The following is a 57671-nucleotide window of genomic DNA, read 5'->3' as shown; positions in this document are numbered from 1 at the left end:
GATGGTTTAATTAAAAAGGAAGAAACAGGTATTACCATCGATGCATACAGGATATATGGCCTGCTGTTTTTACTGGCCATGAATAGGGGAATTCCAGTAACTGAAACATTGACCCAGTTACTCGAAGTTTTTGTATCACTCTTGATCACGGTTTACTTCATCTTGATTGGAAGTTTCACCAAGGATGTAAAAGAAAAGGGCATCTACGTTTGGCTGACGGGAGTTCTCAGTTTGTATCCGTATTGGGCCATCATCATGTACGCGGACACATTACAGCCTTTCGTTGGAACGACAGTCCTTTTTGGGTGTATGGCCATAATGGTACTGCTAAGCAGGAAATTCTTTAAAGGCTTGCTTGATAAAGGCGGGGCAGTACTTCAATTGGATTTTTACAGAGTCTATGGTCTGCTGTTTCTTCTTGCCATGAACATGGATGTTTTGACGGGGGGACCAGCACCTTTCATTTTGGAGATCTTCATGGCACTTCTGATTCCGGCCTATTTCATTTTGATGAGAAGCGCGACTACAGGCATGTTGGAAAGAAAATCCCAGTTGGCTGCAGCGATATTGTTCAGTCTATATCCGTATTGGGTCATTGTCGATCAGCTCACGATACCTCCTGTACTTGAGAAAGAGGTGAATATTCTGCCGCTGTTCATTGTCAGCACCACTCTGCTGAGGAAAATCTTTGATAAAGGCAAAATCACACAATATATCGAGAGTGGTATTGTTTTCCTTTTGTTTTTAGCCTTGATCTTTGATGCAATGGCAGGTAACACCTTATATGATGCCCTCATTATCGGCACGGTGTCATTGGCAGCAATGCTCTTTGGATTCATGATGAAATACAAATCCTATTTCATCGCTGGAACTGGGACCATTTTATTCAATGTCTATATGAATACCAATTCGATGTGGGGCGAGATGCCATGGTGGCTGTATTTAATCATCGGCGGAGGGCTGCTAATCGGAATTGCATCTTTCTTTGAATGGAAAAAACAAAAAGACAACCGGACATCGAAGGAGGTTCTTGAGAAAAATAAACAAAGGATCAAGAATTGGTTCAATCGGTGGAATTAATTAATCGTTAATCCACCGTATGGTTAATGAAGAAGATGCGGGGACATGAAAAAGGCGTAACGGATAATAGGGCAAAGTAAAAACGCTTGGGTTTTCCAAGCGTTTCAGACTGTAGACAAACTCGATGAAAATCGAGTTTGTCTATTTTTATGGCTTGTACAATTTGGACGTTGATTTCCACTCCAGGCACTCGCTTTCCGCGGGCGGTCGGGGAGCCTCCTCGGCTTTCGCCTGCGGGGTCTCCCCTAGACGCGCTTTTCCCGCAGGAGTCTCGTACCTTCCGTTCCAATCAACTTTGTCTTACCTTTTAGATAGAACACTTTTGCCTGGAGTCATTTTTGTTTTAAAATAGAAGTATTAAAACTTGAGGTGATGAGGATGCTTTCTAAACATGATTCTATTCAGCGAGATCAACTTGAAATGATTACTTTAGATCAACTGGTGCCACCGAACCATTTGGTTCGTAAAATGGAGGCTGCCATTGACTTCACTTTCATTTATGACTTGGTGAAAGATATGTATTCAGAGGTAGGACGCCCAAGTATTGATCCAGTTATTTTAGTTAAACTGACTTTCATTCAATATACCTTCGGTATTCGTTCCATGCGTAAAACGATTGAAGAAGTTGAAACCAATATGGCTTACCGTTGGTTCTTAGGCTATGGTTTCCATGATAAAGTACCTCATTTCTCTACGTTCGGGAAAAATTATGAGCGACGCTTTAAAGATACAGACCTATTTGAACAGATTTTCTATCGCATTTTAATGACAGCTGCTAATAAAAAGTTAATAAGTGCTGAACACGTTTTCGTGGATTCCACACATGTGAAAGCCAGTGCGAATAAACGGAAATTTGAAAAGAAAATCGTTCGTAAAGAAACACGAGCGTATCAAGGACGTCTTCAAGAAGAAATCAATCAAGATCGTGAAAACCATGGAAAAAAGCCTTTTCCACCAGATAAATTTGATAAAGAAGAGACCAAAGAGATTAAAGAAAGTACAACGGATTCTGAGAGTGGCTACTATGTGAAAGATGAACGAACAAAACAGTTTGCCTATTCATTCCACGCGGCCGCAGACCGCAACGGTTTTGTATTGGGAACGATTGTAACACCTGGAAATACACATGACAGTCAGATCTTAGAGCCACTAGTTGAACAAGTGATTGAGAAAGTTGGAAAACCGGAAGCCGTTGCCGCAGATGCAGCTTATAAAACACCAGCGATTACAAGCTACCTATTTAACAAAGAAATCATACCGGCTTTACCTTATACACGTCCTCGCACCAAAGAAGGATTTTTCCGCAAACAGGACTATGTATACGATGAACATTTTGATTGTTACCTTTGCCCTTCGGGCGAAACTTTAAAGTACTCAACAACAAATAAAGAGGGCTATCGCGAGTACAAATCGCCAAAACAAATTTGTACAACATGCTCATTTTTATCTCGGTGTACAGAAAGCAAAGACTGTCAAAAAGTGGTGACACGGCATATCTGGCAAACACATGTGGAAGAAGCAGATCATCTGCGTCATCATCAAGATGTAAAACCTATATATGCAAAACGTAAAGAAACGATTGAGCGTGTATTCGCAGATGCAAAAGAAAAGCATGGTATGCGTTGGACTACTTTAAGGGGACTTAAAAAATTGTCGATGCAGGCGATGCTTACTTTCGCTGCCATTAATTTAAAGAAGATGGCCAATTGGACATGGCGAGGTCCAAAAATGGCCTAACATAGTGGGCTCGTAGAGCCCCAATCTCTTAACTTTAGGCGAAAATTCAAAGGGAATTTCAAAAGGGGTTCAGAATTTTTTAATTCCGAACCCCTTTTGTCTACAAACTGAAACGCTTGGGTTTTCCAAGCGTTTTTTTTGATGCTCAAGACGAACAAGAACTGCATGAAGAACAGCTGGAAGAGGAATCAGAACTGCCGTCATGGGAACTGTTATGATCACCATGACCGGCATGGCTGGATCCAGAGGAAACTGTGTTCGATTCATTCCCGAAAATATCTTTAAATTCGCTGTCAAAATCATCGTTGCTTGCATAAGTGAAATAGGCAGGAGCTGCATAATCCGTCTGGTTGTACGTTTTCCGCCAATTCAATTCTGTCATGGGGCGATTTTCTTTAAATTGGGAAGTGAAAGATTCAAAGGTCAGTTCCGCTTGTATACTTGTCGGTTTCCGCATATATTTCTCTTTTAACTGCTCCAGCTCCAACGTTTCAAAATCGCGGAGAAGCGTTTGCCCTTTATCATGTTTGAAAAATTTGCCCCATTTTTGAATGGAATGGGAGTCCACCGTAAATAGCTGAACATAGTAAAAGTCAAAAAGAGTGCGCTCTTCGGGTTTGAAAACAGGTTCTGAATGAGGATGGTGCTGAATGTTCCTACCAATGAAAGCCTGGCAAAACTCATCATATTCCTGTCTATATTTCAGCATGATATGCCATAACTCATCGATGACTGAATTAAACATTTCAACTTTTCCAAACACTGCAGCCATAATCAAATAGCGTTTCAATTCACGCCAAGCCTGATTGACCTTTATCTGTGAGTCCCGTGGATGCGTCAGTCGGAATTCAGCATTGACCTTTTCCATATAACTGAAATCCAGTGCTTTATTAAGCCTTTCAATCAATGCTTCTGAAACGATTTCCGTTGCATGCAGATCTAAAGTTTCCGTATGGTATTTACGGAATTCATTTTGATAGCGTACTAATTTAGCCGGTTCACTTAGCCTTTTAACGAATTTGACCAGGAAAACAGCAAAAATTGCTGCAAGAATGACATAAAAGAAGGTCATTTTTGTCCACTCCTTTTAATCTATGGATATAGTACTTTAACATTATCTTACATGTTCTTGGAAGAGATTGTAAGTTATTGTTTGGAATTTCATGCAAAATGTTCCATTTACGGAAACCGATTAAGCTGGCTAGGTTACATGCCAAAAACCCTGAATCCGGTTTCGTCCTTTCCTTGGCATTGAAGGGATTTTCAATCGAAGATCAAGCACTTCAAATAATGCCTCATATCTAGTATAGTTAGAGAGGAAAAGGGGTGAAGGCATGTACTTGACAGTAAAAGAGACTGCGGAATATTTATCGATGCCGGAATCTTATATAGAAAGTTTGATCGTTCAAAATAAAATTCGCACCGTTCATGATGGTGAGCAGCATTTGATTTTTAAAGAGCAGTTTAATATGCATCTTGAACAGATGGAGAAATATAAGAAGCAATTAGCGGATTATTATAACGAACCCATCCCGGAAGATATCGATGTGAAGGATGAAGATTAGCATCTGCCCATTTGGCAGATGTTTTTTCATGCTTTAATGGCTGTGGAATTAAGAGTCGAATTTTCCAAAAAGGTCGTTAACTACGTCTGCATCGTGGGCCTTACTGATCATTCAAATAATTTTGTTGTCAATGGAAGGTATTTGTAGTAGAATTCCTCAATTCCGTGTAAAATGAAAGGTAGAAGGAATTATCACGGCAGAATGGTAGTTAGGAGATAGGTAAGTGGTAAAAGAGTATTTGCAAAGCGAAGGTTTTTCAAGGTTAATTACATTAATTGTGTTAGTCCTCTTTTTAATAAGCATCGGTAGTATGGTTAATATCGTGTTATTCACATTTGTTTTCACTTTCCTGATGGGAAGGCTGGAGCAATTTATCATGTTTCGGCTGAATAAAGTGGTGCATATCAACTCTAAGGTTGTTATAAGCTTTTTATATGCAGTCGTCATTTCTTGTTTAGCCATCGTTCTTTATAAATATCTACCGGTCATTACGCTACAATTCACGGAATTAGTGACACAAATCGTTTACTTCTTTCAACATCCACCAGATAGTAGGGTCATTCAATATGCCATTAATATAATGAACGAGCTGGAATCGCCGCTCGATCTTCAAAAACAGATGAATACACTCTATCTTTATATATCCGATTTCGGTAAACTGGCATTTCAAATTTTCATTTCCATGTTACTTAGTCTATTTTTCTTATTGGAAAAAGATAAAATCATTCGTTTCACTTCTAAATTCAAGCGGGCCAAATTCAAATCTTTCTTTATAAACTTAAGCCACTTTGGCGTCAAATTCATCAATTCATTCGGAAAGGTGATTGAGGTCCAGTTCTTGATAGCCATTACGAATGCTGTCCTATCTGTAACTTTCTTATGGATTCTTGGCTTCCCGCAGTTACTTGGTCTAGGGATCATGATATTCTTCCTGGGTTTGATTCCGGTTGCAGGGGTCATCATCTCCCTCATTCCACTTAGCATGATTGCCTATAGCATCGGCGGCATGCCCAAAGTGATTGCTGTATTAATCATGATTGTTGTGATCCATGCACTTGAAAGCTATATTTTAAATCCGAAATTCATGTCGGCAAAAACAAATCTTCCAACATTTTTCACCTTCATCATCCTATTGTTTTCCGAGCATTTCCTTGGGATATGGGGATTGATCATCGGAATACCGATCTTCATCTTCCTGTTGGATATGTTGGATATTGAAGAGGGGAATAAGGAAGTCCCATAATAATCATTTGAGCAGCGGCCACGCTAATATGGCCGCTGCTTATTTTTGTTCTATTAAACCTTTTGAGGCGCTATCTGTTTTCAATATAATATCCATTAATTCGGGAAAAGGGTAAAAGACTGCATCTTTCCCCTTTAGAGCATAGTTGCGTTTTTGATTTACCAAGTTAATTGATTAAAATTTTATTTTACTAAAGTTATTTATCGACTTTTTATTGCATAAAAAAACAAATAAACATATAATATTCTTAAAAGAATATACTGAATGTTCTCTAAAGTTAGATTTATCTGTTTTTTTGAAAAAAGAGAGTTTACGAGAGAGAAGAGGGGATTATTTTGAAAAAGGTTTCTTTTTTAGTGTTTGCCATGGTTGCTTCTTTGTTACTAGTCGTGACAGGATGCGGGAAGGATAAGGAAGTCTCGACAACTGGTAAAGAAGAAGAGTCCAATGGGAAAACACTCAGGATCGTGACGGACGCCAACTATGCTCCATTTGAATATCTTGAAGGAGATAAGATTGTAGGATTCGATGTTGATTTCATCAATGCCGTTGCAAAAGAAGCGGGTTATGAAGTTAAATTGGAAAGTGTCGGTTGGGATCCGATTTTTGTTGAAATCGAAGGTAAGAGAGCGGATGTCGCCATATCTGCGATTACAGTGAATGACGAAAGAAAACAATCCTATGACTTCTCGGTTCCGTATTTCTTATCCACAAACAAGATTCTCGTTCCTGAGAATAGTGATATAGAATCAGGAGATGAATTGAAAGGAAACGTCATTGCCGTTCAGACTGGTACTACTGGACAGGAAGCGGTAGAGAAACTCCTTGGAAGGAATCACAAGGATATCAAAAAATTCGAAAATAATAACCTGGCCATTCAGGAATTACTAAAAGGCGGAGCTTCGGCTGTCGTAGCTGATAATACGGTTGTTGAAGAATATGTGAAAAATAACCCCGATCAAAAACTGAAAGTCGTTGAAGATAGCAAAAGTTTCAATGAGGAGTTTTATGGTCTTATGTTCCCAAAAGGCAGTGAATTGAAATCGGAGTTCGATAAAGCCGTGAATGCCATTTATGAAAATGGGAAATATGCAGAAATTTATAAAGAGTGGTTTGGCACTGATCCAGATATTGAAACGTTGAAAGCACAACAATAAAAACAATTGGATAGTAAAAGGTTGCGTAACTTTACGTGTGAAGTTACGCAGTTTTTTTGGTCTTAGGAGGGAAACAAAATGAGTTTTCGCTGGGATATTATTTTTGAATATGCTCCTTTCTTATTAAAAGGAACATTGCTTACTATAGGGCTGTCGGCTTCCTCCATCCTCATCGGAACCTTTTTGGGGTTATTTATCGGTTTAGGGAAAATCATGAGAAACAAAGTGCTTGCCTTTCCATTTTACTGTTATGTCACGGTTTTTCGCGGAACACCGCTTTTAGTTCAAATCTTTTTAATCCATTTTGGAATTGTGCCCTTTTTTACTGGGGAAACGAATGCAGTAACTGCCGGTGTCATTGCTTTATCTTTAAATGCAGCCGCATATATTGCCGAAATTTTCCGGGCGGGCATTCAATCAATCGATAAAGGGCAAATGGAAGGAGCGCGTTCATTGGGAATGACCCCTATCCAAACAATGGTACATGTTGTATTGCCTCAAGCTTTCAAACGAATGATTCCTCCGTTAGGAAATGAATTCATCGTATTATTGAAGGATTCATCCCTGCTTTGTGTCATTGCTGCCCCGGAATTGATGTATTGGGGGAAAGCGATGGGGAGTCAGTACTTTAAAGTGTGGGAGCCATACTTGGCGTGTGCCTTCATCTATCTATTCCTGACCCTCATTTTAAGTTTCGTATTAAATAGACTCGAAAGAAGGTTGAAAACAGAATGATCAAGGTGGAGAATCTAAAGAAGTCATTTGGCGAAAATGATGTATTGAAAAATATCAATGCAATCGTTTCCCCTCGGGAAGTAGTCGTGGTGATTGGTCCTTCTGGGTCGGGTAAATCCACTTTCCTCAGGTGTATCAATCAACTTGAAACGATAACGGGAGGCCATATTTTCATTGAAGGGCTTGATACGACAGACAAGAAGGTCAATATCAATAAAGTCCGGACGGAAGTTGGCATGGTATTTCAGCATTTTAACTTATTTCCACATAAGTCTGTTCTTGAGAATATAATGCTTGCGCCTATAAAGGTCCGCAAGATATCCAAAGAACAGGCTTCCCAAAGAGGGATGGAACTGCTTAAGAAAGTGGGACTTAGCGAGAAAGCGAATGCATATCCAGATTCATTATCGGGGGGACAAAAGCAACGCGTCGCAATTGCCAGGGCGTTAGCGATGGAACCCAAAATCATGCTATTCGACGAGCCGACTTCCGCTCTAGATCCGGAAATGGTCGGTGAAGTCCTTGAGGTCATGAAGCAACTGGCTAAGGAAGGCATGACCATGGTAGTTGTGACCCATGAGATGGGGTTCGCAAAAGAAGTTGGAGATCGCGTGATTTTCATGGACGAAGGTTATATTATTGAAGAAAATATTCCTAGTGAGATTTTTAATAATCCCCAGCAGGAAAGAACTAAAGCCTTTTTGAGTAAAGTGCTTTAATTACACGTAAAGAAAAAACCTTCCTTAAGGGGCTGTTGACAAAATGGGGAAGAGCTTTTGCTTCTTCCCCATTTTGATTTTTATCGTTAATTGCTTGTTTATTGATTATTCTTTTTCATTTTTTTGTAGCTAGTTCATTACTTTTACCATTCGTTTTAAGTTTAAGGCCAACGCCGAAAAGAGGCATTGTTCATGGATTTTTTGAATGCCCCTCTTATATGTCTTATATAAATTGTGCTTTATTTTCATGGTGCCAAATGAGCCTTCACACCAGACTCTTCTTAGTTTTTGAACCAGTTTGTAATCACTTGTTTTTGTCCTTTTCATGTTTTCTTCTAATAGTTCATGGGCGATGGGGCGTGATATGGTTCTTTTAGTCGCTGTTTTCCCGAAGCATTCCACTCTGAAAGGACAGACTTTACAGTCTTGGGTTTTTGCCGAATAGGTCTTGTAATTTGTTTCGCCCTTTCTCATTAAATGTGTAAAGGCTAGTTCCTTCTTATTTTGACATAGGTATATATCGTTTTCGCTATTATAAGTGAACTCCCGATGCGAGGTTGTCTTAAACGCCGAATCATACTGAGTGGGACTGATATACCCCGTTATGCCTAATTTTTTTAATCCATGGTGAATAGGCGTTGTATCGTATCCACGATCCGCCCCTACATTCTTAATATTTAAATGAAACTTCTCTTTTATCACTTTCAAGCGTTCTACGTAAGGTTCGCAGTCATTTACATTTCCTGCACTCGGATGAATATCTATTATGATTCCGTTTTGGGTATCAATGCTGGTATGAGCCAAATAGTGGGGACCTGATGGTTTCCCGGGTCGATTTAATAACCCTGAATCAGGATTGGTTTTAGAGACGGACACTATTTTTGTAGTAGACTCTTTCGGTTTTCTCCCAGCCTTTTTTCGGCCAACGTTTTCTCTTTTCTCCTGCAGTTCTACTTCTTTGCCTCTTCTTCAAGAGTATTTAAATACTGGGAAGGAGTCTTCTCAACCTCAACCCTTTTCACCTGATCCTTAGAAGCACTGGCTTTTATATGGGTAGAATCTGTCACAATGGTTTCCCCTGTGACCAATCCTTTTTCAATGCATAGTGAAACAATGTGTTCGAAGATTTCTTGGAATACGGCACTGTCTTTGAACCGTCTTCGACGATTTTGACTAAAAATAGAGTGGTCGGGAATTCGATCAGTTAGATCAAGTCCTAAAAACCATCTATAAGCAAGATTTAAATGAACCTCCTGTTCAAGTTCGCGTTCTGAGTCAATATTAAAAAGATAGCCGATAAGCAACATCTTGAAAAGGAGGACGGGATCCAAAGACTTCCGGCCCAGTTTCGAATAAAAACTTTCCATTTTAACGTATATAAAAGAGAAGTCAATTCTCTCCAATATTAAGCGGAGAATATGATTATTAGGAACAAAATCGTTCAAATCAATAAACTCCATTTTGCTTTGGTACTCATCATTGCGTCCCATCATAGAAATCCCTCCAATAAAAAACCTGCATAGAATAAATTCTATACAGGTTTCAGAAATTCCTTTTAGATTGTCAACAGCCCCTTAAGGGAGGTTTTTTTTCGGAGAATTTCAGGGGGCTTCATTTGATGTATGAAGCGCCTAAAAGCGATTCAGGGCTATTACCGAGCACAAGCATACTGATTTTTGCATATCCAATATTTTTATTTTGGGAGAAGGTCTGAAATAATACCTGGATATCCGGATCATCCTTTAACTTTTGAACTTCCTCTATATATAATCCGATAACGGAGGGCATAACGAATTCAGGGGTGTATTCGTTAGGGTTTTCATCCATGATTATTGTGCCCATAAATTGATATTTAAATTGAAGAGCTCGTGTTAAGGCAACGACATGGAACAGTTTATTAAATAGTTCGGGGTATGAATATTTAATTTTCTCCAGAGCTGCTTCTGTTGCCTGTAACTCATCGACACTAGATAAAGTGATCATGAATATCTCCTTTTTAGAATATATGGAATCCATCAGCATTTATCATGCTTATTACTCATACTAGTCTACCCCCGCCGTAACGCATTGTAAAATGGTTAGATGTTATCATGTGTATAACCCAAATCTATGATAGTGCTTACATCAATCATGCCGAATAATTCACTACTTATGAGACAATGCTTCCCTCGTATATTTCAGCCATTCTTTTGCAGCGTATGAAAGGTAATGGTCCTTACTCCAAATAAATCCCAAATTCCAACTAATGGAGGGGTTTTTAACCTTGATTGTCTTTACGCGCTCATCATGACGGCATAAACTTTCAGGTAATAGAGCAACGCCAAGTTTACAGTAAACCATTTCCTCAATAAAATCCCAGCGTGAGCTTTCCGTGACGATATGTGGAGAAAAACCAGCTTCATTACAGGATGAAATGATGAGATCTCGAAGGACGTAATCTTTATTGAATAAGATGAAAGATTCGTTTTCCAGGTCGGCCAAATCGATTTCTTCCCCATAAGCATGCGGATGGGAGGGGTGAACAATCAAGTTGATGTCTTCTTCCAAAAAAGCAAAATGATGAAAAAGTGCGGTGTTGGTTGGCAGGACTATTACGCCTATATCAATTAAGTCATTTTGGACGGATTCTTCTATTTTCTTTGAACCATCCTCTACTAATTGAAAGGTAATATTGGGATAGTCCTCGTGAAAACGGCTAAGAATTCGGGGGAAGAAAGAAGCGTCGATGATCGGCGGCAGCCCGATGCGTACATGTCCCTTTTTTAAACCTAATAAATTGTCCATTTCCGTTTCTAAATTGTGAAAGGCCTTATCATCAATTTTGCCTGCTCTAAGACAACCCTGCCTGCATCGGTCAAGATCAGTTGCTTACGTGAACGATCAAAAAGCTCAACACCTAGCTCGGTTTCCAGGTTTTTAATCATCTTGCTGATGGTCGGCTGGGTAATGAATAAATGGTCGGCAGCCCGAGTGAAGCTATTGAAATTGGTTACCTCTATAAAGTATTGCAAATGTTTAATATCCATTGCGTCACCTGTTATCCTCGTTTAAAATTAGTTTCATTTTACCCGTAAACGGAAGTGTTTGTAAAACATGATAAGTTTTATGGAGTTTCATGCACGCGTAAATGAGCTGGATTCCAAAGGGGAACCCAGCTTATGAAAGGTGGCAAGAATATTTGCCGTAAATATTATTTGACCAATAAGACGGGCACTGGGGAATGTTGAACGATATAGTGGCTCACGCTGCCTAGGAATTCCTTGAAACCACTCAATCCGCGGCTGCCCATGATGATAAGGTCACAATTCTGGGATCTTGCATGTTCCAATAAAGTCGTGATGGCTGAACCCTCTACGACAAATGTCTGGGATGCATTCGGGATTTCGGATAAAAGCGCTTCCGCTTTTTTAATCACTTCCTTGCCATACTTGAGCATGGATTCTTCAATTTCCTGAAAGGCATTGCCATATATATTTGGTTTGATTGGCAGCGTAACAGCGTGAAGCACCTGGATTTCGATAGCGGAATCCAGCTTCGCTAATTCAATCGCTTTTTCTAAAGATTTAAGTGCCAATTCAGATTCATCATAAGCAACTAATATTTTTGAACATAGCATTATCGATCATTCCCTTCTTTGAAAGAATATACTCTTAGTATATCAATTTAAATCTTTCATGCAGTTTCATATATTATAAATTTTGTGAATATTTATTGAAGTTTACGTTAACGTCAATGTTAAAATAAAGGTAATTAATCCCTTTGCAAAGTGTGGTTATAACATGTACACCATTTCTGAGTTAGCAAAAGAATTCGGATTGACGACAAGGACCCTCCGATATTATGAGGAACGGGGTATTCTTAGGCCAAAGCGTACCGAAACGGGAAAAAGAGTTTATGGAAAGAAAGAATATGCACAGCTCAAAATCATAATGCGCGGTAAGAAGTATGGTTTTTCGTTAGTGGAAATAAAGGATATAGTCCTTTTATTCGATAAGGATAGGACAGGCATAAAGCAATTGGAAAAAACGATTGAAACTGCAGGACAGAAGTTAAACGAAATAAATGAACGCATTAAAGAGCTGGATGGGTTGAAGCAGGATTTTGAACAGGTAATCAAGGGCTTTACCGAAACCCTTCATGACTTGAAAGTGAACGATAAAACAGGCAAGCGGTGAAATTAATGTTGAAAATAGGTTTTGATGATAGTGAAAGATGAATATATATTCTAGAAACAAATGGGGTGAGGATTTGGAAATTCAAGAAACCATTGCAGTAGTGACAGGCGGGGCATCAGGTCTGGGGGCCGCGACAGTAAGGAACATCATTAAAAAAGGTGGAAAAGCGGTCATATTTGACCTTTCGGAAGAAAATGGCGCTAAAATGGCTCAGGAATTGGGAGATTCAGTCCTGTTTATTAAAACGGATGTAACTAGTGAAGAAAGCTTAGCGGTAGCATTGGATGAAGGAATGAAAAAATTCGGGAGCATCAATACGGTCATCAACTGTGCAGGCATTGCGATTGCCGAGAAGATCATAGGCAGAAAAGGTACGCATGAATTGAAAGCGTTCTCAAATGTCGTGCAAATCAATTTGGTCGGTACGTTTAACGTAATCCGGCTTGCGGCGAAAAAAATGGTCGAAAATGAACCGAACCAAGAGGGGGAGCGTGGGGTCATTATCAATACAGCTTCGGTAGCTGCCTTTGAAGGACAAATCGGACAAGCCGCATATAGTGCCTCTAAGGCAGGGATTGTTGGTATGACTCTGCCGATCGCTAGAGAGCTTGCCATAAAAGGGATACGTGTCGTATCGATTGCACCCGGTCTATTCCATACTCCGATGTTCGATTCATTACCTGAAGAAGCGAGGACGTCATTAGGTAAAACGGTGCCATTCCCACCAAGGCTCGGGTATCCGGAAGAGTACGCTAAACTAACGGAAAGCATCATAACGAATCCGATGTTGAATGGGGAAACCATCAGACTGGATGGGGCCATTAGAATGTCACCCAGGTAAGTTGTTAAGTAAATCTAAAAAAAGAGCCTCCGACAAAGAAATGGAGAGGGGATAAAACAGATGAAGCATCCATACCTAAGTGAAGATCATGAAATTTTCCGTAAGTCATTCCGAAAGTTTTTGGAGAAAGAAGCAGTTCCCCACTATGAACGATGGGAAGAAGAGAGGATCATTCCCAGGTCATTTTGGGTGAAAATGGGGGAACAGGGTTTTTTATGTCCGGACCTTGAAGAAGATTATGGGGGTTCCGGGGTAGATTGGGGCTTTGCGGTCATAATTAATGAGGAGTTGGAAAGAGTTGGTTCTGGATTCATTGGTTTCGGACTTCACAGTGACATCACCGTTCCGTATATTTCCGCATACGGAAATGAGTCGCAGAAACAGCGCTGGCTTCCTAAATGCACGACAGGGGAAATCATTACAGCAATTGCCATGACAGAGCCCGGCACAGGTTCGGATTTGGCCAATATTAAAACGACTGCCATTTTGGATGGAGATCATTACATATTAAATGGCCAAAAGACATTCATCACAAATGGCATTCATTCGGATTTGGTCATCGTTGCCTGTAAAACGGATCCAAGTGCCGTTCCGAAACATAAAGGTGTTAGCTTAGTCGTTGTCGAAAGGGATACACCCGGGTTTTCCAGGGGGCGAAAACTGAAGAAACTTGGCTTGCACAGTCAGGATACAGCAGAACTCATCTTCGAGGATTGCCGTGTTCCAAAGGAAAACTTGCTTGGTGAAGAAGGCAAGGGGTTTACTTACTTAATGGAAAAACTGCAGCAGGAACGCCTTGTGGTGGCAATTTGTGCTCAAACCGCATCTGAGGATATGCTGGCCGATACGATTGAGTACGTGAAGGGCAGGGAAGCGTTCGGAAAATCCGTAAGTCAGTTTCAAAATACTCAATTCAAAATCGCGGAAATGGCAACGGAAATCAAAATGGGGCGTGCCTTCCTAGATCAATTGATCGCTAAACATATGGCTGGTGAACAGGTTGTAACGGAAGTTTCAATGGCAAAATGGCGTTTGACGGAGACTGCCAGAAAAATATCGATTGAATGCATGCAGCTCCATGGCGGCTATGGATATATGGAGGAATACAAGATTGCCAGAAGGTATCGGGATGTTCCGGTAGCAAGCATCTATGCCGGGACAAATGAAATCATGAAGAAAATCATCGCTAAGAATCTGGGCCTATAATAACAGGATGAGAAGGGAAGAGAGTATATGCGGGAAGTGGTTATCGTTGAAGGGATTCGCACGCCAGTAGGCAGAAGGAACGGTGTCTTGAAAGACGTTCGCCCTGATGATCTGGCAGGGGAAGTATTGAAGAAGCTGATTGAAAAGGCGGGTATCGATCCGGCTTTTGTCGATGATGTCATTTTAGGTTGTGTTTCACAGTCGGGCGAACAGGCCGGTGATATAGCAAGGGTTGCTGCACTGATTGCCGGATTTCCGATTGAAGTGCCGGGAACGACGATTGACCGTCAATGCGGATCAAGTCAGCAGGCAGTCCATTTCGCTTCCCAGGCCATCTTGTCGGGTGATATGGATGTGGTAGTGGCAGGTGGAGTGGAAAACATGTCACGAGTTCCCATGGGGTCTAATTATCAAGGTGCTGTAACAAGCCAAAAGTATATGGACTTGCATGAGGTGATTAACCAAGGTTTATCAGCTGAGAGAATCGCCGATAAGTGGGAAATAACACGAGAAGATTGTGATCAGTTTTCCGTAGATAGTCATGCCAAGGCAATACGTGCTCAAAAAGAAGGGCATTTTAACCGTGAAATGATATCAGTAACGGGTACTGATAAAGAAGGAAATCAAACCGAAGTTACGGAAGATCAAGGCCCAAGGGGGGGAACTACGCTTGAAGTACTTGCTGGATTGAAACCGGTTTTTCAAGAAGGTGGTTTAATCCATGCAGGGAACTCAAGTCAGATCAGTGACGGTGCTGCCGCTTTATTATTAATGGAACGCAGGAAAGCCGAAGAACTTGGATTGAAACCGCGCTTTAAAGTTCATACACGGGTAGTTGTCGGGTCAGATCCCACCCTGATGCTTACGGGACCGATTCCCGCCACCCAAAAAGCTTTGGAAAAAGCGGGTCTTACAATTGATGATATTGATATCTTTGAAGTGAATGAGGCTTTCGCTCCTGTACCGATTGCCTGGTTAAAAGAAACGGGGGCAGACCCCAAGAAGCTGAATCCAAATGGCGGGGCGATTGCCTTGGGTCATCCTCTTGGCGGCAGCGGGGCCCGATTGATGGTGTCGATGATCCATGAGTTAGAAAGGACGGGCGGCCGTTATGGGCTGCAAACAATGTGTGAAGGCCACGGCATGGCGAATGCCACCATCATTGAAAGATTGGACTGAAGCTGGACTATCCATTTATGAACATTCGTAATTCACACGAAAGTAAAAGCTGAAAAAGGGAAGAAGACGACCATCGGCAGGCTTTGCTGAACTCTTCCTGTTGATGGTGGTTACTTTACTTGAGGAGGAAAATGATATGTCAGTAACGATTAAAAATATCTTTGATCAGACGGTTCAAAAATTCCCCATTAAAGAAGCTATCTACGACGTGAGAAGAAATATCCGCTATACGTACATTCAATGGAATGAACAGGTGAATAGGTTGGCGGCGGCCCTTCAAGCGGAAGGGGTGCGAAAAGGGGACAGGGTCTCCACGTACCTTTACAACAATGAAGAGCTTGCAACAGCATTCTTTGCCTGTGCAAAAATCGGTGCAATCTTTAATCCGATCAACTTCCGTTTAATGCCGGAAGAGTTGGCCTTCATCTTGAACGACGCTGCTCCAAAGGTCGTTTTATTCGAACACGAATTGGAAACGAACGTTGCCGCGGTTGAAAAGCGATTTCCGGAAACGGCCTTCTGGTATATTGATGATGATGTGCCTGGGTATGCCAAAGGTTACCGTCAGAAAATGGCCAGTATCTCATCAAAGCCAGATGAAGTGGACGTTCACGAAGAGGATATCTATGCCATCATGTATACGAGCGGGACAACCGGACGTCCCAAAGGGGTCATTCACCTTCATAAAGACATGGTCAAACAAGCTGAGATTTTAATAGAGGCCATGAAGTACGAACGCTCTGATATCGGTTTGATCACTGCACCGATGTTTCATTGTGCTGAATTGCACTGTTCCTTTTTACCTCGCGTACAGGTCGGTGCCGCAAATGTCATATTACATCAATTTAATTCCAAAAAGGTCATGGAACTGATTGAATCCGAGGGGATCACCAAGTTTTTTGCTGCACCTACGATGTGGAACATGCTCATCCAGGAAAACTTGGATGAGTATAAATTCCAGAGTTTGAAGCTAGGGCTTTATGGAGCAGCCCCGATGGCTCCATCACTTGTACGTGCCTGTCAGGAGAGACTCGGCATCCAGTTCATCCAAGCTTATGGAATGACTGAAATGGGTCCCGCCATCACTCTCCTATTGGAGGAAGATCAAATTAGGAAAGCAGGCTCTGCCGGCAAAGCATGTTCCAATCATGAAATCATCATTGCCCGTCCGAATGACGAAGGGCCATCGGATCCCGAGGATATGCTGGAACCTGGGGAAACAGGGGAAATCCTTGTTAAGGGTCCGTGTATCATGCAGGGTTACTTTCAAAAAGATAGAGAGACCGAAAAGGCGCTTTACAAAGGCTGGTACCATTCCGGTGACATCGGTTTCCTGGATGAAGATGGATATCTGTGGGTCAAGGACCGGGTGGACGACATGATTATTTCTGGAGGGGAAAATATTTACCCACGTGAAGTGGAAGATACACTATATGAGCATCAAGGAGTTCTCGACTGTGCAGTACTTGGTCAGCCAGATGATCATTGGGGGGAAATGGTAACGGCCTTCATCGTAGCCAAAGACCCTTCGCTAGCGGAAACCGATTTGGAAACCTGGTGTAAGAACAGTGAAACACTGGCGAACTATAAACGTCCAAGAAGATATATCTTCTGTAATGAGCTGCCTCGAAACGCAAGTGGGAAGATACAAAAATTCTTGCTTCGTAAACAGTTGGAAGAAAATGCAGATGGGAAAAGTTTGGGGAACCTTCTTTAATGCCGGGGTCAATAGTGATAAAACTACTAACAAATTAGGGTTGGAAAAGTCATTTAGAATTGCTTGGCATGCGATAATACGTGGAAGGAAGAAATTTTATAAATAACGTAAAAGATATAGATGAATTATTATATAAATTATAATCCTGTGGAACAAATCAAGGAGAGAGAGTAGTTATCCACAGTAAGAATACAGCCTGGTTAGTGAAACATTCCCTTTATCCACATAATCCACAGAGTTATCCAGAAATAACATTATTTTCATGTTAATAAGGAGAATAATTGTACTGCTTCTTGTCAGTATTTTCTGAATATATCCACAATATACACAGGGCTGTGGATAAGCCATATAAATAAAGAAATTATAAGGGGCTGATTTACAGCCCCTTGCTTTGGTTTCTCCTGCTTATAAGCGGCGATTATGAGCACGGCGGTCAGCCGCATTTGCCCGGGCTTGTGCCTCGATGTCTTCCTGGTCAGCCAGTTCGGAAGAATATTCAACGTCAAGTCCGTCACTTTTCAGGTTTTTGGGAACTTGAGGAAGTTTCTGTTTGTTCTTATCTCGATTATGCTGTATGTTATTGCGTCCCATGTTAGCGCCCCCCTAGAATAAGAAATAAGCTGGAGATGAGATGAATTCATCTCCAGCTTATTTTATGTTGAGTGGCTGTTCAAAATGTACGGGAAAAAACTCCAAACTTAACGACGGGATTTCTTTTCGGTATATCCACCAGCTCGATCTGCTTTTTTAAATTCGCGAGCATAAAGAATCGCTTGGGTACTAGTTAAGTTACTTTTCTCTTTATCGTGTTTTTTGAGCAATTAGATCATCTCCATTCCACTTAATATCCCTATTTTTTCCTAAAATGACCCTTTCATACGTGAGAATCTTCTTTTAAGATATTTTGTAAAGCTTCTTTAAGGGTTGGAAAGGAGAATGTGAATCCTTCCTCTTTAAGTTTAGTGGGAAGGACATTTTGCCCTTCAAGTACAAGTATGCTCATTTCCCCCAGCAGTTTCTTGAGGAAGAAGGGAGGTACGGGTAACCAATGTGGCCGGTGCAGGACAGCTCCTATCGTTTTCCCGAATGTATCCATCTGAACGGGGTTTGGTGCCGTAAAATTGACTGGACCTTCTATCCGTTGATCGTTCATGCAAAAGCTGATTGCACGGACCAAGTCATGGATATGAATCCAGGATAGCCACTGATTCCCTTTGCCCATCTTTCCTCCGCCAAATAGTTTATAGGGGAGGACCATCATTGGCAGTGCGCCGTATTTTTCTCCAAGAACCACCCCAAATCTTGTTAGGATCAACCTTTTACTGTAAGATCGTGATTTAGCCGCTTCCTTTTCCCATAGTTGAACAGTACGGGCCAAGAAATCATCCCCAATGGATTCAGAGGTTTCGGTAAAGGTTTCATCGTCCGAAATACCATAATATCCGATGGCACTTGCATTGATGATGACTGACACCTTTTCGGGCAGTACGGATATGATCCGGTTCATCTCTCTGGAAGCTTCGACCCTGCTTTCGACAATCCGGCGTTTTCGTTCAGGTGTCCAACGCCCGCTGTTTAAAGATTCACCAGCAAGGTTAATGAAAACATCGAGTCCCGCTAAGTTTCCTTCCGGCTTTGCGTCCTTGGTCAACCAGCCGATATATGTCAAATTAGTCTGTTTTTTAAATTTTTCAGGATGACGGGTCAAAATATATATATCATGATTTTCTTTTGATAATTCATCAATAAGGGCTGTGCCGACAAAACCGCTTCCACCAGCAATGGCTATTTTCACGAAAACCACTTCCTTTCCCTTTCTTTCCTTCACTTTAACATGCCCATGTTCTTTTTTCATTTTTAGACATGCTATATATAGAAATGGTAAACGTAAAGGGGTAAAGTAGGGGTGGGGGTGGATTTATGCCAAACATAACAAAAATAACAACCCAAAAGAAACGTAAAGATCGTTATAACATTTTCGTTGACGAAAAATATGCCTTCAGTGTAGACGAAGAAGTGCTATTGAAATTTCATTTGAAAAAGGGGTCGGATCTTGATGACCTGCTTTTGGCAGAAATACAATTCCATGATGAAATCCAAAAAGCATTTACCGATGCACTTAATTATTTATCATACCGGATGCGCTCCGAATCGGAAATTCGCCTTTATTTAAAAAAGAAGGAAACGGAAGAGCCGATCATTAAGGAAGCGATACATAAACTATACAGCTTTAACTATTTAGACGACCTTGAATTTGCCAAGGCTTACGTAAGGACCCATGTGAATGGAGGTAATAAAGGGCCCACTAACCTTAAGCTCGAGCTTAAGGAAAAAGGGGTGCAAGAAAAGTTGGTTGTCGAGGCATTGAAGGAATACCCTTTTGATATTCAAATTGAACATGCAAGGAAACTTGCTGGAAAAGCGGTCAAAAAGGAAAGAAACATTTCCGAAAGAGCTTTAAGGATGAAAGTTGAACAAACCTTGTTACGGAAAGGTTTCCCTAGAGATGTCATCCATGAAGCGCTTGAAGATGTGACGGTTGAAAAGGATGAAGATGAACAATGGGATTCTCTTTGCCACCATGCCAAAAAAATGCAACGCCGATATAAAAACCATGAAGGCTTCGAATATGAACAAAAAATGAAGCAGGCATTATACCGAAAAGGTTTTCCAATAGAATTGATTGAGCGTTATCTTTCCAATCCTGATGGGGATTAAGTGCATCGATAGCCAAATCACTAATTTTTGTTTAATATAGAAGTAAATTAATATTTCATTTAAGGAGTATATATATGAGCGACGTAAGATACAGCAAGTTGTCCGCCTATGAACTACAACAGGAAATTGCAGCGTTGACTGAAAAAGCGAGAAAAGCAGAGCAATTGGGAATGGTAAATGAATACTCTGTATTGGAACGAAAAGTGACGATGGCCAAGGCCTATTTGTTAAATCCGGATGATTTCAAAAAAGGTGAAATATATCAAATTGACGGAGATCCCGGGGTCTATTTCAAAATTGATTATATGAACGGCGTATTCGCCTGGGGCTACCGCTTAGGTGGTAGCGGTAAGGAAGAAGCACTCCCGATTTCAATGCTGAAATAAAAAGGAACCGGGGAAGAAACCCGATTCCTTCTTCTGGTGTACCAGTTAATTCGATCGCTCGTTTGATGCTTTCATTCTTTCTTGAGGGTGTGTATTAATACTGCCATCTGCACGCTTTGAAGCATATCTTGCCTTTGCACGAGGCTCGCCTTGGAATTTATTATTGTTTTGGTTGGGGAATCCTTTTTGTTTATTTCGCAAATTTTTCTCCTCCAAGCATCAGATTAAAGAAAGAAGCGTTTCCGCTTACCACTAGTATGGGTATGGGACAGTATAGTTCATTCTGTAAAAATATTGGCAATGAGGTGGTTCTAATGAATGATTACCATGAAAGATTAACCAAGATACTGCTTGAGAAAAATGAACACATCACGTATGAGCAAGCTTTGACTTGGGTGGAATTATTATGGGAAGATTTCGAAGCGACCTATGCAAAGGCAGGGCATGAGTATGCCGGGGAAGAAATGACATCGCGCGTTGTAAGGACCTGGATTGATAACTACGGTGAGCAATTCCACGAATTCATTGCAAAGAACCCTAAATATCAACAGTTATTAAATCAGCAGAATCGAGTGCATTAAAAAAGCTGATTCCAGAGGGGTTCCCTGGAATCAGCTCTTTTTCAATATGCAGCGACTACAAAATAATATTCAATTTCTTCTGCAGTTTCGCTTCGCTAAAGATCCAGCCGGTATAAGAATTCAAGATATTCAATTCGCTGTCTAAATGGACCACTGCCACAAACGGGTAATATCCATTGCTGCGGTATCTTAAATCGATAAAACGGACTTCATAATATTCTTTTATCTGTTCGATTTCAAAGCGGTAAACCGGAGAAAAGGACAGAAAGGCTGCCAAGTTGATATCCTTCTTGGCGGCTTCGAGAATTTCACTTTCAGGCAATGGCACTCGATCGAACGTATCAAGAATCGTCACATATCCATTATCGGCTCGTGCCACATAATAATTCTTTTCGGTAATCACTGCAATTTTCCAGCGGTGAAAACGCATGGTCGGTGATAATAGAATTTTCCTTGCTCCAGGAATTTGCTGTTTGACCAGTCTTTTTATAAAAGTTTGCTCCCTGAATCTGGAAATATAATAAATGACGAGTATTCCGTAAATGGAAAGAAATAAATAACCTGGAGGAAATCCAAAGCCCCATAATATCAGGCCGGCAACATGTATTCCAAAAATGAACGGGTCAAATGTATTGATGACCCCTAAAGCTACCCATTTTGACGAAATCGGCCTAAGAGCCTGGGTCCCATAAGCATTGAATATATCCACGAATACATGAAGGAAAACGGCTAAAAAGGTCCAAAGCCAAAGATGAAGGTAATTTGCTTCAGGTATGATGGCGAAAATTGCTCCGCTGATAATTAAGGGCCAAAGTAAAACAGCGGGAATGGAATGTGTGATTCCACGGTGGTTGCGTATATATACAGCGTTATTCCTTAATTTTAAAACAGTGTCAATGTCCGGAGCCTGTGATCCCAATATCGTTCCTGCTATGACTGCACTTGCAGTGACTGGGCTCTGTGCAATGACAGGATCTAATGTGGCAAGACCTCCAAGAGCAATTCCCATGACAAAGTGAGTACCTGTATCCAAAAAACTAACCTCCCTGCCACAATTTGAAAAAAATGGTCTTCTTTCATCATACCGTATTTATATATTAACCATCAAATGAATATAATCTTGACTAATTTTTGTGACCCGTTACAAATAAATGGATATGAACATGATATTAAAAAAAGAATGACCTACTATAGGTATTCCCATTTTTGATAAGAGTGTAACATCTTTGGAGGAACTGATGTGAAAGAAATAATGATCCCGACAATAGAAAAAATAAAAATCGATGAATTTCAAAAAGATTTGGTTTCCTGGTTTCTCGAAGAACAAAGAGAATTGCCATGGAGGGAAAATAAGGACCCGTACCGTGTTTGGGTTTCTGAAATAATGCTGCAGCAAACGAGAGTGGACACGGTGATTCCTTATTTCAACCGGTTTGTCGAATGGTTCCCCACACTCGAGGATTTTGCCAATGCCGATGAAGAGAAAATCCTAAAAGCTTGGGAAGGGCTGGGATATTACTCACGTGTAAGGAATCTGCATAGTGCCGTTCAGGAAGTGAAGGCATCCTATAATGGGATCGTACCCGATGATCCCGAGGAAATTTCCAAATTGAAAGGAGTCGGCCCTTATACAGCTGGTGCGATTCTTAGTATCGCATACGGCAAGCCGGAGCCAGCCGTTGATGGAAACGTCATGCGTGTTTTATCAAGGATATTGATGATATATGAAGACATAGCGAAGCCAAAGACAAGAAAAACATTCGAAGCTGCCGTCAGAAAGCTGATCGATCATGAACATACCTCTGCCTTCAATCAAGCCTTGATGGAACTTGGAGCTTTGATCTGCACACCAGGTAAGCCTGCCTGCCTATTATGTCCCGTTCAAAGTCATTGTCTAGCATTTGAAGCAGGGGTTCAGTCGGAATTGCCGGTAAAAATCCAAAAGAAAAAAACGCGGGATGTACCAATTGTCGCTGCCGTTATAACGAATGAAAAAGGTGAATTTTTAATTCACAAGCGACCATCAGAAGGATTGCTAGCTAATCTTTGGGAATATCCGAACTTCGAAAACCATTCATCCCTTTTGCATAAGAGGGAATTCTTCGAGAGTCGTTTTCAGGAAATGTATGGCATCAAACCGGAAATAACTGAATCACTTGTGAGAATTGAACATGTTTTCTCACATCTCGTTTGGAAAGTGGATACGTATATCGGAGTGGTCAAAGAAGCCATCAGTGAAGAAATACTAAGAGAACAGCAACTTAAGTGGGTGAGTGAAGCAGAGATGGAGGAGTTAGCATTTCCGGTTTCCCACCAAAAAATGATGAAGGCGTATAAAGAAAAAGAACGTATTGAATAAAGGATTTTTTTGCCTCTATGGTAATGAGGGTACTGGGGTGTAGAAATGAGGATAGTCCTTCAACCATTCATAGGTTCAATCATCATACATGCTTTATATTTTAGGAGTGCGATAATGGTTGGATCCATAAAAACAAGCCGATATAAACCGGACATTGTAAATGCATGGGAACAAGCAGGGCACTTCAGAATGAAATGGTATTCGGTAAGGTTAATTCACCATCTTTGTATTCGTTAACATTTTTTGGGACAGCCTTGATTTGCGCAATGGCTTTAACGTCATATAATATAAAATCGTGAAAAAAAGGCGCTGGTGATAGTATGCATAAAAGAGGATATCCGCTAAGATATCCTCTTCCTTTGTTGATTTTTAAAGCCCTATCCGTATAAAATCAATCGTAAAAAATGGTTTTCGTTCCATGAGTATAATCTGCTTCCTGCCTATTAAGTCCGCCTCTATTTTCAATTTCTTTGACGATTTCGCTATGGATACTCTGTCCTTCTTGGTTTAAATAAGGTACCATTTGTTGAAGGGAGTGATGAAAATAGGCGAGTTCACTATTTTCCCAATCCGATTTTTTCATCATCGACAATTCTGTCATATCACGTCCAACATACATAACAGTAACACTCCTTAAAAAAAATGATTTTTATTACTTGGTTTTTACTCAGAAAGGATGAATAAACGAATGGAACAAAAAGTGGCACTCGTTACAGGTAGCAGTAAAGGTTTAGGCAGAAGCACGGCAATAAGGCTTGCAGAGGAAGGTTACGACCTCGTTATTAATTATGCCCGGAGCAAGTCGAAAGCATTAGAAGTGGCAGCCGAAATTGAAGCGTTGGGGCGAAAAGCCCTTGTAGTTAAGGCAAATGTCGGTGACGTTGCGAAAGTGAAAAGCATGTTCGAGGAAATCGATGCTTATTATGGACGTTTGGATATCTTCATCAATAATGCGGCCTCAGGAGTGCAGCGTCCGTTGATGGAGCTGGAGGAATCCCATTGGAACTGGACCATGGACATCAATACAAAAGCCCTCCTTTTCTGCGCACAGGAAGCGGCGAAATTAATGGAGAGGAACGGCGGAGGGAAAATCGTCAGCATCAGTTCACTAGGATCCATTCGCTATTTGAAAAATTATACAGCTGTTGGAGTTTCCAAAGCTGCTCTTGAAGCCCTGACAAGATATTTAGCGGTCGAATTGGCTGCAAAAAATATTTGTGTCAATGCCGTTTCAGGTGGTGTGATCGATACAGATGCCCTGAAGTCTTTCCCGAATCGGGATGAAATGCTTGCTGAGGCGGCAGAGCAGACTCCGGCTGGACGGATGGTCGAGGTGGAAGATATGGTGAATACCATCCTGTTTTTAATTTCCGATGGAGCCAGTATGATTCGTGGACAAACCGTAATAGTTGATGGGGGCATTTCATTGCTTGTTTAATATAACTGGAAAAATTTAAATGTTTTTAGTTGGATAACACTCCTGGATAATGGTTATCTTATTATCGTGGAGGTGATATCAATGGCTAATAACAAAAATAAATCACAAGCAGGTACTGACGTTCAACAAGTGAGACAGCAAAACGCGCAATCTCAGCAAGGTCAAGGCCAATTCGGTACAGAGTTTGCTTCTGAAACTAACGTTCAAGAAGTGAGACAACAAAACGCGCAATCTCAGCAAAAAAAAGGTCAAGGTCAAGCACAAGGCCAATTCGGTACAGAGTTTGCTTCTGAAACTAACGTTCAAGAAGTGAAACAACAAAACCAAAAATCTCAAAGCAATAAAAGCCAAGGCTAATTGCCGATGAAAAGCATCCTTCTTTTGAAGGGTGCTTTTTTTTGCCTTCCATTGGATTCGACAAATGTTTCGTTGTGTTTACATTTTATGTCAAAGGAAAAAACGGATAAAAATAGAATATACATACTATAGAAAAAATACAGATTAGGAAGGTGCATTCATGGAGGAATTTAACCGGCTTATAAACAACCAGTTGAAAACGATGGATAAGCTTTTACTTTTACAATCCGAGATCGAAAGATGCCAAGATATAGAGAAGCAACTCCTTACCCTGGAAGAGGAGATTGAAGCAGTCACAATACAGGAAGAGATCCAACTCAAAAAGCAGGAATTGAAAAGTATCCATGATATGTTCGAGAAGCAAACGGAAGAAGTCATCCGTTATTTTCAGCAAGGACAGGCTGCCATACGATAAATAACCGGCTAATTTCTAAGTTAAAATGGGTGGATGGTCAGACTTTTTCGACTTATTTACACATTTTCACTGGGAGATTAGCCACTTTTGTTTTAAATTTATGAATAAATCGCTATAATATAGGAATATAGGGTAAATGGAAAAAAGTATATATTTTAAATACACACAAACAACTGCAAACGGAATAGGGCACAGTACGCTGTCAGGGTGTCTATAGAAAGTAGGGAGAGATAAATGGGGATTGTTCCTGCCGAAGGAGGAAAAATCCAAATCCATAGCTATAAACATAATGGACATATCCATCGTATCTGGGAAGAGACAACCGTTTTAAAAGGGACCCAAAATCTGGTGATAGCAGCGAATGACCGTACTATGGTAACGGAATCAGATGGAAGGACCTGGATTACGAGAGAGCCGGCGATTTGCTATTTTCATTCAAAGTATTGGTTTAATGTTATTGGTATGTTGAGAGAGGACGGGGTTTATTATTATTGCAATATCAGTTCGCCGTTCACATACGATTCGGGAGCATTGAAATACATTGACTATGACCTGGACATTAAAGTATTCCCAGATATGACGTTTAATTTGCTGGATGAGGATGAATATGAAAGGCATCGGAAAGAAATGAATTACCCGGATGCCATCGATTCAATATTGAAACAGAACGTAGACTATTTGATTTATATGATACGCCAGCGAAAAGGACCATTCTCCGCAGAGTTTATTGATAGTTGGTATGAGCGCTTTTTAACCTATCGATGATAGAAAAGGCCTGCTGCATAATTGGCAGGCTTTTTCATTGTGTATCGTACCTACAAAACTGATTCAATCTTTCAAGAAAGCAGAAACGATAATAACTTTAAATCCTTGCCTCCTATAAATTGTATGAATGTTAGTGAATGAAGTCCTTTTGATAGTTAAACATCGAAAAGGAAAATATAATTGAATAGTGCATATAAGATTTCAAATTGACTGTTATGGATTTTTTTATCTTTTGGATTTAATGAATCAGAATAGGAGGGATTCCGTGGGGAGCATTAAGAGATATTTGCAATTCGTCAAACCTTATAAATGGCAGATAATTGGAACGGTATTGATTGGATTGCTAAAGTTCGCGATTCCGCTTTTGCTTCCATTGCTCAGTAAGTATATAGTGGATGATATCATTGGAAATGGTGACCTGTCCAAAGCCGTGAAATCCGAACGCCTTTTATGGGCAATGGCCATCATGATATTCATTTTCGTTGCAGTTAGACCGCCGATTGAGTATTACCGTCAATATTTCGCTCAATGGACCGGAACGAAAATCTTATATGATATTCGTAATGATTTATTTACTCATATACAGAAACTGAGTTTTAAATATTATTCCAACACAAGGGTGGGCGAGGTCATTTCAAGGATGATCACGGATGTGGAACAAACGAAGAACTTTGTCATCACGGGTCTGATGAACCTTTGGCTCGATATCGCAACGATTATCATAGTGATAGTCATCATGTTTACGATGGACGTTAAGTTAACCATTGTATCCATCATCATGCTTCCATTTTATGCATTTTCGATTAAGCATTTTTTTGGCAAGCTGAGAACCTATACAAGGACTCGGTCCCAAGCGTTAGCGGATGTACAGAGTCACCTTCATGAACGGGTTTCAGGGATGTCAGTCATCAAAAGCTTTGCGATAGAAGACAGGGAACAGGAATTGTTTGCAAAGCAGAACAAAAATTTCCTCGATAAGGCCCTAAAGCATACGAGCTGGAATGCTAAGTCATTTGCTGTCGTGAATACGATCACGGATATTGCCCCCCTTCTCGTGATAGGCTTTGCCGGTTATCAGGTCATTCATGAACAATTGTCGCTGGGTACCATGGTTGCTTTCGTCGGTTTCATAGACCGGTTATATAATCCCCTCAGACGTTTAGTTAACTCTTCGACGACAATGACCCAGACATTGGCGTCCATGGACAGGGTTTTTGAGTTTGTGGATGAGAAGTATGATATCGATGACGAACCAGGGGCAAAAGAGCTGAAGCATGTGGATGGCCGAATAACCTTTCAGGATGTATGGTTTGCTTATGACGAGAAAGAGGCACCCGTTTTGAAACATATAAATCTGGATGTTAAACCAGGGGAAACCATTGCACTTGTCGGGATGAGCGGCGGCGGGAAATCCTCGATCGTCAGTTTGATTTCCCGTTTCTATGATGTGACGGAGGGAAGGGTATTATTGGATGGGACGGATATCCGTAAATATCAAGTCCGCAGCCTAAGAGATAAAATAGGAATGGTTCTACAGGATAATATCTTATTTAGTGAATCGGTTAAGGCTAACATCCTTATGGGAAGGCCTGATGCAAGTGATGAAGAAGTAGTTGAAGCGGCAAAGGCAGCGAATGCCCATGACTTCATCATGGGTCTAAAAGAAGGATATGAAACGAAAGTCGGGGAGCGGGGAGTTAAATTATCCGGAGGCCAAAAGCAACGGGTGGCCATTGCGAGGGTATTTTTGAAAAACCCGCCAATCCTTGTTCTCGACGAAGCCACATCCGCATTGGATTTGGAAAGTGAACACTATATCCAGGAGGCGCTGGATATTTTGGCGAAAAACCGGACCACCATCATCGTGGCCCATCGGTTATCAACCATCACCCATGCCGACCGGATCGTTCATATCGATAATGGGGAAATTACGGAAATGGGAACACACGAAGAACTTATGAAAAAGCAAGGGCATTACTACAGCCTATTTCAAGTACAACAATTGGATTCTTAAGGAGAAAAGGAAAAACAATATACAAAAGAAGACCATTCCGCTAATGAAGTGAACCCAAAAAGTTAGACACTTTATTTAATTAGGCAACCTTGAGGGCATGAACCCGGTAATCTACTGGGCTCATGCCTTTTAATTTTACTTTGATTCGTCGGTGATTGTAATAATGGATATAATCTTCCAGTTCTTTTTTGAAATGCTCCGTGCTGTCGAACTTCTGTAAATAAAGTAATTCCGATTTCAGTAAGCCAAAGAAGTTTTCTATGACGGCATTGTCTAAACAATTTCCTTTGCGGGACATGCTTTGTATAATGTTGTGTCTTTTCAAATCATGTGAGTATTGTTTCATCTGGTAATGCCAGCCCTGATCTGAATGGAGAACGGGGGAATCTTTCGATTCCAATCGCATAAAGGCTTGGTCAAGCATCTTGGAGACTAAGGGATAAACAGGACGTGATTCGATATTGTAAGCAATAATCTCTCCATTAAATAAGTCTAGAATGGGCGATAAATGCAACTTCTCACCGTGTAAATGAAATTCAGTTACGTCCGTAACCCATTTTTGATTTGGCTTTGTTGCCTTAAAATTACGATTGAGGATATTAGGCGCAACCTTTCCAATCTTGCCTTTGTATGAACGGTATTTCTTCATACGGACCAGACACTTTAGTCCCAACTCCTTCATCAATCGAAGGACCGTTTTATGGTTCATTGAAATCCCCCTATTACGTAATTCCAATGTAATGCGTCGATACCCGTATCTCCCTTTATTCGTATGAAATATCTCCTGGATAACTGGCTTTATTTCTTCGTATTTATCCTGACGCCCGAAGGCGTTTATCCAATAATAATAGGTACTCCTTGCGAGATTTGCGACGGACAGAAGTAGCTTTAAATTAAAATCTTCCCTTAGTTCATGTACTACTTTCGCTTTTTGCGTTCGGACGCTTCGCTTTCTTGAACTAAGGCTCTCAACTTTTTTAAATATGCATTCTCTGCACGTAATCTTTCATTTTCAGCCTGTAACGCCTCTAATGACCCTTCTACTGGTTTTTTCTTCGTTTCTTTTTTCATGGATGGACGCCCCTTTTTCTTCGTTTTAAGAGCGTCAACTCCGTACTCCTCCAATTGCTTTAGCCAATTAGTAATAGTAGAAGGAGAAGCAATGTTATACACAGCAGCTGCATGGGTACTAGACACTCCAAAATCGTTCATATAGTTTAGTACATCCATCTTAAAGCTAATATCATAATTTGTATAGGTAGACATTAGCCCTTCTATCCCATGTTCTTTATAATGCGCCACCCATTGCTTTAAAGGAGTCAAACTGATATTAAATTGATTGGCTACAGTTCTAAATGAGTCTATTCCTTCTAAATAAGCAAGGACAGATTTTAATTTCAACTCTAATGAATATTTTGTCATAAAAAAAGCACCTCCAATTGTTAGATGGTGTCTAACAATTGGGGTGCAGTTCATAACGGGAATGGTCTTCTTTATTCTTATACGAAACCGGTGCATACACGTTATGAAATCCTTTTTTCATGCAGTGTTTTTTTCCTGTCAGGAAGGAATTGCGGCAGATGCTTTATTCCCTCAGGCAATGCGATGCCGACGATGATCAAGCACATCCCGAACCATTGCAGTGACGTAACCTGTTCATTCAAGAAGATGACGGAAACGACCATCGCTGAAGGCAGCTCCGCTGCACAAAGAATCGTTCCGAGCCCGACACCCACTTTCGGCAAACTGACAGCAAAGAAAAAGAAAGGAACTAAAACACCCAAAGTGCCGAGCAGCAGACCATAATACCATAGGTTCGTTTGGACAAGATTCGTCACAAGTGTGACGGGGTTAGTCGTGAAAACAGCAGTCAGCATGGCACCCGTTGCAATGAAAAACAACCTTTTCATTGAAGATTCCCCAACTGCGAATTGAGAGTTGCAGTACATATACAGCGCAAAAAGCAACGCAGACAATAGTCCGAACAATACGCCTTTTAGGCTTAGGCCGGAAAGGGGCTGACCAAAGATCGCCCCTGCCAATAATGTACCGATGAAGAGAACGAAAATGGCAATGAGTTTATTTTTATCCGGGCGTCTTTTATTTAAGAAACTTTCTATAAGGACGCCTATCCAGGTAAATTGAAATAAAAAGACAACGGCAATCGAAGCGGGAAGCTCTGATACGGAAACGGCATATGCCTTACCGACGAAAGTGGACATCATGCCCGTGATTAAAAGTAATCCGGCACTCTTCCATGAAACTTTATATTTAAACGAAAAAAGAAATAACACGGAGACAATCAGCCAACCGACGAGGTATTGACTGCCGACCAGTTCTCCAGAAGAATGGCCATCCATGAATCCAAATTTGATCATGGTTGATAAAGTGCCATATGAGATCGAACCGATTAAGACCATTATGGAATACTTCAAAAGTTGCATGATTTTCACCCCTGTAAAAATAAAAATCGCCACCTGCCAAAAAGGCAAGTGACGAACGAAAAAAGGAAATCCTTTTAAAATTCCGTCTCTCAACAAAAGCTGAGTTTAAAAAATTGTTTGTGTTGCATTACCTTAGCTTAAAGTCTTTGTGAATATTTGTCAACCAGAAAAATAGGTTAAGCCTGCAGTCGGTCTTTAAACTGAGGCGGTGGCAGAAGTCGGAGGTGTTCCTTTCATGCTTAGTAATTGACCCCCCAAAAAAAAGAGGCGAATATGCCGAATGGGGGGACGTGTTTCAGTCGCGATCCAGGAAGTCTTCCAATGTACCACGGTATTCCGCGTCTTTCATTTTGCGAAGATTAGGCTTTTTTTCTGCAGTTGGCTCATCGTTAGGCTTTTGATTGTGAAGTTTGGAAAGAGCCAAACGATAATCCTGATCTTTCATTTTCAATTCATCATTGTCTGATGGGGAGATGATTTCGGTAACGGCACCATCTGCCGAAGAGAAAGAGGAATCTTCCAATGAGATCTCTTCCTCGACACCGGGCGGCTTATCTTCAGGTGATAAGGCTTTGATATTGAATGTGATCAAGCCCGTAACCGCTAATATGACAACGATGATAATTAGAATTATGCCCATTGAATCAAGCCTCCTAGAGCTCGTTTATGAATGAACGGGTGACATGTGCCACCCGTTTTCCTAATGCTTCTCCAAGCTGCAAGTCCATTTTTGGTGATGTTGTCATCCATACCGGGCGGACAGCTTATCCCTACTCCATAGTAGGAACCATATAAGGCGTTTTCCGGGACAGTGCCGGGTAAGCCCACGATGATCATGCCTTGATGAAGCATAGGGGTGATTAAGTTCAGCATGGTAGCTTCGAGTCCGCCATGTACGGTGGCCGTCGTACAGAATACAGCACCCACTTTATTGATCAGCGCACCTTCCGCCCATAGATACCCAAGTTTATCAATCCATGTTTTCAAGCTCGAACTGATGGTGCCGAAATGACCGGGACAGCCCCAAATGATGGCATCCATTTCCTGAAGCTTATAAACATCCGCCTCGTTTACATGGTCAATGAGAACCTCAGCCCCAGGAACCGCAGCGGCTCCTTGAGCTATTGATTCGGCAAGTGCCTTCGTATGGTTACCTTCACTGTCGTAAACAACATAGATCTTCATTTTTATTCCCCCATTTAATTAAACCGATTTTTTTACTGGTGAAGGAAGCAAAGGTACATCCAAATGTTCTTGTTTAGCTTTTTTCATTGCTTTGTCTTTCCGAACGTCACGCAAAAACAGTGAGAGAACGATACCGGCAATTGCAAAGCCTGTTGCCCAAAAGAATGCATCATTGATTCCCATCACATTTGCTTGACCCTGGATTTGTGAAGAAATCAGCGACATGGCAGTTTCCTGTGCCTGTTCATTAGTTTGATTCATCGAACTCATGATGGATTGAACTATTGTTTGGAAATTCTGAACAAAACCGGGATCACTCGTACTCATTTCCGTTCCTAAAGCAGTTCCATGGAAAGAAGCACGGGTAGTATAAATGGTCGTCACGAAGCTCGTACCAATGGCTCCGGTTACTTGTTTCAGCGTATTGCTCATTGCCGTACCATGTGTATTCAAATGCTTAGGAAGCTGATTCATCCCAGCTGTCATGATAGGCATCATCAGTAAAGACATTCCAAGTGCGCGGATGGCATAGATGATGACCAAAGTCGAATAGGTTGTTTCCGTAGTCAATTTAGCGAATTCGAAGGTTGTGACGGCAGTAATCACTAAACCAATTATTGCTAATGGACGAGGTCCGATTTTATCAAATAATGCTCCTGAAATGGGTGACATCACCATCATCACAAGGGCCCCGGGTAACATCAATAGACCGGATTGAACTGGTGTGAAGCCTCTTAAAGTCTGCAAATATATAGGCAATAAGAAAATCCCGGTAAACATGGCCACTGTGACGATGGCGGAAATGATATTCGATAATACGAACATGTCATACTTAAATACACGGAAGTCGAGCATGGGTGTATCGGATTTTAGCTGTTGAACCACAAAAAGCGTCAAAAGGATCAGACCAATGATGATCGTTCCCAGAACGATGGAATCCGTCCAGCCTTTGGAACCAGCTTCACTGACACCGTATAGTAATGATGCGACACCTAGCAAGGATAGAGTGGCGCCCATCAAATCCAATTTGATTTTCTTTGGTTCTGCTACATTACGCATACTTAAAAAGGCGAGTGTCATGACGATCATGCCTAATGGCACCATTGCGTAGAACATGACCCGCCAGCTATATTCCTGAATCACCCAACCTGATAAAGTCGGGCCGATGGCAGGGGCAAACATAATGGCCAATCCAAAGATTCCCATTCCTTTCCCGCGCATTTCCGGAGGGAAGATGAAAAGGATGATCGTCATGACCAATGGCTGCAGTATCCCGCCGCCAGCCGCCTGGATCAGCCGGCCTGTAAGTATGACGGGGAAATTTGGTGCGATGCCGCAGATGAATGTCCCGACGGTGAATAGAAACATGGCAGCAAGGAATAAAATCCGCGTGCCGAACCGTTCTATTAAAAAAGCGGACAGTGGGATCAAGGCTCCATTCACAAGCATGAATCCAGTTGATAGCCATTGAATCGTAGTCGCAGCTACATTGAATTCTGCCATCATCCTCGGCATGGCCACACTAAGCAGGGTTTGATTCAAAATGACCATGAACAAACCTAGCATTAAGATAATTAACATGGGGGCAAACTGTTTCATTCCCTTGTTTTCATTTACTGAGATGGTTTGAGAAGCCATTTAAAGAAAAGCCTCCTTTCTGTATGACTGTGTAGCCTGCTTATTTAGTTGAAATTTTCACTTCTGCGTTCATTCCAGGCAGAACTTTATCGGATGGTGCTTTGATGGAAATTTTAACTGGTACTTTTTGAGTGACTTTCGTATAGTTTCCGCTGCTGTTTTGATTGCCCATCACTGAAAAGACAGACGTTGTGGCATAACCGATCTGTTCCAATGTACCTTCGAAGACAGTATCGGGATCTCCATCGATTATAATATCGACGCTGTCACCTTTTTCGATATCCTTCAATTTATTTTCTTCAATATTAGCCGTTATGGACAAATCATCCATATTGATGGTCTGAGCGAGCGTTTGACCCGCTTGAACAAGCTGCTCATCATGCACTTGTGTTTTAACGATTGTACCTTGTGCTGCGGTTTTTACTGCTTCTTTTCCGTCTAAGGTGGTTACATTGGCAACTTTGTCATCTTTACTAACACTGTCTCCTTCGTGTAAGTCCCATTCTGCTAGTTTACCGGCAGCGGGGGCAACGATGGTATACAGCTCTCCCGAAACTTTCGCTTCATCCGTTTTAATGAAATTCGTGCTTTCATAATAGTAATAAGCCCCGCCGGCTAATACCGCTAATATAATAACCAAACCAATGACATTGATTAAAACTAAACGCCCTCTATTCACTTGTTTCGCCTCCAAAAAATATTGATGATGTATTCTTTTTTTTGATTAACGTTCATTACCCAGAAATGGCTTCGCCTCCTATTCTAATGTTTATTTATTAATTTTAATAAATATTAATTTTTATAAGTATTAATATTATTAAGTAAAGAGTTTACCAGTTTAATTATTTTTTGTCATGTAATTTATTCGGAATAATAGTAGGAAATAAATACAGTGAAATAGTAAAAATTTGAATTTTTTTTAGTTTTAAGGATATATGGAAAGTAAAGTTGACAATGGAATGTCATTTAATTAAATTTAAGAGGTAGGATTGTCCTATATAAGGAGTGAGAAGGCTGGATTTTAAATGGGAAGTAACTAATAGTATAGAAATGCAGATTTTTCGGATTAGGAAGAAGCTTAGGGCCATCGTAGCAAAAAATCTTCAGCCTTATGGATTAACGTCGCCTCAGTTTTTCATATTATTGATATTGAAAAAAGAGGGGTCGATCAAATCGACCCAGCTGGCTGACTTCTTAACCGTAAAGCCAAGTGCGATTACCGTATTTGTAGATAAGCTGGTCGAAATGGATTATGTGAAACGGCAGCCCTCTGAAAAGGATCGCAGGGTCATCAATCTTGAATTGAAAGAGGCAGGGGAAGCGATTTTGGGGAGAGTCCTTGCGGAGCATAACCAATTGATGGGCAAGAACTTCAACTCATTCTCAGAAGATGAGCTGCAGGATCTTTTAAAGAAATTGGATACGATTGAAAAGGCTGCTGATAAGAACCTTTTGGATGATTGAATGAGGGGCCTGCTCTAAATAGAGACAAAAAAGACGGTTCCCGTTGGAACCGTCTTTTTTAATCTTCTTCATACTGGACAGATATTTCGTTATCTCCCTTATGGAAGGACTGGAAGCTGACGATCAGCTTTTCAAGATGTTCCAATTGTTCGTCATATTCTATGACTGCAGAAATCAATGGAACAAGGCGGGCAGAGAGATGGCCCAGATTATCATGCATTTCGTCCACTTGATTCTGCTGTTCGAAAAAGTGGGCGAGCAGCTCTTTACGACTTAAACAATCCTGGTCCCAATCTTCAATCTCCTCGATGGACTTGATTTTTTCGATATGCAGTAATATCAACTGTTCATGCTTACGGATCAAGGAATCAAGCTGCTGTAAGATGCTCCGTTGGAAATCTTCAGGCATTTGATATACTTCATTCTCGAATTTATGGACTCTCTTCAAGGTTTCAAACGCTTTTTTTGTCGTTATGATCATCTGCCGATAAACGACAAGCTTTCTTGCTTTAGCTACACTGTTCTTCTTGAAATATTCCCGTTCCTCTTTGTACATGGAATAGATATGTTCCAGATCGAGTAACTCAGCCTTCAATCTGCTGATGTCTTTTTTCAATAAAGTGTGTTCTGTAGCATGTCTTGTGCTGATTCTGATCCATTTCAAGATGTCTTCCGTTACATCTGTAATGCGTGTATAAAGCTTTGCTTCGTACTTTGGAGGAATGAAAACCAGATTCACGATAAACGAAGAAACGATTCCAAGCAAAACGGATGAGAGACGAATAAAGGCAAAATTCAGGAATTCCCCGTTCTGGCTTTCCATGATGGCAATGACCGTCACGATGGAAAGGACAATCGTTTTATCCATTTTCAGTTTTAAATTGATGGTTATGACAACCATTACGGCAAGACCGATTATAAAAATATCATTTCCGAGCAACAAAACGAAGGAGACAGCAACCAATGCGCCAATGATATTTCCTTGAATTTGCTCCAACACTGTTTGATATGAACGGTAAATGGTCGGCTGTATTGCAAAAATTGCAGCAATCCCAGAAAGGACAGGAGCAGGAAGGTTAAGCAGTTCCGATAGGTAAAGCGCTAAAACAATTGCTATTCCTGTTTTGAGAATGCGGGCACCAAACTTCATATATGGGTTAATCCTTTCTTTGTGTTGTTATGGATCTGGTAAGAAAAGGCTCTATTTATATATAGGCTTTTGCTTAAAGTTGTATTCTAACTTATTTGTTAGTACTTTACACTAAAATAAGAAGATGTAAACAAAAAGTAATATACAGGATTTTCCTGAGAGTTGCAATAGCTAAAATCAAGTTTAAGATATAAATAAATGATAGGCAATTTCTTGATTGCTTTCTCTGTGTTTTTCCATCGTTTACTGGAAAAGGCTGATGCTCGAATTGAAGAGCATCAGCCTTAATTAATATATTTTCGGCATCACTCCGTGGATACAGCAGGATCCGCCTGTTCTTTAACTGGAACGACCTGTAGGAAGTGTTCTCCAGGTTTTTGAAGCAGTGTCTCTAAGGAGGCCGCTTCTTCGGTTTGGCCATGATCTTTCAAGAGGGACGTGTATTTGCCAAGAAGTTCGGCCACGTCCTGCAGGCCTTTTGCGGATAGGGGCTCAATGGAAATCTTTGCCCCTTTCGCAACCCGTTTCTTAATGACATCTTTGGTTAATCCAGATTCAGGCTGTTGCCGTAAATAAACGACACCGCCTGTCATCCCTGCGCAAATCCATGGACCGGGATCACCCAGAACCAAACCTCTTCCATTTGTCATGTATTCAAAAGCGAATCCCTTAATATTGGAAGTTACCGCAATATTACCGTTTTCCTTTTCAGGAAGCGGTTGTTTCAATAATCCTCCAATGATCATATCCGCTCCGGAAAGCCGGATTCCGGCTCTGGCATCGGCATCACCTTGGGCAATGAGGAGACCATGCTGTGCACCGTAACCAAATCCCTTACCGACAGATCCATTGTAGAACTTCCCATCTTTTCCTGGAGATTTAAAGATGGCAATATTACCGCCAATCGATGTTTTGCCAATACCATCCTGGGCACCGCCATTCACGCTGATTGAAATTCCCTCCGTATTGTATGCCCCAAGTCCATTACCCGGGATGGAACCATCCTGGTAGGATAGGTGAACGGGAGGAAGTTTTTTGTATGATCCATCCAATCTGCCCCTAACGCGGTGACAGGACACCCTGCTGCCGAGTACACGCTGCTCGGAAGTGATCGAGCTATAGCTACGGGATTGCTGCAGATCATCTACATGCGAATCCAGATATTCAGCGCCAACGGCTACCTGCATGGAGCCTTCATTCAAATATGCCGCCGTTTCTTTATGTGAGAACGGTGTTATATCCAGGTTTTTCAATAAATAGGTTAAATCCAATGATTGTTGACCTTTAACTTGCTGTAGCAAATCAGAACGTCCGACGATATCCTGAAGATTCTTCACCCCAAGTGATCCTGTCAAAGATTTGAGTTCTTTTGCAAATGCACTGAACATATTCGTTAATCCCTGAACGGCTAAATCAAATTTTCGTGGAACAAAACGGCGCAGCCCATGTTCTTTCGCCTGTGCTTCCGATTCAATTTGAGTGGCGATGCCCACATGGCAGGTATCAAGGTGACATCCGCGGCATGTTGTACAGCCGACGGCAATCATCGAAAGGGTCCCAAAACCTACACGGTTTGCGCCAAGCAACATGATCTTCAATACATCCATCGAGCTTTTTAACCCACCATCAGCCCAAATTTCGACATTCTGACGAATACCTGACTCAAGCAAAGCATTATGGGCCGCTTTCACACCTATCTCAACTGGTAGACCGACATGTGCGAGTGCATGGATCCTGGCAGCACCCGTTCCGCCATCAAAACCAGAAAGCGTTATGATATCGGCCCCAGCTTTTGCGACGCCGACAGCAATCGTACCAATGTTTGGAACGACCGGTACTTTGACGGCAACTTTTGCTTTGTCGTTTGCCGTTTTTAGCTCATGGATCATTTGGGCCAAATCTTCAATTGAGTATATATCATGGTTATTGGAAGGGGAGATCAAATCCGAACCGATTGTTGCATTTCGGGCTTCTGCGATTTTCGCTGTGACCTTGGAACCGGGAAGGTGACCGCCTTCACCAGGTTTTGCCCCTTGCCCAATTTTAATTTCCAATAGATTTGAAGAGTTCAAGAGTTCTGCATTGACACCGAAACGGCCGGAAGCGATTTGCTGTCCGCGGGATTTCGGGTACTTGCCCAGCATATCCTTGATTTCCCCGCCTTCACCATTCATGCTGATCATGCCTAACCTCTCGGCAGCTTCTGCATAGGCCCGGAAAGCAATCTCATTTTGTGATCCAAAGGACATGGAGGCTATGACGAACGGCATTTCCTGTTCGCCAACCGAAAGACTGACTTCTTCAGAAGGGATGGAAGCGTCTGAAGTTTTTAATGATGTCAAGTGGCGGATCGCCGTAGGATTGGATTCTTCCTGTTCGGTGATCTTTTCACGATAAGCATCATAGTCCCCGGTTGAAGCAACTTCCCCGATGGACTTCCAAATTCTAGGGAATAAATGAAAGGTCTTTCCCATCCGTTCTTTTTCATTCCCGTAATCTTCTGCACGCTGGATGGCATCTGCCTTGATTTTATCAAAATTATAGTCCAGATCATTGGATCCGAAGAAGTTAGCCACATTTAAATATTTCGCGATTTCCTCATGTAAACCGATGCTTGAGAAAAGTCTTCCATATCCACGCAGCTCATGAATGCCAATGGTGGAGATGACTTTCTCAAGCCCTTTCGTCAAGGAGTTATATAGATTGGTAACCCCCTTGAGGTTATCTGAAGATAAGGAAAGGAACATATAATAGGGGCTGATTAAGTTGGCCCCAAGACCATAAGAAACGATGATATCATGCAGTGACCTTAGCGATGCTGAACGTAAAAGGATGGAACAATCACGACGCTTGCCTGTGCGGACCAACGCTTGATCGACGGCTGAAGTGACGAGGTGTGGATCAAGCCAAAGGTGGCCGTTTTGATGGGCAAGGGCATCATCCAGAACGAGAAGCGTTTTTCCTTCATCCACTGCATTGACACTTTCATCCGTAATCCTGGTCAAGGCATCCGTGATGTTTTCATCTTCTTTGAACGTGCTTGAAATGAAGTGCACGAGTTTTTGATCTTGGTTATATTTAATGAACTGATCATAGCTTGGCTGCGATACGATAGATGAGCACTCATAACCCGTTGACCCTTCAATCAATAAGGGAGTCAACAGCTCCGTAACCTTTCCTGCCTTATTCGCTTCGAAAAGGGAAGGACGTTTTCCGATGATCGTTCTTGTCGAGAAGTGCTCGGTTTCCCGGTCCCGGTCGATCGCTGGGTTGGTTACAACGGCCACACTTTCCTTGATGAAATCAGCAATGTTGGTCCGTTGGGGATTAAGTGCTGCCAGTGGAGCATCGTGACCAAGTGAACGAATGGGCTCAGCGCCTTTTTCGGCCATCTGTTCCACTAATTGGACATGCTCCCTTTCCCACCCAAAGGCCTTATACTGCCCATTATGAATGGCTTGCGTGTTTGTCATGGAAACAACCTTTTCAAAAACTTGGGGCTGTAAGCGGACTCGGTCATTGGAAAGGACGAAACGATCATTGAAGAGTTCAAATACTTTATCCTGGTAATCCTTGTATGTGTACAATTCAATACGGTCGCCGTTCCATTTCAAACCTATTTTTTCCCCTGGACCCATTGGTTTCGGATCTCCGGTATATTCACTGGAAGGGATGATTCCTGGTTCGGAAGTGAACATATAGGATGATTCCGTTTCAATATTCCATAGTGGGCGCAAGCCTAAAGAGTCGACAGAGAACACGGCTTCATCGCCGAAACGGGAGATGATGCCTGCCGGACCTTGTGCAAAATGACCCCAAGCTTCCCTTAAATACGTATATAAGTCTTGTAAGTGCTCGGGATATTCCTTGATTTCATTGATGATTGGCGGAAACATAAGATCGACAGCTTCAAATAAAGAGTAGCCATGACGGCAGATGAAAGTTTCGATCGTCTTGTTTAAATCCTGTGAGTCGCTTCCATCTTTAGCGATGGGAACTCCGATCATTTTCGCTTCATCACGCAATTTGGCGATGGTATTGATTTCGCCATTATGACCAAGTACACTGAAAGGCTGGACCCGGAAGAAGCTTGATAGAGTATTAGTTGAAAAACGATTATGTCCCAGTGTCATGGTGGAGGCAGCCAAAGGGTCGGCAAGATCAAGATAATAGGCAGGGAGCGTATCCCCCGCACCCATCACTTTGTATACCGCATGATGCTGGCTTAAAGAGGCAACATGGATGAAATCACTTTTTTCGATGTCGGAAGTCAGCTCAAAAAGAACATTTGAAAGCTCCTGGTTGTTATTGATGGTGGAGGAACAGGCAAATTGCCAGAACACTGGGTCTTCTTGAATGGCAATCGGTCCCAATGCCTCGGAACGGTAAGCCTTATCCGTTTCGAATATCAATGAGAGACCATGTTGGAGCAGTTTCTCCTTAACTTCGATTTTTAAGTCATTAGCTTCTGTTTTTTTGCTTAAAAATAAGTGGCCGACTATGAAGGAATCTTGATCGACTATGCCTGAATCGACATTTGCCGCTTCAAGCTTCTTTTTCCAAAGAGCCCGGGGAATATCGATATGGATGCCGGCGCCATCGCCCTCACCATTGATGAAGCCGCAGCGATGGTTCATTTTAACCAGGGCGTCGATGCAGGCAAAGATGTTTTCGTTAGTAGGGATCTTCCTTTTTTCGATGCAGGAAACGATTCCGCAGGCATCATGTTCTTCCTTGTGAAATTCTTTGAATGTAGCAGGTGTCCATTGTTGGGCCATATATGTGGCTTGAATAAGGTTACCCTTATTCTCTGCCTTTCACCTCCTGTAGCATATGTTTAATGGGGGAAATATTAGTAAACCCGAACAATAGTCCAAGTTTTAATAGATTGAAAGAAAGTGTATAAATGTATATAAATGTATCCATATCATATCATTTAAATATTCAGAAATCAATTTTTTATACAATGGGATGGATGCTGTGATTGATGGGATTTTTGTGAGAAGTGGCTTCAAATGCTAATATTAAAGATTTATTACAAGAAAATAAGAAACCCTCAAGATTGAGGTGCATCCTGAGGGTGTATAAAAAAATGCATAATTATGCTGATTCGATTTATTATATTAGGTTTTTGAATGCATGTTCAACCGCTTTTAGAGTATAAGCGATATCATCATCCGTGTGAGCAATTGTCAAGAACCAGGCTTCGTATTTGGACGGTGCCAGATTGATTCCCTGGTTGAGCATGAGTTTGAAGAACTTAGCGAACATTTCGCCATCCGTATTTTCCGCCTGCTCATAGTTTTCAATTTTTTCTGTCGTGAAATAGATAGTCAATGCCCCTTTAAGGCGGTTGATGGTGATCGGGACATTATATTGGCGAGCCGCTTTCAGGATACCTTCTTCAAGGATTTTTCCCAGCCGGTCAAGCTCTTCGTACAGACCCTCTTCTTTCAGTACTTCTAAGCAAGCTATCCCGGAAAGCATGGAAGCAGGATTTCCTGCCATCGTACCTGCTTGATAAGCTGGTCCTAGCGGGGCGACTGTTTCCATGATTTCTTTTTTACCGCCATAGGCACCAATAGGAAGCCCGCCCCCGATGATTTTTCCAAGCGCGGTCAAATCGGGTTGAATTCCCAAGAAGTCCTGCGCCCCTCCATACATGAAGCGGAACGCCGTGATGACCTCGTCGAAAATGACGAGTGATCCGGCTTCGTGAGATAATGAAATGACTTCTTCCAAGAAGCCAGGGCTTGGTTCCACGATTCCAAAGTTGCCGACGATCGGTTCAACCAGCACGCCTGCAATTTCATTGCCCCATTTATCAAGTGCTTCTTTAAATGACTCGATATCATTGAAAGGTACCGTGATGACTTCTTGTGCGATGCTTTTTGGAACGCCGGCAGAGTCCGGTGTACCTAGGGTGGACGGGCCGGAACCTGCAGCAACGAGAACAAGGTCGGAGTGTCCATGGTAACAGCCTGCAAACTTGATGATCTTATCGCGTCCTGTGTAAGCGCGGGCAACACGGATGGTGGACATGACTGATTCGGTGCCTGAATTGGTGAAGCGGACTTTATCCATGGATGGTATGGCTTCTTTCAACATTTTGGCAAATTTGACTTCATGTTTTGTAGGTGTGCCGTATAAAACGCCCGTTTCTGCTGCTTTAACGATAGCATCAGTAATATGTGGATGCGCATGCCCTGTGATGATCGGGCCATACGCAGCTAAATAATCGATATATTTATTGCCGTCAACATCCCAGAAATAAGCCCCTTTGGCATGATCCATCGCAACTGGTGAACCGCCGCCTACGGCTTTGTATGAACGGGATGGGCTGTTAACCCCGCCAACGATATGTTCCAATGCCTCTTTATGTAAAAGCTCCGAATTACTAAAATCCAATCTTAAAACCTCCTATAAATATAAACATATTTCCTCTTAATCATAGCACTTTTCCGTCCGTAAATCTGGGGTGTAAGGCTGGGAAATGTGATTCGTCCCCTGATGGAACCGCTGCAGCCTTAGAAGCATCCGGATTCCGGGCCATCATTTTGTTTGGGAAATGGGGTCGGATCCCAAAACTCCGGTTATGAAAGTAAGAATGGCCAAGATGGTGGCTGGGTTTTCGATGTCGAAGGATTGGCGGTTCATTTCGCCCTGGGCTTGGTAATAGATTAGGTGACCGGTTCCTTTTTCTTCATTAATATGAAGGTGGAAACTTATGGGGGTGCTTTCGATCGATCCGCTGGAATCCCTTTGGATGATCTGGCATAATAATTCCCCGTATTCATCTTCATAAAGGAAGTCATATCGGAGGTCGATAACGACCTTTTCGATTTGGGATAGTAATAATCTTTTGATATTCATAGCATACTCGTCTCCTTTATATATGTATCTGGTACAACAATCATTTCGTCTGAAAATGGTATATGGCATCCAAGCATTTTTATTGTCTAAAAAGGTTAGGTTGGATAAACTAATTCATTAGGACAAGAGATTACGGAGGATGTAACAGGATGAGTGATGCAATTCAAGTGAAACAGCTTCGGAAGGAATTTAAGTCGGCATCAAGCCGTACAGGGCTAAAGGGTGCCTTCCGGGATTTACTTACCAGAAATTATAAAATCGTCCCTGCCGTCAATGATATCAATTTTACTGTAAAAAAGGGTGAGATGGTAGCTTATATCGGGGAAAATGGTGCAGGGAAATCAACCACGATCAAAATGCTGACAGGTATTTTGGAACCGACAGCAGGTGAAATCACGGTTAATGGAATGAATCCGCATAAAGAAAGGGAAAAGTTCACTCAGACAATCGGAGTCGTATTCGGTCAGCGCTCACAGCTTTGGTGGGATATTGCGGTTCAAGAATCCTTTAGGCTGCTAAAAAAGGTCTATAAGGTAACGGATGAACAATATAACGATCATATGGAACATGTCATCAAGACGCTCGATATCGGACCTTTGCTGGACAAACCAGTGCGTAAACTCTCGCTTGGTCAGCGAATGCGCTGCGAGCTTGCGGCAGCCTTGATCCACAATCCGCCTTTGCTGTTCCTGGATGAGCCGACGATTGGACTTGATGTACTCGTGAAAATGAAGATTCGTGAGTTCCTGAAAGAAATCAATGAGAAATATAATACGACAATCCTTTTGACTACCCATGATTTAGGAGACATTGAAGCATTATGTGAGCGCGTAATCATGCTTGATGAAGGACAAATCATTTATGATGGGGAATTGCAGAGTTTAAAAGATAACTGGGCTGAGGAAAAACAGATCCATTTTCAATTCATCGAGCCGATCGCATTGAAGGAATTGCAATCATTAGCACTCCCATTTACGGCTAACTGGGTTTATGATGAGAAAAATCAAACATACATTGCCTTGTTAAAAGAAGAAAGTGACCATATTTCACAGCTTGTTTCGGCTGTCGTATCTCATTTTAAAATAAAGGACATCAAAATCCATGAAACGTCCATTGAAGAGATTGTTCGCAACATTTACGAAGAAGGCACTGTCTGACTCTCTTATCATTAAGAAACAAAACGTGTCTATCAAGAAGGGGGAGGGCCATGGGGAAGTATCTTGCAATGATCCGCATGCGTTTTTTGATGATGCTTGCGTATCGAACGGATTATTATACCGGCATTTTAATTTATAGCATTAATATCGGTGCTTATTATTTCTTATGGAATGCGATATATGGAGAAAAAAGCGCCATCGAAGGACTTTCAGGTATGCAGATGACAACCTATGTCGCGGTTGCATGGATGGCGCGCGCTTTTTATTTCAATAATATTGACCGCGAAATCGCCACTGAAATTAAAGACGGCAAGGTCGCCATTGAAATGATCCGGCCTTATAACTATTTAGGCATGAAAACGATGCAAGGACTTGGGGAAGGGATATTCCGTTTCTTCTTCTTCTCGATTCCAGGAATGCTGCTGGTAGCTTTCATTTTTCCTATCGAATTGCCGCACGAGCCGGCTACGTGGGGGATATTCGGGATTTCCTTGCTGTTCAGCTTCATCATCAATACACAAATTAACTTATTGACGGGAATCACTACCTTTTTCCTATATAATAATGCCGGATTGATCCGGGCTAAAAGGGTCATCATTGATTTATTTTCCGGTCTGCTGCTGCCCATCAGTTTCTATCCGATATGGGCGCAGGAAGTGATGAAATATTTGCCCTTTCAAGGGATCAGTTATGTACCAAGCATGATTTTTACGAACGGTTACAGTTCAGGCGAAATTGGCATGGCGCTTTTACAGCAGTTAATTTGGTGCATCATTCTCATAATACCGATTCAGCTTTTATGGATAGTCGCAAAAAAACAGCTGATTATTCAAGGAGGTTGACGGGATGTTTTATGTATCGATGTTTTTTCAATATGTGAGTCAATATATGAAAACAAGATTGCAATATAGAGCCGATTTCTTCATGGAAATCCTATCTGACCTGCTGAATCAGGTCGTGAATCTGGTTTTTATCTTAGTCGTTTTTGGACATACCCAATTTTTAAGCGGCTGGAGCCGTGAAGAAATCATATTCATTTATGGATTCTTCCTTATCCCATTCGCCCTTTTTTCTGCCTTTTTCAACATCTGGGATTTTAATGACCGCTATATCGTCAAAGGTGAAATGGACCGGATATTAACAAGACCGATACATAGCCTGTTTCAAGTCATTTTGGAAAGAATCGAGCTAGAAGCGTTATTTGGTGTTGTGACCGGTTTGATCATTATATTCTATTCGGGGATTTCATTGGATCTGCAGCTTGCGTGGTATGACCCGATCCTTTTCATCATTTTTGCAATAGGCGGGGCCCTCGCTTATGCAGCCATTTTCGTTGCGATTGCAAGCATTGGGTTCTGGTCGGATGCGAAAACATCCATCATGCCAATGATGTACAATATCGGGAACTACGGGCGCTATCCTGTTGATATTTATAATAATGTCATCCGTTTTGTCCTTACATGGGTGCTGCCATTCGCGTTTGTTGGTGTCTATCCGGCATCTTATTTCCTTAGAAAAGAAGAGTGGTATGCATATGCATTTGCCACACCTGTAATTGGGGTTGCCTTTTTCGTGATATCCGTTTTCATATGGAATCAGGGAGTGAAGAGGTACCGCGGGGCGGGGAATTAAAAAGACCCTTCAACAATTCATGTTGAAGGGGTTTTTGTTTAGTTCCGTTTTTTCTTTCTTTCAATATATCTTGCTTGTGCTTGAACATATTGCCGCTTTTCCTCTTCCGTTTCCGGCATGACCTGAGGTACGATTGTCGGCTTACCGTCTTCATCTATGGCCAGCATCGTTAAAAAAGCGCGTGCCGTAAGCTGTTTTTCACCTGTTAATAGGTTCTCACGCTCCACTTTCACGAATACCTCCATTGATGTGCGATGGGCACAGGTGACATAAGCTTCAAGGTTGATCGCATCCCCTGTCTTGATGGGGGCCAAAAAATCAAAAGAGTCGCTTGAAGCAGTCACAACGGGTTTTCGACAATGGCGCATAGCTGAAATGCAGGCTATTTTATCAACATATGCCATTACTTTTCCGCCAAAGATGGTATTGTGATGATTTGTATCCGGTGGAAAAACAAGGTCGGTTAAAAAAGTCCGTGACTGCTGTGTTGGATGGGCAACGTTCTTTTCAATCATTTGCCTGTTGGTTTAGCTAAAAAGTTTTCACGGACGATTTTTGCTGCTTCGACCATGTTTTTCAGGGAAGCGACCGTTTCCGGGATACCCCTTGTTTTCAGGCCGCAGTCGGGATTGATCCAAAACTGGTCTTTATCCAATACCTTGATGCCCCGTTCAATCATATCGACCATTTCTTCAACTGCCGGCACACGCGGGCTGTGAATATCATACACACCCAGGCCAATACCCTTTTCATATGTTTTTTCCTCGAATGCGGAAGCAAGCTCCCCATGACTACGGGATGTTTCGATGGAAATTACATCGGCATCGAGGGAGGAGATGACATCCATGAAACTGTTGAAGTCGCAATAGCACATATGCGTGTGAATTTGGGTTGTATCCTCCACGCTTGATGTGGATATCAAGAATGAATTTACAGCCCAGTTCAAATAATCGTCGCGATCGCTTTTTTTCAATGGCAGACCTTCTCTAAGTGCAGGCTCATCAACCTGAATCATTTTAATTCCAGCGGATTCCAATGCAATGACTTCTTTTTCCAAAGATAGCGCCAGCTGATAGCAAACATTCTCCCTGGAAATATCATCACGGACAAATGACCAGTTCAAAATCGTAACAGGACCTGTAAGCATTCCCTTAACCGTCTTCTTCGTCAGCGATTGTGCGTACACACTTTCCCTGACTGTCATCGGTTCGATGAAATGGATGTCGCCGTAGATGACTGGTGGTTTCACGCAGCGGGATCCATAGGATTGTACCCAACCCTTTTCTAGAAAAACGAAACCGCCTAACTTATGGCCGAAGTACTCAACCATATCCGTCCGTTCGAATTCCCCGTGAACGAGAACATCCAAACCGATTTCTTCTTGGATTTCGATCCACCTGCCGATTTCTTCGTTAACGAATGTTTCATATTGCGAAGCGGTCCATTCTCCTCTTTTGAATTTCCCGCGTGCTTGTTTAACTTCAAATGTCTGCGGAAAGCTACCGATCGTAGTCGAAGGAAGAAAAGGCAATTTAAAAAATTCCTGTTGTTTTTGGTAACGCTCTTTAAATGGAAGCTGACGGCCGGCGGTCCTGATTTTAACCTTTTCGACATTGGATTGTACAATCCCATGATTCCGTGCATTTGAACTTGCTAACGTTTGAACCGTAAACTTATTAGCGTCGACTTTTTCGGCGATTGCTTCAAAGCCTTGATTATTCCCTTTGACCAAGAGTGTGATTTCCTCAAGTTTCTCATCAGCGAAAGCAAGGGCCTCTTTCACTTCTTTTGAAAGGGCGGTTTCATTACGAACGGTCACTGGGACATGAAGCAGGGAACAAGAGGGCTGAAGCCAAATTTGGTCTTCGGCTACCTTTTTCTTAAGATTCTCGATCAATTGGATTTTTTTCGATAAATCAGATAGCCAAATGTTTTTCCCGTCAATCACACCTGCAGCAAGCACTTTTTCCTTCGGGAAACCGAATGCTTCAAGATTACTTAGATTCCTCCCTTTATCATGTACAAAATCAAGACCGATTCCTTGAACTTGTAATTCGATGACTTCTTGGTAATGTTCCACGGCATCAAAGTATGTTTGTAGCATGATGTTTAGGTTTGGTGCTGCTTCATTCAGTTTTTCATAGAGGTAAGTAACAGTTTGCATATCATCTTTGGAAATGGATGAAACAAGAGAAGGTTCGTCCATTTGAACCCACTTCACGCCTTCTTGCTCCAACTCCCGCAGGATTTGCGTGTATAAAGGAAGCAGGCTCAGGAGGATGCCAGGGATTTCTTGTTTATTGAATCCTTTGGAAAGGGAGATGAAAGTATAAGGTCCGATCAACACGGGCTTCGTTTCAATCCCTAGCTTTTCCTTGGCTTCCCGATATGCTGCAAGTGGCTTATTTTCTGTTAAAGTCAGCTGTGACAGTTTTAATTCAGGGACAATATAGTGATAGTTTGTATTGAACCATTTCGTCATTTCGGAAGCGACTTCATCATTGTTTCCGCGAGCCATTGAATAATAAACGGAAAGGGGAACGCTTCCGGCTTCATAAGCTGAATAACGTTCAGGAACAAGACCGAACATGACGGACATATCCAGCATTTGATCATAGAAAGTGAAGTCGTTGACAGGAATGATATCAATGCCTCGATTCTTCTGTTTTTGTAAGTTGCCTAAACGGATGGCTTTTAGTTGTGCCGTAAATTCTGCTTCATCGATTTTACCGGACCAGTAAGCTTCCAATGTACGTTTCCATTCACGATCTTCCCCGATTCGAGGGTAACCCAAACTACTGCTTTTCAAAATTCCCATCCTCCTACATTCATTTGATTGAACAATAAAAAAAGCATCCCTAACCGTCAAAAGAGATAGTTAGAAATGCTTAAAATAAAGAGGCATGCAGAATGCCCCTTACAATTATAAGGTCCCTAACACCTCCCTATCTCCCGTAGGTTAAAACAGTGTTGTCGAAATAGGCAGGTCTCCTGACTTAGGGAATATCATTAGCGGCGGGCCTTCCCGATCCTTTGATCAGTGGCATATTGGATGGCGCTAACATTCCCATTACAGTGGCGGGACCGTGCCGGAATTACACCGGACTTCCCTTTTAATCCTAATGAAAATTAGGAACCTATTTCCACATATGAAAATTTTGCAAAACCTGCCTTGATAACTGTTTGCAGGTAAAAGATTTATAAAATAAAAACTATTATAAAAATTTAGACAATCGTAACATATCCGACCAAAAGGGTCAACATGGAAAAAAGATTCGGGAAAAGTAACCGTTAAGTGGAAGTGTGGGAATAAGGATGAGGTCTGTTCCTAAAAAAGAATATATTGTTTGGACAGGGAGTATGTATAGAGGGAGTGGCGTTTTGAAATGGGGCGTGGGGGATGACTTTCTACATCTTGATTGCAGGCATCATTTTTTGCATGGTGATGAGCATTCGTACGTTATTTCTTGTTGAGTCGGGAGGAAAGAAATTTTCTCTGGAGGATATGCTGTGGCTTGGCAATTTATATGCGACGATATTAGTTGGATTTGCACTGATTTATTTATTATACGAGCTTCAGAATCATTCGGTGATTCTTGATATGGGCAATCGATTGGATGGCACTTTCTATGAACAGTTGAAGACTTCTTTTTATTTTAGTGCGATGACGATGTTTTCTGTAGGGTATGGAGATATAGCCCCGATTGGCATGGGCAGGATGATAGCTACCATTCAGGCTTTCATTGGGTATACACTTCCGGCAGCTTTCGTGATTCGGACGGTGATCGATCTGGAGCAGAAAGATAGGAGGGATAAATGAAAGTTGTGTTTCTTTCGATTATTGGGTACTCTTACCATAATGAAAGAAATGGAGGGTTCAATATGACTGTTAAAATTGGAGAAAAAGCACCTGATTTCAAACTCCCTGCAAACAATGGTGAAATGGTGTCCCTATCGGATTTTAAGGGGAAAAATATTGTTTTATATTTTTATCCAAAAGACATGACGCCAGGTTGCACGACGGAGGCCTGTGATTTCCGGGACCATAATGAGCAATTCGAGGAATTGAACGCGGTCATCATTGGTATCAGCCCAGATCCAGTGGCACGTCATGAAAAATTCATCGAAAAACATGGATTGCCTTTTCTGCTGCTGGCTGACGAAAATCATGAAGCGGCTGAATCATTTGATGTTTGGCAATTGAAAAAGAACTTCGGCAAGGAGTATATGGGCATTGAACGTTCAACTTTCCTGATTGATAAGGCTGGTAAGGTAGTCAAAGAATGGCGTAAAGTAAAAGTCAAAGGCCACGTCGAAGAAGCGCTTGAAACGCTTCGCGACCTCGAAAAATAAGGGACAGGCAGATGAAGGATGAGCGAATAACGAAGCTTGCAGCCAGGCTGATTCATCATTCGATACAATTACAGCCAAAAGAGAGAATCCTCTTACGGGGGCATATCAACACGAAACCATTATTGAAAGAGCTGATTGATGAAATATATAGAGTGGGTGCTTATCCATATGTAGAACTCGAAGACGATGAGATAAGCCGCCACCTGTTACAAGGGAATGTGAAGGAACAACTTGACACATCTTCGCAATGGGCCTTGAAGAAATATACGGATATCGATGCGGTCATCATCATCACAGGGGAAGAAAACGGTGTGGAAATGACTGATGTTCCCATCGAGAGGCACCGTCTTCAAGGAGAGGCAATGAAATCTCCCACTCTTTTCTATGTAAACAACCGACGTTGGGTCTTACTTAATTATCCCACCAACGCATCCGCACATAAAGCCGGCATGACCTTCGATAGGTACCAAGACTTCCTTTTGAACGTATGCACCATGGATTACGGGAAAATGGATGCGTCCTTGAAACCGTTAAAACATTTGATGGAACGAACTGACAAAGTCAGGATCGTTTCACCAGGGACAGATTTGGCCTTTTCCATCAAAGGTATGCCTGCCGTCATATGTGCCGGAAAAAAGAATTTACCGGATGGGGAAGTGTTTACGGCACCCATAAAAGATAGTCTCAATGGAAGGATATCATTTAACACACCCACAACCTATGAAGGAATCACCTTTAGTGACATAGAATTAAACTTTAAAAAGGGAAAAATCATTAAAGCGACATCCAATCGTGACTCTGAAATGAACCAAATTCTTAATATTGATGAAGGGTCCCGGTTTATCGGGGAGTTCGCAATTGGAATCAATCCATACATATTGGAACCTATGGACGATATCTTGTTCGATGAGAAAATAAGCGGGAGTCTGCACTTGGCTCTTGGACTTGCCTATGAAGAAGCGGATAATGGAAACCGTTCATCGATACATTGGGATATGGTCTTGATCCAGCGTCCGGAATATGGTGGTGGTGACATCTATTTTGACGACGTCCTGATCAGAAGGGATGGCGTTTTCATTTTGCCGGAATTACATGCATTAAACCCAAATTCTTTAAAATAAAGCCTTTTTTAATAAGGGTAAGGCTTTTGTCCAACTCAAAAAGGGGACACCTGAATATGCTTTATTAAGGGAATACCTCCTCAGAGAAAGTTGCGCGGGACACATAGAGCCCGTGTTTTTTTATGTTAATTAAAAGGGGAAGATAAACATGTTAATACTTTCAACTGTCATTCCGAATGAAGGCATCCAAACGAGGATGATGGAAGTTTTTCCTGAATTGAACTTCATTTATCAAAAAGGATGGACGGATGGTCCGCTTCGTGAAGCGGAAATCTTAATTACATATGGTGAAGACTTAACTGAAGAAATCATTGGGAAAGCGGCGAACTTGAAATGGATCATGGTCATGAGTGCAGGGATGGAATTAATGCCATTTAAAGCCATTGAGAAACGTGGCATTCTGGTGACCAACGCAAGAGGCATTCATAAAATCCCAATGGCCGAGTATACGATAGGGATGCTTTTGCAATATGAAAAGAAATTGAAACTGCTTATGAAGAATGAAAAGGAAGAACTTTGGGATAGAAAGATTGAAGTAGGGGAATTGAATGGCAAGTCCATGCTCGTTATTGGTGTCGGGGCAATTGGAGGTGAAGTGGCTCGTCTTGGGAAAGCCTTTGGGATGACGACGATGGGAGTGAACCGGAGCGGGAAACCAGTGGAATCCATCGATCACCTTTATTCCATGGATAATTTATTGGAAGCCATACCGGGAGCCGATTATATCGTATCAGTCCTGCCAAGTATGGATGAAACGAAGGGGCTACTGCAAAAAGAACACTTTAAAGCAATGAAAGAATCTGCAGTATTCGTGAATATTGGCCGCGGCGACCTGATTAACGATGAAGTGTTGATCGAAGCCCTGGATGCCGGGGAATTGTCTCATGCCATCTTGGATGTATTTGATCCGGAACCTTTAGGAAAAGGGCATCCGTTTTGGAGGATGGAGAATGTTACAGTCACACCGCATCTATCAAGTAAAAGCGGAGAATATTTACCAAGAACCTTTGACATATTCGAAAAAAACATGCGTGAATACATGAAAGCTGGAAAAGACTTCACCAACGTAATCGACTTATCTAGGGGATACTAAACTCAATGCAAAAATGGGAAAGATTCAATGTATTCATGAATAAACTAAAAAAGAATGGTTAAGCCATTGAATTATTGACAAATTCAACGCATAAAAGGTACACTATTTATAAATATTATAATTTAAGAATTCATACTTAATAAGAAAAAGAGGTGGATGACGGTGTCTGAAGTTCAGTTAAAAGAAGCGTTGGATTCCTTAAAAGATACCGGTGTAAGAATAACTCCTCAACGCCATGCGATACTTGAGTATTTGATAAGCTCCATGTCCCACCCTACCGCTGATGATATATATAAAGCGCTGGAAGGCAAGTTTCCGAATATGAGTGTGGCAACGGTTTATAACAACCTGCGTGTTTTCCGTGAGGTAGGTTTGGTAAAAGAGCTTACGTATGGTGATTCTTCAGCAAGGTTTGATTTCGTGACGACGAATCATTATCATGTAATTTGCCAAACTTGCGGGAAAATTGTGGATTTCGATTATCCTGCATTGGATGAAGTCGAGCATTTCGCAGCACAAGTCACCGGTTTCAATGTTAGTCACCATCGGATGGAAATCTATGGCGACTGCACGGATTGTGCGAAAAAAGAATCGCATTAAAAAAAGTTCCTCCACTTGGTTGGAACTTTTTTTCATGTTATAAAGAAATGATACAATTGTTAAAGACTTCTTGAAAGGGAATTCAGCTAGCCGAATTCTCTAGTCATGCAGGCTTTTCCGGTTATATTTTTCGTTGAATTCTTCGCCTTCCAACTTTTTGTCAAGTGTCAATGGTTCTTCACAATGCATGCAAATATCTACACGCCCTAGTATTTTTGTGGGTTTGCCGCAGTTAGGGCAGACAACCTGGATCGATTTAGTAGAAAGCATTCCAATCCAAAAATAAACCCCGGTGCTTGCGATTATGAATAAAAGGCCCAGCCCCATAAAAATCGTCATGACAACAGGATGCGTTTTGAAGAAAAGCCCAAGGTACATTACGATAAAGCCAATGAAAATCAAACTCAAAGCAAAAGTACGTATTTTATTGATTTTGCTAGAATATTTAGCCATGGATTGTCCCTCCTAAAATATAACTTTAACTATAACATAAACAATGGATGGAACAAAAAAGAAATAAAGGATACATATTACTTTTGAATTGAATTGGTTTGGGTAAGGGAAATAAGCAGGAAATTGAAGAGTTTTGTCGAAAGTCTAAAAAAAAGGTTTTGGAGGAATTGATGATGGAAGATATCCTTCGCCCGATTTATCAAGAGCGAGCAAGTTTAAAATCTACACTTGGAATCTTGTTAATAGAAAAAAGAGATGATAATAGCCCGATTACCGATACATTTGACTACATTCTTTTTGTAATTGCAGACGAAGCCGAAGAGGCCGTGTTTTTAAAACATTACACTTACCAGGATAAAAAGGCAGCCTTGCATATCGTAAAGGAAGACCAGTTAAAAGAATGGCTCCTATTAGGGACGAACCGCAAAGTGGTTGACTGGATATATAACGGGAAGGTCCTTTTTGATCGGAATGAATATTTGGACCGTTTGAAAACCGAAATCCGGGAGTTCCCCTTCTATGGAAGGAAGTTAAAGATGGGGATGGAATTCGCGAAGTTAATTCGCAGGTACATGGATGGGAAAAGCTTCTTTGAAAAAGGCCATTATCTTGAGGCATACAACCATATCGTTCATTCCCTGCATCACTTGGCCCGTTTGGAAATAATTGAACAAGGCTTTTATCCGGAGGTTACGGTCTGGAACCAAGTGAAGCATATGGAACCTGAAATCTACAAGTTGTATAAAGAACTGATCAGCAGTGAGGAAACTCTCGAAAAAAGATTGGAGCTTCTATTCCTTGCTAGTGAATTTCTTATTTATTCGAGGACGAATGCAGGTTCACAGCATTTAGTTGAAATAATGGGGACGAAAGAAGATCCATGGACGATTGCGGAGCTTATGGATCATCAGGAAGTTAAGTTCTATTCAGTCGACCTAGGTGTTTTATTGGAATATTTGATAGAGAAGAAGGTAATCGACGTCATCAAAGTGGAGACAAAAGGGCACGAGGTATATCATCGGTATTATCGGGTGTCAAAAAACTTTTAAAAAAATGTGTTTTTATTGTTGACCAATAATAATATAGGTGTTATATTAATACATGTCGCTGCGGGACATCAGCTTTCGCAGCTTCATCAAAACGAAAAAAATAAAAAAACATGTTGACAACAGAGTTGATAACATGATAAGATGTAAAAGTCGCTTACGAAGTAAACGACAATGAAATTGCTCTTTGAAAACTGAACAAAACAAAGCGCCAACGTTAAATTTTAAGTGAGCACACACTATCAAAAAAGCAAATGAGCAAGTCAAACATTTCTTCGGAGAGTTTGATCCTGGCTCAGGACGAACGCTGGCGGCGTGCCTAATACATGCAAGTCGAGCGAATCAATGGGAGCTTGCTCCCTGAGATTAGCGGCGGACGGGTGAGTAACACGTGGGCAACCTGCCTATAAGACTGGGATAACTTCGGGAAACCGGAGCTAATACCGGATACGTTCTTTTCTCGCATGAGAGAAGATGGAAAGACGGTTTACGCTGTCACTTATAGATGGGCCCGCGGCGCATTAGCTAGTTGGTGGGGTAATGGCTCACCAAGGCGACGATGCGTAGCCGACCTGAGAGGGTGATCGGCCACACTGGGACTGAGACACGGCCCAGACTCCTACGGGAGGCAGCAGTAGGGAATCTTCCGCAATGGACGAAAGTCTGACGGAGCAACGCCGCGTGAACGAAGAAGGCCTTCGGGTCGTAAAGTTCTGTTGTTAGGGAAGAACAAGTACCAGAGTAACTGCTGGTACCTTGACGGTACCTAACCAGAAAGCCACGGCTAACTACGTGCCAGCAGCCGCGGTAATACGTAGGTGGCAAGCGTTGTCCGGAATTATTGGGCGTAAAGCGCGCGCAGGTGGTTCCTTAAGTCTGATGTGAAAGCCCACGGCTCAACCGTGGAGGGTCATTGGAAACTGGGGAACTTGAGTGCAGAAGAGGAAAGTGGAATTCCAAGTGTAGCGGTGAAATGCGTAGAGATTTGGAGGAACACCAGTGGCGAAGGCGACTTTCTGGTCTGTAACTGACACTGAGGCGCGAAAGCGTGGGGAGCAAACAGGATTAGATACCCTGGTAGTCCACGCCGTAAACGATGAGTGCTAAGTGTTAGAGGGTTTCCGCCCTTTAGTGCTGCAGCTAACGCATTAAGCACTCCGCCTGGGGAGTACGGCCGCAAGGCTGAAACTCAAAGGAATTGACGGGGGCCCGCACAAGCGGTGGAGCATGTGGTTTAATTCGAAGCAACGCGAAGAACCTTACCAGGTCTTGACATCCTCTGACAACCCTAGAGATAGGGCTTTCCCCTTCGGGGGACAGGGTGACAGGTGGTGCATGGTTGTCGTCAGCTCGTGTCGTGAGATGTTGGGTTAAGTCCCGCAACGAGCGCAACCCTTGATCTTAGTTGCCAGCATTCAGTTGGGCACTCTAAGGTGACTGCCGGTGACAAACCGGAGGAAGGTGGGGATGACGTCAAATCATCATGCCCCTTATGACCTGGGCTACACACGTGCTACAATGGATGGTACAAAGGGCTGCAAACCTGCGAAGGTAAGCGAATCCCATAAAGCCATTCTCAGTTCGGATTGTAGGCTGCAACTCGCCTACATGAAGCCGGAATCGCTAGTAATCGCGGATCAGCATGCCGCGGTGAATACGTTCCCGGGCCTTGTACACACCGCCCGTCACACCACGAGAGTTTGTAACACCCGAAGTCGGTGAGGTAACCTTCATGGAGCCAGCCGCCTAAGGTGGGACAGATGATTGGGGTGAAGTCGTAACAAGGTAGCCGTATCGGAAGGTGCGGCTGGATCACCTCCTTTCTAAGGATAATTACGAGAGCGCTTTTGTTTTGTTCAGTTTTGAATGAGTGATTCATTCAATAGGAAAGACAATCATTACGATGTGATGGATTCTTTCTGCTTTGTTCCTTGAAAACTAGATAATAGATAGAAGGCAATTAATTTTTTTCAAAGCATCTGTAAGATCTTTTTTAACGGTTAAGTTAGAAAGGGCGCACGGTGGATGCCTTGGCACTAGGAGCCGATGAAGGACGGGACTAACACCGATATGCTTCGGGGAGCTGTAAGTAAGCTTTGATCCGGAGATTTCCGAATGGGGAAACCCACTGTTCGTAATGGAACAGTATCTTTACCTGAATACATAGGGTACTGAAGGCAGACCCGGGGAACTGAAACATCTAAGTACCCGGAGGAAGAGAAAGCAAATGCGATTTCCTGAGTAGCGGCGAGCGAAACGGAATTAGCCCAAACCAAGAGGCTTGCCTCTTGGGGTTGTAGGACACTCAACATGGAGTTACAAAGGAACGGGGTAAATGAAGCGATCTGGAAAGATCCGTCGAAGAAGGTAAAAACCCTGTAGTTGAAACTTCGTTCCCTCCTGAGTGGATCCTGAGTACGGCGGGACACGAGAAATCCCGTCGGAAGCAGGGAGGACCATCTCCCAAGGCTAAATACTCCCTAGTGACCGATAGTGAACCAGTACCGTGAGGGAAAGGTGAAAAGCACCCCGGAAGGGGAGTGAAATAGATCCTGAAACCGTGTGCCTACAAGTAGTCAAAGCCCGTTAATGGGTAATGGCGTGCCTTTTGTAGAATGAACCGGCGAGTTACGATTTCATGCAAGGTTAAGTTGATGAGACGGAGCCGCAGCGAAAGCGAGTCTGAATAGGGCGAATGAGTATGAGGTCGTAGACCCGAAACCAGGTGATCTACCCATGTCCAGGGTGAAGTTCAGGTAACACTGAATGGAGGCCCGAACCCACGCACGTTGAAAAGTGCGGGGATGAGGTGTGGGTAGCGGAGAAATTCCAATCGAACCTGGAGATAGCTGGTTCTCTCCGAAATAGCTTTAGGGCTAGCCTCAAGATGAGAGTATTGGAGGTAGAGCACTGATTGGACTAGGGGCCCCCAACGGGTTACCGAATTCAGTCAAACTCCGAATGCCAAATACTTATTCTTGGGAGTCAGACTGCGAGTGATAAGATCCGTAGTCGAAAGGGAAACAGCCCAGACCACCAGCTAAGGTCCCAAAGTATACGTTAAGTGGAAAAGGA

54 protein-coding genes, 2 rRNA genes, 2 pseudogenes and 1 riboswitch (2 of these 59 only partly in view) are annotated in these 57671 nt (G+C 42.0%); of the genes and pseudogenes, 33 read left to right on the top strand and 25 right to left on the bottom strand.

What is annotated here, in order from left to right:
* A protein-coding gene (locus QFZ73_RS07510; RefSeq protein ID WP_307264802.1) for a hypothetical protein crosses the window boundary here: on the top strand, window positions 1-1080 show its 3' portion. Its footprint begins 3591 nt before the window's first position; only the last 1080 of its 4671 coding nucleotides appear in the window; its start codon lies beyond the left edge, outside the window; it ends in the stop codon at window positions 1078-1080.
* Window positions 1081-1458: 378 nt separating this feature from the next.
* Window positions 1459-2817, top strand: a complete 1359-nt coding sequence (locus QFZ73_RS07505) for an IS1182 family transposase (protein WP_307262410.1) — start codon at window positions 1459-1461, stop codon at window positions 2815-2817.
* 145 nt (window positions 2818-2962) lie between these two features.
* Here QFZ73_RS07505 and QFZ73_RS07500 read toward each other — a convergent pair whose 3' ends face one another.
* Entirely contained in the window at window positions 2963-3889 is a 927-nt protein-coding gene (locus QFZ73_RS07500) for a glycine-rich domain-containing protein (RefSeq protein WP_307264799.1), read from the bottom strand.
* Window positions 3890-4151: 262 nt separating this feature from the next.
* Here QFZ73_RS07500 and QFZ73_RS07495 point away from each other — a divergent pair, with 262 nt between their 5' ends.
* From QFZ73_RS07495 to QFZ73_RS07475, 5 genes are all read left to right on the top strand, one after another.
* Window positions 4152-4382 carry an excisionase family DNA-binding protein gene (locus QFZ73_RS07495; protein WP_144478943.1) on the top strand — a complete coding sequence of 77 codons (231 nt, stop codon included), beginning with the start codon at window positions 4152-4154 and terminating at the stop codon, window positions 4380-4382.
* Between the two features lie 223 nt (window positions 4383-4605).
* A complete protein-coding gene (locus tag QFZ73_RS07490) occupies window positions 4606-5625 on the top strand; it encodes an AI-2E family transporter (protein WP_251437465.1) in 1020 nt (339 codons plus the stop codon).
* Between the two features lie 335 nt (window positions 5626-5960).
* On the top strand, window positions 5961-6782 hold the full coding sequence (locus QFZ73_RS07485) for a basic amino acid ABC transporter substrate-binding protein (RefSeq protein ID WP_251437464.1): 822 nt from the start codon (window positions 5961-5963) through the stop codon (window positions 6780-6782).
* Window positions 6783-6860: 78 nt separating this feature from the next.
* Window positions 6861-7517, top strand: a complete 657-nt coding sequence (locus QFZ73_RS07480; RefSeq protein WP_251437462.1) for an amino acid ABC transporter permease — start codon at window positions 6861-6863, stop codon at window positions 7515-7517.
* The gene (locus QFZ73_RS07475) at window positions 7514-8236 is read left to right on the top strand and encodes an amino acid ABC transporter ATP-binding protein (protein WP_251437460.1); all 723 of its coding nucleotides are present in this window, start codon (window positions 7514-7516) and stop codon (window positions 8234-8236) included. The genes QFZ73_RS07480 and QFZ73_RS07475 overlap by 4 nt, the downstream gene beginning before the upstream one ends.
* Before the next feature lie 129 nt (window positions 8237-8365).
* Here QFZ73_RS07475 and QFZ73_RS07470 read toward each other — a convergent pair whose 3' ends face one another.
* The 5 genes and pseudogenes from QFZ73_RS07470 to QFZ73_RS07450 all read right to left on the bottom strand — a co-directional run bounded on the left by QFZ73_RS07470 (window position 8366) and on the right by QFZ73_RS07450 (window position 11852).
* On the bottom strand, window positions 8366-9040 hold the full coding sequence (locus tag QFZ73_RS07470) for a transposase (RefSeq protein ID WP_307264789.1): 675 nt from the start codon (window positions 9038-9040) through the stop codon (window positions 8366-8368).
* A 146-nt stretch (window positions 9041-9186) separates the two neighbouring features.
* Window positions 9187-9729: a transposase gene (locus tag QFZ73_RS07465; RefSeq protein ID WP_307264786.1), complete on the bottom strand. Its 543-nt coding sequence runs from the start codon at window positions 9727-9729 to the stop codon at window positions 9187-9189.
* Between the two features lie 118 nt (window positions 9730-9847).
* Window positions 9848-10219 (bottom strand): hypothetical protein, encoded by a 372-nt coding sequence (locus tag QFZ73_RS07460; protein ID WP_307264783.1) that lies wholly within the window; start codon window positions 10217-10219, stop codon window positions 9848-9850.
* Between the two features lie 162 nt (window positions 10220-10381).
* Window positions 10382-11262: pseudogene (gene cidR, locus QFZ73_RS07455) on the bottom strand (cidABC operon transcriptional activator CidR).
* A 164-nt stretch (window positions 11263-11426) separates the two neighbouring features.
* Complete coding sequence (locus tag QFZ73_RS07450) at window positions 11427-11852, bottom strand: universal stress protein (RefSeq protein ID WP_251437452.1); 426 nt, start codon at window positions 11850-11852, stop codon at window positions 11427-11429.
* Window positions 11853-12015: 163 nt separating this feature from the next.
* Here QFZ73_RS07450 and QFZ73_RS07445 point away from each other — a divergent pair, with 163 nt between their 5' ends.
* The 5 genes from QFZ73_RS07445 to QFZ73_RS07425 all read left to right on the top strand — a co-directional run bounded on the left by QFZ73_RS07445 (window position 12016) and on the right by QFZ73_RS07425 (window position 17354).
* A complete protein-coding gene (locus tag QFZ73_RS07445) occupies window positions 12016-12411 on the top strand; it encodes a MerR family transcriptional regulator (protein WP_251437450.1) in 396 nt (131 codons plus the stop codon).
* Window positions 12412-12484: 73 nt separating this feature from the next.
* A complete protein-coding gene (locus tag QFZ73_RS07440) occupies window positions 12485-13252 on the top strand; it encodes a 3-hydroxyacyl-CoA dehydrogenase (protein WP_307264774.1) in 768 nt (255 codons plus the stop codon).
* 60 nt (window positions 13253-13312) lie between these two features.
* On the top strand, window positions 13313-14458 hold the full coding sequence (locus tag QFZ73_RS07435; protein ID WP_307264771.1) for an acyl-CoA dehydrogenase family protein: 1146 nt from the start codon (window positions 13313-13315) through the stop codon (window positions 14456-14458).
* Between the two features lie 27 nt (window positions 14459-14485).
* The gene (locus QFZ73_RS07430; protein ID WP_251437444.1) at window positions 14486-15637 is read left to right on the top strand and encodes a thiolase family protein; all 1152 of its coding nucleotides are present in this window, start codon (window positions 14486-14488) and stop codon (window positions 15635-15637) included.
* 136 nt (window positions 15638-15773) lie between these two features.
* A complete protein-coding gene (locus QFZ73_RS07425; protein ID WP_251437442.1) occupies window positions 15774-17354 on the top strand; it encodes a fatty acid--CoA ligase in 1581 nt (526 codons plus the stop codon).
* Between the two features lie 405 nt (window positions 17355-17759).
* Here QFZ73_RS07425 and QFZ73_RS07420 read toward each other — a convergent pair whose 3' ends face one another.
* The 3 genes from QFZ73_RS07420 to QFZ73_RS07410 all read right to left on the bottom strand — a co-directional run bounded on the left by QFZ73_RS07420 (window position 17760) and on the right by QFZ73_RS07410 (window position 19149).
* Window positions 17760-17945: a YfhD family protein gene (locus tag QFZ73_RS07420; protein WP_251437440.1), complete on the bottom strand. Its 186-nt coding sequence runs from the start codon at window positions 17943-17945 to the stop codon at window positions 17760-17762.
* A 107-nt stretch (window positions 17946-18052) separates the two neighbouring features.
* Window positions 18053-18175, bottom strand: a complete 123-nt coding sequence (locus QFZ73_RS07415; protein WP_081088510.1) for a YfhE family protein — start codon at window positions 18173-18175, stop codon at window positions 18053-18055.
* Window positions 18176-18228: 53 nt separating this feature from the next.
* The gene (locus QFZ73_RS07410) at window positions 18229-19149 is read right to left on the bottom strand and encodes a TIGR01777 family oxidoreductase (protein WP_307272665.1); all 921 of its coding nucleotides are present in this window, start codon (window positions 19147-19149) and stop codon (window positions 18229-18231) included.
* Window positions 19150-19274: 125 nt separating this feature from the next.
* Between QFZ73_RS07410 and recX the strand changes: the two genes are divergently transcribed.
* Both recX and QFZ73_RS07400 read left to right on the top strand, forming a co-directional pair.
* On the top strand, window positions 19275-20072 hold the full coding sequence (gene recX / locus QFZ73_RS07405; RefSeq protein ID WP_307264757.1) for a recombination regulator RecX: 798 nt from the start codon (window positions 19275-19277) through the stop codon (window positions 20070-20072).
* 74 nt (window positions 20073-20146) lie between these two features.
* A complete protein-coding gene (locus QFZ73_RS07400) occupies window positions 20147-20458 on the top strand; it encodes a YfhH family protein (RefSeq protein WP_034305394.1) in 312 nt (103 codons plus the stop codon).
* A 45-nt stretch (window positions 20459-20503) separates the two neighbouring features.
* Here QFZ73_RS07400 and QFZ73_RS07395 read toward each other — a convergent pair whose 3' ends face one another.
* Window positions 20504-20659, bottom strand: a complete 156-nt coding sequence (locus QFZ73_RS07395; protein ID WP_034305387.1) for a small, acid-soluble spore protein K — start codon at window positions 20657-20659, stop codon at window positions 20504-20506.
* Window positions 20660-20772: 113 nt separating this feature from the next.
* Here QFZ73_RS07395 and QFZ73_RS07390 point away from each other — a divergent pair, with 113 nt between their 5' ends.
* Entirely contained in the window at window positions 20773-21039 is a 267-nt protein-coding gene (locus tag QFZ73_RS07390; protein ID WP_101225953.1) for a YfhJ family protein, read from the top strand.
* A 55-nt stretch (window positions 21040-21094) separates the two neighbouring features.
* On the opposite strand, the gene QFZ73_RS07385 is transcribed toward QFZ73_RS07390, so the two are convergent.
* Window positions 21095-22072, bottom strand: a complete 978-nt coding sequence (locus QFZ73_RS07385) for a metal-dependent hydrolase (RefSeq protein WP_307264748.1) — start codon at window positions 22070-22072, stop codon at window positions 21095-21097.
* A 219-nt stretch (window positions 22073-22291) separates the two neighbouring features.
* Here QFZ73_RS07385 and mutY point away from each other — a divergent pair, with 219 nt between their 5' ends.
* The gene (gene mutY, locus QFZ73_RS07380; protein WP_373459001.1) at window positions 22292-23398 is read left to right on the top strand and encodes an A/G-specific adenine glycosylase; all 1107 of its coding nucleotides are present in this window, start codon (window positions 22292-22294) and stop codon (window positions 23396-23398) included.
* A 391-nt stretch (window positions 23399-23789) separates the two neighbouring features.
* Here the strand turns inward: mutY and QFZ73_RS07375 are convergent, their stop codons facing one another.
* Window positions 23790-24017, bottom strand: a complete 228-nt coding sequence (locus QFZ73_RS07375) for a hypothetical protein (RefSeq protein ID WP_307264740.1) — start codon at window positions 24015-24017, stop codon at window positions 23790-23792.
* 69 nt (window positions 24018-24086) lie between these two features.
* Between QFZ73_RS07375 and fabL the strand changes: the two genes are divergently transcribed.
* The 5 genes from fabL (at window position 24087) to QFZ73_RS07350 (ending at window position 28387) form a co-directional block, all read left to right on the top strand.
* Window positions 24087-24836, top strand: a complete 750-nt coding sequence (gene fabL, locus QFZ73_RS07370) for an enoyl-[acyl-carrier-protein] reductase FabL (protein ID WP_063234820.1) — start codon at window positions 24087-24089, stop codon at window positions 24834-24836.
* An 81-nt stretch (window positions 24837-24917) separates the two neighbouring features.
* Window positions 24918-25193: a gamma-type small acid-soluble spore protein gene (locus QFZ73_RS07365; protein WP_251437430.1), complete on the top strand. Its 276-nt coding sequence runs from the start codon at window positions 24918-24920 to the stop codon at window positions 25191-25193.
* A 160-nt stretch (window positions 25194-25353) separates the two neighbouring features.
* Window positions 25354-25608 carry a YgaB family protein gene (locus QFZ73_RS07360; RefSeq protein ID WP_251438297.1) on the top strand — a complete coding sequence of 85 codons (255 nt, stop codon included), beginning with the start codon at window positions 25354-25356 and terminating at the stop codon, window positions 25606-25608.
* 234 nt (window positions 25609-25842) lie between these two features.
* Window positions 25843-26373, top strand: a complete 531-nt coding sequence (ntdP, locus tag QFZ73_RS07355; protein WP_048685440.1) for a nucleoside tri-diphosphate phosphatase — start codon at window positions 25843-25845, stop codon at window positions 26371-26373.
* 265 nt (window positions 26374-26638) lie between these two features.
* Entirely contained in the window at window positions 26639-28387 is a 1749-nt protein-coding gene (locus QFZ73_RS07350; RefSeq protein WP_307264718.1) for an ABC transporter ATP-binding protein, read from the top strand.
* Between the two features lie 79 nt (window positions 28388-28466).
* Here QFZ73_RS07350 and QFZ73_RS07345 read toward each other — a convergent pair.
* The 6 genes and pseudogenes from QFZ73_RS07345 to QFZ73_RS07320 all read right to left on the bottom strand — a co-directional run bounded on the left by QFZ73_RS07345 (window position 28467) and on the right by QFZ73_RS07320 (window position 34333).
* Window positions 28467-29809 (bottom strand): IS3 family transposase gene (locus QFZ73_RS07345; RefSeq protein ID WP_307264715.1). Its coding sequence is split into 2 segments (ribosomal slippage): window positions 28467-29368 and window positions 29368-29809, totalling 1344 coding nucleotides; the frame shifts between segments, so codons are not numbered across the junction.
* A gap of 101 nt (window positions 29810-29910) precedes the next feature.
* A complete protein-coding gene (locus QFZ73_RS07340; protein WP_307264712.1) occupies window positions 29911-30831 on the bottom strand; it encodes an EamA family transporter in 921 nt (306 codons plus the stop codon).
* Between the two features lie 295 nt (window positions 30832-31126).
* Complete coding sequence (locus QFZ73_RS07335) at window positions 31127-31471, bottom strand: hypothetical protein (RefSeq protein WP_307264709.1); 345 nt, start codon at window positions 31469-31471, stop codon at window positions 31127-31129.
* 13 nt (window positions 31472-31484) lie between these two features.
* Window positions 31485-32016 (bottom strand): annotated as a pseudogene (locus QFZ73_RS07330) (NAD(P)H-dependent oxidoreductase).
* Window positions 32017-32034: 18 nt separating this feature from the next.
* The gene (locus tag QFZ73_RS07325) at window positions 32035-33639 is read right to left on the bottom strand and encodes a DHA2 family efflux MFS transporter permease subunit (RefSeq protein ID WP_373459000.1); all 1605 of its coding nucleotides are present in this window, start codon (window positions 33637-33639) and stop codon (window positions 32035-32037) included.
* Window positions 33640-33694: 55 nt separating this feature from the next.
* A complete protein-coding gene (locus tag QFZ73_RS07320; RefSeq protein WP_307264702.1) occupies window positions 33695-34333 on the bottom strand; it encodes a biotin/lipoyl-containing protein in 639 nt (212 codons plus the stop codon).
* Between the two features lie 326 nt (window positions 34334-34659).
* Between QFZ73_RS07320 and QFZ73_RS07315 the strand changes: the two genes are divergently transcribed.
* Window positions 34660-35118 (top strand): MarR family winged helix-turn-helix transcriptional regulator, encoded by a 459-nt coding sequence (locus tag QFZ73_RS07315; RefSeq protein ID WP_251437883.1) that lies wholly within the window; start codon window positions 34660-34662, stop codon window positions 35116-35118.
* Between the two features lie 58 nt (window positions 35119-35176).
* On the opposite strand, the gene QFZ73_RS07310 is transcribed toward QFZ73_RS07315, so the two are convergent.
* The 4 genes from QFZ73_RS07310 to QFZ73_RS07295 form a co-directional block, all read right to left on the bottom strand.
* Window positions 35177-36268, bottom strand: a complete 1092-nt coding sequence (locus QFZ73_RS07310) for an FUSC family protein (protein ID WP_307264695.1) — start codon at window positions 36266-36268, stop codon at window positions 35177-35179.
* Window positions 36269-36573: 305 nt separating this feature from the next.
* Window positions 36574-41046 carry a glutamate synthase-related protein gene (locus QFZ73_RS07305; RefSeq protein ID WP_307264692.1) on the bottom strand — a complete coding sequence of 1491 codons (4473 nt, stop codon included), beginning with the start codon at window positions 41044-41046 and terminating at the stop codon, window positions 36574-36576.
* 340 nt (window positions 41047-41386) lie between these two features.
* The gene (locus QFZ73_RS07300) at window positions 41387-42676 is read right to left on the bottom strand and encodes a glutamate-1-semialdehyde 2,1-aminomutase (RefSeq protein WP_307264689.1); all 1290 of its coding nucleotides are present in this window, start codon (window positions 42674-42676) and stop codon (window positions 41387-41389) included.
* 144 nt (window positions 42677-42820) lie between these two features.
* Complete coding sequence (locus QFZ73_RS07295; RefSeq protein WP_307264687.1) at window positions 42821-43141, bottom strand: hypothetical protein; 321 nt, start codon at window positions 43139-43141, stop codon at window positions 42821-42823.
* 149 nt (window positions 43142-43290) lie between these two features.
* Here QFZ73_RS07295 and QFZ73_RS07290 point away from each other — a divergent pair, with 149 nt between their 5' ends.
* Genes QFZ73_RS07290 through QFZ73_RS07280 form a run of 3 tightly spaced genes read left to right on the top strand, consistent with a single transcriptional unit; the run spans window position 43291 to window position 45930 of the window.
* A complete protein-coding gene (locus QFZ73_RS07290) occupies window positions 43291-44298 on the top strand; it encodes an ABC transporter ATP-binding protein (RefSeq protein WP_063234835.1) in 1008 nt (335 codons plus the stop codon).
* A 50-nt stretch (window positions 44299-44348) separates the two neighbouring features.
* Window positions 44349-45140 (top strand): ABC transporter permease, encoded by a 792-nt coding sequence (locus QFZ73_RS07285; protein ID WP_251437867.1) that lies wholly within the window; start codon window positions 44349-44351, stop codon window positions 45138-45140.
* 4 nt (window positions 45141-45144) lie between these two features.
* On the top strand, window positions 45145-45930 hold the full coding sequence (locus QFZ73_RS07280; RefSeq protein WP_251437865.1) for an ABC transporter permease: 786 nt from the start codon (window positions 45145-45147) through the stop codon (window positions 45928-45930).
* A gap of 38 nt (window positions 45931-45968) precedes the next feature.
* On the opposite strand, the gene QFZ73_RS07275 is transcribed toward QFZ73_RS07280, so the two are convergent.
* Both QFZ73_RS07275 and metE read right to left on the bottom strand, forming a co-directional pair.
* Window positions 45969-46445: an acyl-CoA thioesterase gene (locus tag QFZ73_RS07275; RefSeq protein WP_251437864.1), complete on the bottom strand. Its 477-nt coding sequence runs from the start codon at window positions 46443-46445 to the stop codon at window positions 45969-45971.
* Window positions 46442-48748 (bottom strand): 5-methyltetrahydropteroyltriglutamate--homocysteine S-methyltransferase, encoded by a 2307-nt coding sequence (gene metE / locus QFZ73_RS07270; RefSeq protein ID WP_307264677.1) that lies wholly within the window; start codon window positions 48746-48748, stop codon window positions 46442-46444. Before metE ends, QFZ73_RS07275 begins: the two co-directional genes overlap by 4 nt.
* 146 nt (window positions 48749-48894) lie before the next feature.
* A riboswitch (cobalamin riboswitch) is annotated at window positions 48895-49086 on the bottom strand.
* Between the two features lie 244 nt (window positions 49087-49330).
* Between metE and QFZ73_RS07265 the strand changes: the two genes are divergently transcribed.
* The 5 genes from QFZ73_RS07265 to perR all read left to right on the top strand — a co-directional run bounded on the left by QFZ73_RS07265 (window position 49331) and on the right by perR (window position 53097).
* Window positions 49331-49750, top strand: coding sequence for a potassium channel family protein (locus QFZ73_RS07265; RefSeq protein WP_063234840.1), 420 nt, complete (start codon window positions 49331-49333; stop codon window positions 49748-49750).
* A 62-nt stretch (window positions 49751-49812) separates the two neighbouring features.
* Entirely contained in the window at window positions 49813-50283 is a 471-nt protein-coding gene (gene bcp, locus QFZ73_RS07260; protein ID WP_307272661.1) for a thioredoxin-dependent thiol peroxidase, read from the top strand.
* Between the two features lie 11 nt (window positions 50284-50294).
* Window positions 50295-51404: an aminopeptidase gene (locus tag QFZ73_RS07255; RefSeq protein WP_307264670.1), complete on the top strand. Its 1110-nt coding sequence runs from the start codon at window positions 50295-50297 to the stop codon at window positions 51402-51404.
* A gap of 148 nt (window positions 51405-51552) precedes the next feature.
* Window positions 51553-52497 (top strand): D-2-hydroxyacid dehydrogenase, encoded by a 945-nt coding sequence (locus tag QFZ73_RS07250; RefSeq protein WP_307264667.1) that lies wholly within the window; start codon window positions 51553-51555, stop codon window positions 52495-52497.
* A 156-nt stretch (window positions 52498-52653) separates the two neighbouring features.
* Window positions 52654-53097 (top strand): peroxide-responsive transcriptional repressor PerR, encoded by a 444-nt coding sequence (gene perR / locus QFZ73_RS07245; protein ID WP_076371177.1) that lies wholly within the window; start codon window positions 52654-52656, stop codon window positions 53095-53097.
* Between the two features lie 99 nt (window positions 53098-53196).
* On the opposite strand, the gene QFZ73_RS07240 is transcribed toward perR, so the two are convergent.
* Entirely contained in the window at window positions 53197-53550 is a 354-nt protein-coding gene (locus QFZ73_RS07240) for a YgzB family protein (RefSeq protein WP_101225973.1), read from the bottom strand.
* Between the two features lie 173 nt (window positions 53551-53723).
* Here QFZ73_RS07240 and QFZ73_RS07235 point away from each other — a divergent pair, with 173 nt between their 5' ends.
* The 3 genes from QFZ73_RS07235 to QFZ73_RS07225 form a co-directional block, all read left to right on the top strand.
* On the top strand, window positions 53724-54599 hold the full coding sequence (locus QFZ73_RS07235) for a nucleotidyltransferase-like protein (RefSeq protein ID WP_307264657.1): 876 nt from the start codon (window positions 53724-53726) through the stop codon (window positions 54597-54599).
* A gap of 269 nt (window positions 54600-54868) precedes the next feature.
* Window positions 54869-56419: ribosomal RNA gene (locus QFZ73_RS07230) — 16S ribosomal RNA — on the top strand.
* A 175-nt stretch (window positions 56420-56594) separates the two neighbouring features.
* Window positions 56595-57671, top strand: a 23S ribosomal RNA gene (locus QFZ73_RS07225) (it continues 1856 nt past the right edge of the window).
* Together the 16S and 23S rRNA genes form the textbook arrangement of a ribosomal RNA operon.

Origin of the sequence: Peribacillus sp. V2I11 (assembly GCF_030817135.1) — a bacterium.
GTDB classification, from domain to species: Bacteria; Bacillota; Bacilli; order Bacillales; family DSM-1321; genus Peribacillus; species Peribacillus simplex.
The sequence above is the reverse complement of the archived record's forward strand: the minus strand, read 5'-3'. Positions and strand labels throughout refer to the sequence as shown.

Bases quoted from the DNA above. Each gene is read 5' to 3' on its own strand.
- QFZ73_RS07445 (WP_251437450.1), top strand. From the start codon at position 12,016: ATGTACACCATTTCTGAGTTAGCAAAAGAATTCGGATTGACGACAAGG.
- QFZ73_RS07305 (WP_307264692.1), bottom strand. From the start codon at position 41,046: ATGGCCCAACAATGGACACCTGCTACATTCAAAGAATTTCACAAGGAA.
- QFZ73_RS07505 (WP_307262410.1), top strand. From the start codon at position 1,459: ATGCTTTCTAAACATGATTCTATTCAGCGAGATCAACTTGAAATGATT.
- QFZ73_RS07390 (WP_101225953.1), top strand. From the start codon at position 20,773: ATGAATGATTACCATGAAAGATTAACCAAGATACTGCTTGAGAAAAAT.
- recX (WP_307264757.1), top strand. From the start codon at position 19,275: ATGCCAAACATAACAAAAATAACAACCCAAAAGAAACGTAAAGATCGT.
- QFZ73_RS07360 (WP_251438297.1), top strand. From the start codon at position 25,354: ATGGAGGAATTTAACCGGCTTATAAACAACCAGTTGAAAACGATGGAT.
- QFZ73_RS07480 (WP_251437462.1), top strand. From the start codon at position 6,861: ATGAGTTTTCGCTGGGATATTATTTTTGAATATGCTCCTTTCTTATTA.
- QFZ73_RS07295 (WP_307264687.1), bottom strand. From the start codon at position 43,141: ATGAATATCAAAAGATTATTACTATCCCAAATCGAAAAGGTCGTTATC.
- fabL (WP_063234820.1), top strand. From the start codon at position 24,087: ATGGAACAAAAAGTGGCACTCGTTACAGGTAGCAGTAAAGGTTTAGGC.
- QFZ73_RS07365 (WP_251437430.1), top strand. From the start codon at position 24,918: ATGGCTAATAACAAAAATAAATCACAAGCAGGTACTGACGTTCAACAA.
- ntdP (WP_048685440.1), top strand. From the start codon at position 25,843: ATGGGGATTGTTCCTGCCGAAGGAGGAAAAATCCAAATCCATAGCTAT.
- QFZ73_RS07435 (WP_307264771.1), top strand. From the start codon at position 13,313: ATGAAGCATCCATACCTAAGTGAAGATCATGAAATTTTCCGTAAGTCA.
- QFZ73_RS07475 (WP_251437460.1), top strand. From the start codon at position 7,514: ATGATCAAGGTGGAGAATCTAAAGAAGTCATTTGGCGAAAATGATGTA.
- QFZ73_RS07460 (WP_307264783.1), bottom strand. From the start codon at position 10,219: ATGATCACTTTATCTAGTGTCGATGAGTTACAGGCAACAGAAGCAGCT.
- QFZ73_RS07280 (WP_251437865.1), top strand. From the start codon at position 45,145: ATGTTTTATGTATCGATGTTTTTTCAATATGTGAGTCAATATATGAAA.
- QFZ73_RS07285 (WP_251437867.1), top strand. From the start codon at position 44,349: ATGGGGAAGTATCTTGCAATGATCCGCATGCGTTTTTTGATGATGCTT.
- bcp (WP_307272661.1), top strand. From the start codon at position 49,813: ATGACTGTTAAAATTGGAGAAAAAGCACCTGATTTCAAACTCCCTGCA.
- QFZ73_RS07400 (WP_034305394.1), top strand. From the start codon at position 20,147: ATGAGCGACGTAAGATACAGCAAGTTGTCCGCCTATGAACTACAACAG.
- QFZ73_RS07420 (WP_251437440.1), bottom strand. From the start codon at position 17,945: ATGGGACGCAATAACATACAGCATAATCGAGATAAGAACAAACAGAAA.
- QFZ73_RS07275 (WP_251437864.1), bottom strand. From the start codon at position 46,445: ATGATTGAAAAGAACGTTGCCCATCCAACACAGCAGTCACGGACTTTT.
- QFZ73_RS07290 (WP_063234835.1), top strand. From the start codon at position 43,291: ATGAGTGATGCAATTCAAGTGAAACAGCTTCGGAAGGAATTTAAGTCG.
- QFZ73_RS07250 (WP_307264667.1), top strand. From the start codon at position 51,553: ATGTTAATACTTTCAACTGTCATTCCGAATGAAGGCATCCAAACGAGG.
- QFZ73_RS07265 (WP_063234840.1), top strand. From the start codon at position 49,331: ATGACTTTCTACATCTTGATTGCAGGCATCATTTTTTGCATGGTGATG.
- QFZ73_RS07430 (WP_251437444.1), top strand. From the start codon at position 14,486: ATGCGGGAAGTGGTTATCGTTGAAGGGATTCGCACGCCAGTAGGCAGA.
- QFZ73_RS07310 (WP_307264695.1), bottom strand. From the start codon at position 36,268: ATGAAGTTTGGTGCCCGCATTCTCAAAACAGGAATAGCAATTGTTTTA.
- QFZ73_RS07240 (WP_101225973.1), bottom strand. From the start codon at position 53,550: ATGGCTAAATATTCTAGCAAAATCAATAAAATACGTACTTTTGCTTTG.
- perR (WP_076371177.1), top strand. From the start codon at position 52,654: ATGACGGTGTCTGAAGTTCAGTTAAAAGAAGCGTTGGATTCCTTAAAA.
- QFZ73_RS07235 (WP_307264657.1), top strand. From the start codon at position 53,724: ATGGAAGATATCCTTCGCCCGATTTATCAAGAGCGAGCAAGTTTAAAA.
- QFZ73_RS07340 (WP_307264712.1), bottom strand. From the start codon at position 30,831: ATGCAACTTTTGAAGTATTCCATAATGGTCTTAATCGGTTCGATCTCA.
- metE (WP_307264677.1), bottom strand. From the start codon at position 48,748: ATGGGAATTTTGAAAAGCAGTAGTTTGGGTTACCCTCGAATCGGGGAA.
- QFZ73_RS07450 (WP_251437452.1), bottom strand. From the start codon at position 11,852: ATGCTATGTTCAAAAATATTAGTTGCTTATGATGAATCTGAATTGGCA.
- QFZ73_RS07255 (WP_307264670.1), top strand. From the start codon at position 50,295: ATGAAGGATGAGCGAATAACGAAGCTTGCAGCCAGGCTGATTCATCAT.
- QFZ73_RS07335 (WP_307264709.1), bottom strand. From the start codon at position 31,471: ATGGGCATAATTCTAATTATCATCGTTGTCATATTAGCGGTTACGGGC.
- mutY (WP_373459001.1), top strand. From the start codon at position 22,292: ATGATCCCGACAATAGAAAAAATAAAAATCGATGAATTTCAAAAAGAT.
- QFZ73_RS07375 (WP_307264740.1), bottom strand. From the start codon at position 24,017: ATGTATGTTGGACGTGATATGACAGAATTGTCGATGATGAAAAAATCG.
- QFZ73_RS07500 (WP_307264799.1), bottom strand. From the start codon at position 3,889: ATGACCTTCTTTTATGTCATTCTTGCAGCAATTTTTGCTGTTTTCCTG.
- QFZ73_RS07465 (WP_307264786.1), bottom strand. From the start codon at position 9,729: ATGATGGGACGCAATGATGAGTACCAAAGCAAAATGGAGTTTATTGAT.
- QFZ73_RS07495 (WP_144478943.1), top strand. From the start codon at position 4,152: ATGTACTTGACAGTAAAAGAGACTGCGGAATATTTATCGATGCCGGAA.
- QFZ73_RS07425 (WP_251437442.1), top strand. From the start codon at position 15,774: ATGTCAGTAACGATTAAAAATATCTTTGATCAGACGGTTCAAAAATTC.